The 42,792-nt window shown below is 59.0% G+C and carries 38 protein-coding genes; 11 read left to right on the top strand and 27 right to left on the bottom strand.

Annotated features, from left to right (window positions below):
* Positions 1–95: 95 nt before the first annotated feature.
* The 5 genes from QMX86_RS13255 to QMX86_RS13235 form a co-directional block, all read right to left on the bottom strand.
* Positions 96–632: a C40 family peptidase gene (locus QMX86_RS13255; RefSeq protein ID WP_041479547.1), complete on the bottom strand. Its 537-nt coding sequence runs from the start codon at positions 630–632 to the stop codon at positions 96–98.
* Positions 633–847: 215 nt separating this feature from the next.
* Positions 848–1,465, bottom strand: a complete 618-nt coding sequence (locus QMX86_RS13250; protein ID WP_016773699.1) for an NlpC/P60 family protein — start codon at positions 1,463–1,465, stop codon at positions 848–850.
* A 191-nt stretch (positions 1,466–1,656) separates the two neighbouring features.
* Positions 1,657–2,361, bottom strand: coding sequence for a DnaA regulatory inactivator Hda (hda, locus tag QMX86_RS13245; RefSeq protein ID WP_007919828.1), 705 nt, complete (start codon positions 2,359–2,361; stop codon positions 1,657–1,659).
* 206 nt (positions 2,362–2,567) lie between these two features.
* Positions 2,568–3,641, bottom strand: a complete 1,074-nt coding sequence (locus tag QMX86_RS13240) for an AI-2E family transporter (RefSeq protein ID WP_016773697.1) — start codon at positions 3,639–3,641, stop codon at positions 2,568–2,570.
* A 34-nt stretch (positions 3,642–3,675) separates the two neighbouring features.
* Positions 3,676–4,734: a DUF2066 domain-containing protein gene (locus QMX86_RS13235; RefSeq protein ID WP_243242543.1), complete on the bottom strand. Its 1,059-nt coding sequence runs from the start codon at positions 4,732–4,734 to the stop codon at positions 3,676–3,678.
* Between the two features lie 373 nt (positions 4,735–5,107).
* Here QMX86_RS13235 and purM point away from each other — a divergent pair, with 373 nt between their 5' ends.
* The 3 genes from purM to QMX86_RS13220 are packed head-to-tail and all read left to right on the top strand — an operon-like array spanning position 5,108 to position 7,538.
* Positions 5,108–6,166, top strand: coding sequence for a phosphoribosylformylglycinamidine cyclo-ligase (gene purM, locus QMX86_RS13230; RefSeq protein WP_016773695.1), 1,059 nt, complete (start codon positions 5,108–5,110; stop codon positions 6,164–6,166).
* Entirely contained in the window at positions 6,166–6,816 is a 651-nt protein-coding gene (gene purN / locus QMX86_RS13225; RefSeq protein ID WP_282384441.1) for a phosphoribosylglycinamide formyltransferase, read from the top strand. The genes purM and purN overlap by 1 nt, the downstream gene beginning before the upstream one ends.
* Positions 6,817–6,824: 8 nt before the next feature.
* On the top strand, positions 6,825–7,538 hold the full coding sequence (locus tag QMX86_RS13220) for a DUF3108 domain-containing protein (RefSeq protein WP_056783915.1): 714 nt from the start codon (positions 6,825–6,827) through the stop codon (positions 7,536–7,538).
* A gap of 240 nt (positions 7,539–7,778) precedes the next feature.
* Here QMX86_RS13220 and QMX86_RS13215 read toward each other — a convergent pair whose 3' ends face one another.
* Together QMX86_RS13215 and QMX86_RS13210 are read right to left on the bottom strand one after the other, a co-directional pair.
* A complete protein-coding gene (locus tag QMX86_RS13215; protein ID WP_282384440.1) occupies positions 7,779–9,404 on the bottom strand; it encodes a methyl-accepting chemotaxis protein in 1,626 nt (541 codons plus the stop codon).
* A gap of 122 nt (positions 9,405–9,526) precedes the next feature.
* A complete protein-coding gene (locus QMX86_RS13210; RefSeq protein ID WP_282384439.1) occupies positions 9,527–10,564 on the bottom strand; it encodes an amidohydrolase family protein in 1,038 nt (345 codons plus the stop codon).
* A gap of 153 nt (positions 10,565–10,717) precedes the next feature.
* Between QMX86_RS13210 and QMX86_RS13205 the strand changes: the two genes are divergently transcribed.
* Positions 10,718–11,134: an OsmC family protein gene (locus tag QMX86_RS13205; protein WP_016773690.1), complete on the top strand. Its 417-nt coding sequence runs from the start codon at positions 10,718–10,720 to the stop codon at positions 11,132–11,134.
* 61 nt (positions 11,135–11,195) lie between these two features.
* The gene (locus QMX86_RS13200; RefSeq protein ID WP_130902186.1) at positions 11,196–12,062 is read left to right on the top strand and encodes a pirin family protein; all 867 of its coding nucleotides are present in this window, start codon (positions 11,196–11,198) and stop codon (positions 12,060–12,062) included.
* 200 nt (positions 12,063–12,262) lie between these two features.
* On the opposite strand, the gene QMX86_RS13195 is transcribed toward QMX86_RS13200, so the two are convergent.
* The 4 genes from QMX86_RS13195 to QMX86_RS13180 all read right to left on the bottom strand — a co-directional run bounded on the left by QMX86_RS13195 (position 12,263) and on the right by QMX86_RS13180 (position 15,973).
* Positions 12,263–12,991, bottom strand: coding sequence for a dienelactone hydrolase family protein (locus QMX86_RS13195; RefSeq protein ID WP_024012157.1), 729 nt, complete (start codon positions 12,989–12,991; stop codon positions 12,263–12,265).
* A gap of 69 nt (positions 12,992–13,060) precedes the next feature.
* Complete coding sequence (gene htpG, locus QMX86_RS13190) at positions 13,061–14,965, bottom strand: molecular chaperone HtpG (protein WP_071171478.1); 1,905 nt, start codon at positions 14,963–14,965, stop codon at positions 13,061–13,063.
* 82 nt (positions 14,966–15,047) lie between these two features.
* Positions 15,048–15,500: a PaaI family thioesterase gene (locus QMX86_RS13185; protein WP_071171477.1), complete on the bottom strand. Its 453-nt coding sequence runs from the start codon at positions 15,498–15,500 to the stop codon at positions 15,048–15,050.
* Complete coding sequence (locus QMX86_RS13180) at positions 15,497–15,973, bottom strand: PaaI family thioesterase (protein WP_071171476.1); 477 nt, start codon at positions 15,971–15,973, stop codon at positions 15,497–15,499. The genes QMX86_RS13185 and QMX86_RS13180 overlap by 4 nt, the downstream gene beginning before the upstream one ends.
* A 158-nt stretch (positions 15,974–16,131) precedes the next feature.
* Here QMX86_RS13180 and QMX86_RS13175 point away from each other — a divergent pair, with 158 nt between their 5' ends.
* Positions 16,132–16,368 (top strand): hypothetical protein, encoded by a 237-nt coding sequence (locus QMX86_RS13175; protein WP_007959016.1) that lies wholly within the window; start codon positions 16,132–16,134, stop codon positions 16,366–16,368.
* A 61-nt stretch (positions 16,369–16,429) separates the two neighbouring features.
* Here the strand turns inward: QMX86_RS13175 and QMX86_RS13170 are convergent, their stop codons facing one another.
* Positions 16,430–16,831 carry an MAPEG family protein gene (locus tag QMX86_RS13170; protein WP_016773683.1) on the bottom strand — a complete coding sequence of 134 codons (402 nt, stop codon included), beginning with the start codon at positions 16,829–16,831 and terminating at the stop codon, positions 16,430–16,432.
* A complete protein-coding gene (locus QMX86_RS13165) occupies positions 16,831–17,568 on the bottom strand; it encodes a DUF599 family protein (RefSeq protein ID WP_016773682.1) in 738 nt (245 codons plus the stop codon). Before QMX86_RS13165 ends, QMX86_RS13170 begins: the two co-directional genes overlap by 1 nt.
* A 232-nt stretch (positions 17,569–17,800) precedes the next feature.
* On the opposite strand from QMX86_RS13165, the gene QMX86_RS13160 reads away from it, so the two are divergent.
* Positions 17,801–19,030: a hypothetical protein gene (locus QMX86_RS13160; protein ID WP_282384438.1), complete on the top strand. Its 1,230-nt coding sequence runs from the start codon at positions 17,801–17,803 to the stop codon at positions 19,028–19,030.
* A 96-nt stretch (positions 19,031–19,126) separates the two neighbouring features.
* Here the strand turns inward: QMX86_RS13160 and brnQ are convergent, their stop codons facing one another.
* The 10 genes from brnQ to sdhC all read right to left on the bottom strand — a co-directional run bounded on the left by brnQ (position 19,127) and on the right by sdhC (position 32,292).
* Positions 19,127–20,440, bottom strand: a complete 1,314-nt coding sequence (brnQ, locus tag QMX86_RS13155; protein WP_041479558.1) for a branched-chain amino acid transport system II carrier protein — start codon at positions 20,438–20,440, stop codon at positions 19,127–19,129.
* 482 nt (positions 20,441–20,922) lie between these two features.
* Positions 20,923–21,807 (bottom strand): succinate--CoA ligase subunit alpha, encoded by an 885-nt coding sequence (gene sucD / locus QMX86_RS13150; protein WP_016773680.1) that lies wholly within the window; start codon positions 21,805–21,807, stop codon positions 20,923–20,925.
* Positions 21,807–22,973: an ADP-forming succinate--CoA ligase subunit beta gene (sucC, locus tag QMX86_RS13145; RefSeq protein WP_016773679.1), complete on the bottom strand. Its 1,167-nt coding sequence runs from the start codon at positions 22,971–22,973 to the stop codon at positions 21,807–21,809. Before sucC ends, sucD begins: the two co-directional genes overlap by 1 nt.
* 182 nt (positions 22,974–23,155) lie before the next feature.
* Positions 23,156–24,592, bottom strand: a complete 1,437-nt coding sequence (lpdA, locus tag QMX86_RS13140; RefSeq protein ID WP_016773678.1) for a dihydrolipoyl dehydrogenase — start codon at positions 24,590–24,592, stop codon at positions 23,156–23,158.
* A gap of 108 nt (positions 24,593–24,700) precedes the next feature.
* A complete protein-coding gene (odhB, locus tag QMX86_RS13135; protein ID WP_282384437.1) occupies positions 24,701–25,936 on the bottom strand; it encodes a 2-oxoglutarate dehydrogenase complex dihydrolipoyllysine-residue succinyltransferase in 1,236 nt (411 codons plus the stop codon).
* 44 nt (positions 25,937–25,980) lie between these two features.
* Positions 25,981–28,812 (bottom strand): 2-oxoglutarate dehydrogenase E1 component, encoded by a 2,832-nt coding sequence (locus QMX86_RS13130; RefSeq protein ID WP_041479560.1) that lies wholly within the window; start codon positions 28,810–28,812, stop codon positions 25,981–25,983.
* A gap of 251 nt (positions 28,813–29,063) precedes the next feature.
* Complete coding sequence (locus QMX86_RS13125) at positions 29,064–29,768, bottom strand: succinate dehydrogenase iron-sulfur subunit (protein ID WP_016773675.1); 705 nt, start codon at positions 29,766–29,768, stop codon at positions 29,064–29,066.
* An 11-nt stretch (positions 29,769–29,779) separates the two neighbouring features.
* Positions 29,780–31,552: a succinate dehydrogenase flavoprotein subunit gene (gene sdhA, locus QMX86_RS13120; RefSeq protein WP_024012149.1), complete on the bottom strand. Its 1,773-nt coding sequence runs from the start codon at positions 31,550–31,552 to the stop codon at positions 29,780–29,782.
* Between the two features lie 3 nt (positions 31,553–31,555).
* On the bottom strand, positions 31,556–31,924 hold the full coding sequence (gene sdhD, locus QMX86_RS13115; protein WP_008049683.1) for a succinate dehydrogenase, hydrophobic membrane anchor protein: 369 nt from the start codon (positions 31,922–31,924) through the stop codon (positions 31,556–31,558).
* Complete coding sequence (gene sdhC, locus QMX86_RS13110; protein WP_016773673.1) at positions 31,918–32,292, bottom strand: succinate dehydrogenase, cytochrome b556 subunit; 375 nt, start codon at positions 32,290–32,292, stop codon at positions 31,918–31,920. The genes sdhD and sdhC overlap by 7 nt, the downstream gene beginning before the upstream one ends.
* Before the next feature lie 363 nt (positions 32,293–32,655).
* Here sdhC and gltA point away from each other — a divergent pair, with 363 nt between their 5' ends.
* Positions 32,656–33,945 (top strand): citrate synthase, encoded by a 1,290-nt coding sequence (gene gltA / locus QMX86_RS13105; protein WP_003222994.1) that lies wholly within the window; start codon positions 32,656–32,658, stop codon positions 33,943–33,945.
* A 1,019-nt stretch (positions 33,946–34,964) separates the two neighbouring features.
* On the opposite strand, the gene QMX86_RS13100 is transcribed toward gltA, so the two are convergent.
* The 3 genes from QMX86_RS13100 to QMX86_RS13090 all read right to left on the bottom strand — a co-directional run bounded on the left by QMX86_RS13100 (position 34,965) and on the right by QMX86_RS13090 (position 38,011).
* Positions 34,965–36,623 carry a cation acetate symporter gene (locus QMX86_RS13100; protein WP_016771015.1) on the bottom strand — a complete coding sequence of 553 codons (1,659 nt, stop codon included), beginning with the start codon at positions 36,621–36,623 and terminating at the stop codon, positions 34,965–34,967.
* On the bottom strand, positions 36,620–36,931 hold the full coding sequence (locus QMX86_RS13095; protein WP_016771016.1) for a DUF485 domain-containing protein: 312 nt from the start codon (positions 36,929–36,931) through the stop codon (positions 36,620–36,622). The genes QMX86_RS13100 and QMX86_RS13095 overlap by 4 nt, the downstream gene beginning before the upstream one ends.
* 228 nt (positions 36,932–37,159) lie before the next feature.
* On the bottom strand, positions 37,160–38,011 hold the full coding sequence (locus tag QMX86_RS13090; protein ID WP_016771017.1) for a glycine betaine ABC transporter substrate-binding protein: 852 nt from the start codon (positions 38,009–38,011) through the stop codon (positions 37,160–37,162).
* A 297-nt stretch (positions 38,012–38,308) separates the two neighbouring features.
* On the opposite strand from QMX86_RS13090, the gene QMX86_RS13085 reads away from it, so the two are divergent.
* Positions 38,309–39,904 carry a beta (1-6) glucans synthase gene (locus tag QMX86_RS13085; RefSeq protein WP_282387385.1) on the top strand — a complete coding sequence of 532 codons (1,596 nt, stop codon included), beginning with the start codon at positions 38,309–38,311 and terminating at the stop codon, positions 39,902–39,904.
* 120 nt (positions 39,905–40,024) lie between these two features.
* Here the strand turns inward: QMX86_RS13085 and QMX86_RS13080 are convergent, their stop codons facing one another.
* Positions 40,025–40,393, bottom strand: coding sequence for a hypothetical protein (locus QMX86_RS13080; protein ID WP_282387387.1), 369 nt, complete (start codon positions 40,391–40,393; stop codon positions 40,025–40,027).
* 224 nt (positions 40,394–40,617) lie between these two features.
* Between QMX86_RS13080 and QMX86_RS13075 the strand changes: the two genes are divergently transcribed.
* Positions 40,618–41,916: a serine protein kinase PrkA gene (locus QMX86_RS13075; protein ID WP_024012145.1), complete on the top strand. Its 1,299-nt coding sequence runs from the start codon at positions 40,618–40,620 to the stop codon at positions 41,914–41,916.
* Positions 41,909–42,697, top strand: coding sequence for a VacJ family lipoprotein (locus QMX86_RS13070; RefSeq protein WP_024012144.1), 789 nt, complete (start codon positions 41,909–41,911; stop codon positions 42,695–42,697). Before QMX86_RS13075 ends, QMX86_RS13070 begins: the two co-directional genes overlap by 8 nt.
* Positions 42,698–42,792: the final 95 nt, after the last annotated feature.

Genomic DNA, 42,792 nt, shown 5'->3' with positions numbered 1-42,792 from the left:
GCTCGCGAATGCGTAGTGTCAGCCTCCATTGAATTGGCTGATACACCGCTTTCGCGAGCAGGCTCGCTCCCACATTAGAATGTCTGCGATTTTTACTACGGGTTATGCGCCAGCTGCCCCGGCTGCAACACTCGCTTGGCGCTCAGATACGCCTTCTGCCAATAGGCCTTCGACAGGCTATCGAGCTTGACCGTGCCGCCAGTGGCCGGCGCATGCACGAAGCGCCCCTCACCGACGTAAATCCCCGCGTGACTGACCTGCGAGCCGCCATTGGTGGCGAAGAAGATCAGGTCGCCGGTCTGCAAGCCTTCCTTGCCGACATTCGGCGCCTGCATGACGATCATTTCGCGGGTCGAGCGTGGCAGCGAAATTCCCGCCGCGTCGCGGTAGACGAAACCGATCAGACCACTGCAATCGAAACCGGAATCTGGCGTGTTGCCGCCCCAGCGATACGGCGTACCGACCAGGCCGAGGGCACGGAACAGCACGTCTTCAGCAACGGGGGAAAAAGCCTGGGAGGGAGCGAACACGATCGGCGCGCGAACCACGGGGGCTGGCGGCGGTGTCCGGCTGGCGCAGGCGCTGAGCAGCGCGGCGCAAAGGATCAAGGTGAGGCGGGCCGACATCGTCATAAGCAGAACATCCTGATCTGGCTGCGGCTTTCTCTGCCGAATGGACAGAAACAAAACCGCCTGCGTCATCACGCAGGCGGTTTGCCATCAATATAGATTCAGGATTCTAGCGGCTACGCGGCAAACTTCAAGTAAGACTTTAACTTCACCTTGTAAAGTTTAGGTCTACTCCGTTGCCGTGCCGTTTTGTCGCCGCGAACGCAGCGACATGCAGGTTACTTGCGAGCGGTGACCACGGTCGGCGCCATAGCGAGTGCACGCTTGGCTTCGATGAAAGTCTTGCTCCAGTAGCTGTCACCCAGGCTGTCGATGCGAACACCGCCGCTGCGACGACTGCTGGAGTGAATGAACTGGTTGTCACCCAGGTAGATGCCGGCGTGACTGACACGACCGCGACGACCATTGGTGGCGAAGAACAGCAGATCACCCGGTTCAAGGTTGCTGCGCGAAACCAGTGGCGCATCAACGTTGATCATTTCGCGAGTGGAGCGCGGCAGGTTCATGCCCGCCTCTTCGCGGAACAGGTAACCGATGAAACCGCTGCAATCGAAGCCGGCTTCAGAGGTACCGCCGAAACGGTAACGGGTACCGATCAGGGACATGCCGCGTTCGAGGATGCTGTCAGCCAGTACAGGAAGCTGATAAGGCTTGCTGCCGTTGAACTGGTTGAGTTCTTTTTCGGTGTCCAGCTCTTCCTGGTAAATAACGGAAGACTGGGCAGTAGCAGAATTCTTGACCTGTTGCGGCGGCTCTTGAACCGGAGAATGAGCAGCACAACCGAATAACAGGGTAACGAGTGCGAGAGGCACGAGGGGTGCGAAGCGCTTTAGCATGGGCACGACCGTGGCTGATAGTTGTAAAGAAGCCGAGACTATGCCCGCTATCGTCCTGATTTGCAAATTCAATCGAACTTTATGTGACTTCCCGGTTTCGCGTTTACATCTAAGCGCGTAACTCGCCTGGCCGGTGGATCGCCGCAAATAAGCGGGTTTTCTGGCGCCTGAAAGCTGGCAAAAGCCCACTACTACCAGCCCAGAGTTTCCTTGAGGAAGGGAATGGTCAGCTTGCGTTGCGCTTGTAGGGACGCCTGATCAAGCTGTTCGAGCAGATCGAACAGCGCGCTCATGCTCCGCGTGCCGCGAGTGAGAATGAAGTGCCCGACTTCATCGGTCAGGTGCAGACCGCGACGGGATGCGCGCAATTGCAGCGCACGCAATTTGTCTTCATCAGAAAGTGGGCGCATCTGGAAGATCAGCGCCAGGGTCAGGCGGGATTTCAGGTCGGCGAGCTTCACTGGCAATTCGCGCGGCGAAGTGGACGCGGCAATCAACAGGCGCCGGCCGCTGTCACGCAGACGATTGAACAGATGAAACATCGCCTCTTCCCAGTCCGCCTTGCCGGCAATCACCTGCAAGTCATCCAGGCAGACCAGTTCGTACTGTTCAAGGTTGTCGAGGATTTCCACGCCGCGGTCCATCAACTCGGCCAGCGGCAGATACACCGCCGGTTCGCCCATCTGCTCGAAGCGCAGGCACGCGGCCTGCAACAGATGCGTGCGCCCGACGCCGTGTTTGCCCCACAGGTAGATCAGGCTCTCCGTCCACCCGGCGTCGGCTTCGCAGAGACGCTCGACATAGCCGAGTGCAGCGGCATTGGCGCCTGGGTAGTAGTTGATGAAGGTGGCGTCGTCACGCAGACGCACACCTAGGGGCAGCTGAATCGGTTTCATGCTGACTGAACAGTTCTCAAAGGAACCGTTAGTGGCCTCTGTGTAAAGTTGGCGAAGTTTATACCCGTGAGGCTGAGCGCACAATGCGACAGACCCCAAGCAAAATCAAAGGTTTGCGTTGACGCAGCGGTTTGATGACAGATTCTCTGGCGCCCTCGCTCGCACGAAACGGGCCAGCCCGGCCAAGCGCCGGGCCGCCCGCGCCATCACAGCTCAGGTTCGTCAACGCCGCTGTAGATCCCGGAATCCTTATACAAGTCGTGGACATGACGCACCAGCACCATGATCACCGCCGCCACCGGCAACGCCAGCAGCACGCCGGTGAAACCGAACAGCTCGCCGCCAGCGAGGATCGCGAAGATCACCGCCACCGGGTGCAGGCCGATGCGGTCTCCGACCAGGAGCGGCGTCAACACCATGCCTTCCAGTGCCTGACCGACCATGAACACCGCGACAATCCCGACCATCGGGTACAGATCGCCACCGAACTGGAACAACCCGGCGATCAATGCCGCGCCGATGCCGATGACAAAACCCATGTACGGCACGATCGCCGCGAGACCGGCAATCAGGCCGATCAACAGCCCCAGTTCCAGACCGACGATCATCAGGCCGGCGGCATAAATCACCCCCAACGCAACCATCACCAGCAACTGCCCGCGCACGAACGCGCCGAGCACTTCGTGGCACTCGCCCGCCAGCGCAACCACGCGCTCTTCGCGATCACGTGGCAGCAGGCTGCGGATCTTGCCCATCATCACGTCCCAGTCGCGCAGCAGATAGAAGCTCACCACCGGAATCAGCACCAGGTTTGCCAGCCAGCCGATCAGTGCCAGGCTCGAGGCCGTCGCCTGACTCAGCACCACGCCGACGATGTCGGTGGTCTGGCCCATGTGCTCGCTGATCGCAGCTTTGACTTTATCGAACTTCCAGAAGCCGTCCGACAGCCCCAGTTTCGCTTGCGCCCACGGCACAGCGGTGTGCTGCAACCAGTCGAGCATCTGCGGCGCCAGTTCGTACAGACGCAGCAACTGCTTGGCGAGCATCGGCACCAGCACCAGCAGCAACGCGGTGACGATCAGCGTGAACAAGGCAAACACGGCGATCACGCCCCAGGTTCGCGACAGCCCGAGCCGCTCCAGACGATCCACCAGCGGATCGAACAGATAAGCTAGCAACAACGCGACCAGAAACGGCGTGAGGATCGGGTGCAGCAACCATACAAACGCGCAAAGCAGGACTACCCCACCGAGCCAGAACCAACGCCGCGTATCGGCCATTTACCACTCCTGATGCTTCTATATAAGGAAAGACTTACCAGCGAAACCGCAACGACGGTGCCGCCGCTGCCGGGGTCGGCGCTGCGACCGCAGGCGCACCGTCAGCCGCAGGCTGGGCAGGCGCCACCGGGGCCGGCGCTTCGGCCGGCAGCTCCTGCAACTTCGCCAGCGACAATTGCGCGCGTAATTGATCGACGCTGCCATTGACCCGGTAGACGATGCGATCACCCTGCACGCTTTGCAGACGCACGCCGAACGGTTCGAGTAACCGCAGCAGCGCCGCGTAATGTTCGAGATTCATGCCCTGCACTTCCAGCGTCTGCTGACCCGACGCGCCGGGTTTGGCGACAAATCGCGGCGCCAGACGCTCGGCCACCGCAAGCATCACCGCATCGGCAACGGCGGCCTGATCGGCGCCCTGTACGCTGCCGGCCTCTTTCTGATCACCGAGCCACAAACGCCACTTCGCCTGCCACTGCCCGCCCTCTTCGCGCGCGTGCACCGCCAGCAAGGCGTCGGCGCTGTAGCGTTCCGAAGCACTGCGCAGGGGCGCCGGATCAGCGCTTTCCAGCGCAGGTGCGGTGGCGACCAGTTGCTCGCTGAGATCAGCCAGTGGCAAACGCAGTGGCAAACCGCGATGTTGTGCGGCCGTGCGCAACGTTGCGGCTGCGGTTTGACCGTCACCGACCAGGCTCGCACCTTCAGTTGAATCGTTCAGCCACCAGCCGAGGATCGACGGCCGACTCGCGCCCCACACCGGCAACCCGGCCCGGCGCAAGGCCTGCTCGGTGGTTGCCGGATCGAAGTCGACTTTCAGCACTTCCGGTGGCCCGGCGTCGAAGCCGAACTGGCTGATGATCTGCTGCGGGTCCTTGCGGATCGGCGCCAGCCCCGGGTTCTGCGCGGCTTTCGGGTCGCCGGTCAGGCGCAGCACCAAGGTATCGAGCGCCGCCTGCGTGGCGCGATCGCGCTCTTGCGGCGCCTGGCCGTTGACTGGCTGACGCACCTGATACAGCCCCTTGAGGTTTTCGGCATGGCTCGCCAGGCTGACCAGCGTCAGGCAGCCTACAAACAATAATTTACAAAAACGCATGGAAAATTCCCGTCGACAGGAGCGGCTGGAACACGCCGCGTGAACCGTTTGAGCAAGGCTGTGACCCCCACCCCTGGCAAAACATTCACACGGTGGCGGTAAGTTTTTGCACAGTCCTAACGATAGACGGTTAATCGCCACACCTTATACAGGCAGTCATACCCTGCGATTGCAAAAAATTTCCGCCGATATGGCCCTGCCCGTCGGTGCGAGGATGGCCGCTGCCCCTCAAGCCTGATAAAATCGCGCGCCTTCGCAGACCGGCAACAGCCGGGCCCCTCGAAACTCGCGTGAGGCGATCGCCCATCGAGTTCGATGTTCCCGCTGAACTCGGTCGTTACCCCCTGAATCCCCTCCCCTAAAGGCCTGGATCATGAGCAAGCAACCCTCCCTGAGCTACAAGGACGCCGGTGTAGACATCGACGCCGGTGAAGCATTGGTCGAACGCATCAAGAGCGTCGCCAAGCGCACTGCGCGCCCGGAAGTCATGGGCGGCCTGGGCGGTTTCGGCGCCCTCTGCGAAATCCCGGCCGGCTACAAGCAGCCAGTGCTGGTCTCCGGCACCGACGGCGTCGGCACCAAGCTGCGTCTGGCGCTGAACCTGAACAAGCACGACAGCATCGGCATCGACCTGGTCGCCATGTGCGTCAACGATCTGGTGGTGTGCGGCGCCGAGCCGCTGTTCTTCCTCGACTACTACGCCACCGGCAAACTGAATGTCGACACCGCTGCCCAGGTTGTCACTGGCATCGGCGCTGGCTGCGAACTGTCGGGTTGCTCGCTGGTCGGCGGCGAAACCGCTGAAATGCCAGGCATGTATGAAGGCGAAGACTACGACCTGGCCGGCTTCTGCGTCGGCGTCGTGGAAAAGGCGGAAATCATCGACGGCTCGAAAGTCGCCACCGGTGACGCGCTGATCGCCCTGCCATCGTCCGGCCCGCACTCCAATGGCTACTCGCTGATCCGCAAGATCATCGAAGTTTCCGGTGCCGACATCGAGAACACCCAGCTCGACGGCAAACCGCTGACCGACCTGCTGATGGCCCCGACCCGCATCTACGTCAAGCCACTGCTCAAGCTGATCAAGGACACTGGCGCGGTCAAGGCCATGGCCCACATCACCGGTGGCGGCCTGCTCGACAACATCCCGCGCGTACTGCCAAAAGGCGCACAAGCGGTGGTTGACGTGGCCAGCTGGACTCGCCCGGCCGTGTTCGACTGGCTGCAAGAGAAAGGCAACGTTGATGAAACCGAAATGCACCGCGTATTGAACTGCGGCGTCGGCATGGTCATCTGTGTAGCTCAGGAGCACGTTGAAGTTGCCCTGAACACCCTGCGTGACGCTGGCGAGCAGCCTTGGGTCATCGGTCAGATCGCCGTGGCCGCCGAGGGCGCTGCGCAGGTCGAGCTGAAGAACCTCAAGGCTCACTGATGCCAAAGTCCTGTGATGTCGTGGTGCTGTTGTCCGGCACCGGCAGTAACTTGCAGGCTCTGATCGACAGCACGCGGACCGGCGACAGCCCGGTCCGCATCGCTGCGGTAATTTCCAACCGCGCCGACGCCTACGGCCTGCAACGCGCCCGCGACGCGGGTATCGCCACCCGCTCGCTGGATCACAAGGCATTCGAGGGCCGCGAGGCCTTCGATGCCGCACTGATCGAACTGATCGACCAATTCAACCCCAAACTCGTGGTACTGGCCGGCTTCATGCGCATTCTCAGCGCTGATTTCGTGCGCCACTACCAGGGTCGCCTGCTCAACATCCACCCGTCGCTGCTGCCCAAATACAAAGGGTTACACACTCATCAGCGCGCGCTGGAGGCCGGCGACACGGAACATGGCTGCTCCGTGCACTTCGTCACCGAGGAACTCGATGGCGGACCACTGGTCGTACAAGCAGTATTACCGGTAGAGTTGCACGACACGCCGCATAGTCTGGCGCAACGAGTCCACGTTCAGGAACACCTGATCTACCCGATGGCAGTACGTTGGTTTGCCGAAGGCAGGCTGACACTCGGTGACCAGGGTGCTTTACTCGACGGCCAGTTACTCGCCGCCAGCGGCCACTTGATTCGACACTAGGAGATATTATGCGTCGCGCCCTGCTCTTCGCTTGCGCTCTGCTCGCCCTGCCCTTCGCGCAGGCAGCGGACCTTCAACCGTTCTCCGCCAGCTACACCGCCGACTGGAAGCAGCTGCCCATGAGCGGCACCGCCGAACGCAGCTTGACCAAGGAAGCCGACGGCGTCTGGAAGCTCAGCTTCAAGGCATCGATGATGATCGCCAGCCTGACTGAAGAAAGCACCCTGAAGCTGGACAAGGACACGCTGCTGCCGCAGTCCTACCACTTTGAACGTGGTGGTCTGGGCAAAGCGAAAAAAGCTGATCTGGACTTCGACTGGGCCAATAAACTGGTGACCGGCACCGACCGTGGCGACGCGGTGAAAATCCCGCTGAACCGCGGCATGGTCGACAAGTCGACCTACCAACTGGCGCTGCAGCACGACGTTGCCGCCGGCAAGAAAAGCATGAGCTATCAGGTCGTCGATGATGGCGAAGTCGACACCTACGACTTCCGCGTGCTGGGTTCGGAGAAGGTCGACACCAAGGCCGGCCAGATCGACGCGATCAAGGTCGAGCGCGTGCGCGATCCGACACAAAGCAAGCGCATCACCGTGCTGTGGTTCGCCAAGGACTGGGATTACCTGCTGGTGCGCCTGCAACAGGTCGAGACTGACGGCAAGGAGTACAACATCATGCTCCAGGACGGTACGGTCAACGGTAAGACTGTCAAAGGCAGCTGATCGACCGCAACAACAAAGAGCCCCGCGAATGCGGGGCTTTTGTTTATCTGTTCGATGATACTGCGCGGCGGCCCTACCCCTCACCCCAGCCCTCTCCCAAGGGAGAGGGAGCCGAGCGAGGTGTCTGCCGCTAACCATCGACCTGAGAAACCGGGTCGAATATGGATTCCAAAGCATCGCACGATTAGTCCCCTCTCCCTCCGGGAGAGGGTTAGGGTGAGGGGCTTTTGAAGGTCAAACTCACACCGAAAACCGCGCCACCATCCCGTTCAGATCCACCGCCAACTTCGACAACTCCTGACTCGCCGCACTGGTCTGATTGGCCCCTGCCGATGTCTGCATTGCCAGATCACGAATATTCATCAGGTTGCGATCCACCTCGCGCGCCACCGCTGCCTGCTGTTCCGAGGCGCTGGCGATGACCAGATTGCGCTCGTTGATCAAGGTAAACGCCGAGGCAATTTCCTCCAGGGCCGAGCCTGCGCTCTTCGCCAGCTCGAGTGTCGAGCGCGCCCTTGAGTTGCTCTGCTGCATCGAACTGACCGCCGAATCGGTGCCCTGCTGAATCCCGCCGATCATCTGCTCGATTTCCTGGGTCGACTGTTGAGTGCGATGCGCCAACGCCCGCACTTCATCTGCCACTACTGCAAAGCCACGCCCGGCATCGCCGGCGCGCGCGGCTTCGATCGCGGCGTTGAGGGCGAGCAGATTGGTTTGTTCAGCGATCGAGCGAATCACGTCCAGCACTTTACTGATGCCATGAACCTTTTGCGCCAGCGCCTCGACCTGCGCGGCATTGTTGGTGACATCGCCAGCGAGAAACTCGATCGACGTCACCGTCTGCTGCACTTGCTCGCGCCCTTGCCGGGCGATGCGGTCGGATTCGCGGGAAGCTTCAGACGTGGCCACGGCGTTGTTCGCCACCTCTTCCACCGCTGCTGTCATCTGGTTGACCGCAGTGGCGGCCTGTTCGATTTCCTGACTTTGCTGATGCAAGCCGCGAGTGGCATCTTCGGTGACGCTGCTGAGTTCTTCGGCGGCCGAGGCCAACTGGGTCGACGACTCGGAAATGCGCCGGATCGTGTCGCGCAGATTGTGCTGCATGCTTTTCAGCGCTTGCAGCAGGCGCGCCGGCTCGTCTTTGCCAGTGATGTGAATGTCACCGGTCAAATCACCGCCGGCCACGACTTCGGCGACGCTGAGCGATTGCGACAACGGCACGACAATGCTGCGCGTCAGCAGCAACGCTAGGCCGACGGTAATCAGCGCAGCCATGGCGATCATTACTGCGACCCACAGCCGCGATTGCTTGAAGACCAAGCGCGCTGCCTCAGTGGCGAGACCGGCATTTTGCTTGTTCAACTCGACCAGCTGACGCAGGGTAGCGGCGATTTCATCGGCCAGCGGGCTCATCTGATCATTAAGAATCGCCGAAGCGTCTGCCACCCGATTCTGCGCTGACAGCTGTAGGACTTGTGCTTGAAGCTCAAGGTATTTGTGCTCGGTGCCCTTGAAGCGTTCGAACAATACGCGCTCTTCCGGCAAAACGATCAACGCGTCATAACGCTGCTGCGCTTCGCTCAAGCCACTGCGCAGTTCGTCGAGCTTGGCGACATTCTGCTCCAGTGCCTTGGGGTCACGGTTGAGCAACAGGCGCATGGTCAGTGCACGCAGACGCAGCATGTCCTGACTCATCTCCCCCACCGCCATCACGCTTGGCAGCCAGTTGTTGTCGACTTCATCGGACTGCGCTCGCATGTTCGACATTTGCAGCAAGGCGAACGCGCCAAGGGCAAACACCATCAGGGCCAGCAGGCCAAAACCGAGACCGGCACGCGGGGCAATATTGAGACTACGGATATTCATCACTCTGGCTCCTTCCAAAAGCGCTGCATCAGCCTGCAGCGGGTTGCTTTAGAAGGTATCGGCATTGCCCTGAAATTGCGTAAGACGAAAAAGCGATAGGCAGACGAGTGGCTAGTCCGAACTCATGGCTTTGACGTTTCAGCGCGGACCGGCGGGTTTACAGTGTTGCGCGGCAATATCGCCAGGAAGTTATCCCGCGCGACTTTGCGCGCCACCGCCTCCGGCAGCGCATCGAGAAACGGCTTGTAGCTGTGCATTTCCTCACCGAGCTTGTTGAACCGTCCTACTACGTCTGAGCCGAGCATGAAGCGCTCGGGATACTTTTCCACCAGCGCCAGCCATTCGGCGCGGGGCTTGCCCTGCTCGTCCAGCAAGTACGGCGTGAGCATGCTCCACGACAGGTCGATAAACAGATTCGGATAAGCCTCAAGCATGCGCGTCAGGGTTGGCAGGAGAAACGGCAACTGGGTCTGATGCCGATGAATCTCGGCGCTGGTGCCGGCGTGCGCCCAGATGAATCGCGTGTGCGGATGATTGCGCAGCGGCTCTTCGACCTCCTTCAGGTACAGCGGATTTCTCTCACGCTTGGAAGTGATGTTGGAATGCAGCATCACCGGCAGATCATTTTCCGCGGCGAGGTGATAGATCTTGGTCATCGCCTCGTTGTTGGCCCGGGGTGTGTCGCCGGAGGTCAGCGCGGTCAGGTCATCGTGCCGGGTGAACACCTCGCCAATGCCCTGCCAAAGTCCCGGGTACAGGTCGAGCATGCGCTGAATGTGCGCGGCGGAATTCTTGTCATTGGGATTGAAGCCGGACAGGAACGGATGAAAGTACTGGCGCTGCTCCGGCGCAAGCTTTTCCACCGCGTCGGCAATGATCACATCGGTGGCGCTGTACCAATAGGCATCGGCGTCATCACCGGCGTAATAACGCGGGCGCTTGGGTTCGTCTTCATGCCATTTCTTCGCCACGGGAATCCCGGAAATCATCACGTGCTCGATGGAATTTTCTTTCATGGCCGTGAGCAATTTCTGCATGCCGGCGCTTTCCTGGAAAAAATCCACGTAATGCAGGTGCGCATCGCTGTAAGTGTATTCGCGGGCACTGGCGCTGCCAGCGAACAGCAGCAGACAGGCAAGACTCAGACGAGACAAGGACACAAGTAATCTCCGGCAGATGGGCATAGCCTAGACCGCGCCCGAACGACAAGGGTTCATCCCTGCCGAAAAGCGGAACGCCCACTGCCGGGAATGCTCTATAACTGCAAGGTCTGCTTTGATCGAACGATTTTTCCTGCCGCCTGTGAGGTTTCCATGACTGTTACCGTCAATACCGTCTCCGCCGAAGGTTTTCGTCACACCGTCCAGATCGACGACCACGAATTGTTTGCCGATGTACCGAAAACCGCCGGGGGTGAAGGCACCGCGCCAGAGCCACACGATTACTTCGACGCTGCGCTGGGCGCCTGCAAAGCGCTGACCGTGAAAATGTATGCGAAGAAAAAAGACATCCCGCTGACCGGCGTGGGAGTCGAAGTGAAGCGCGACAACAGCCAGGAACAGAAAGGCAAATACGCCCTGCATGTCACCCTGACGCTCAAAGGCGTGCTGACTGACGCCCAGCGCGAGGAACTGCTGCGTGTGGCCGATCGCTGCCCGATTCACAAATTGATGACCACCAGCGAAGTCAGCATCGAAACCCACGCACCACAAGGCTTCGACAGCCAATAATCCTCCCGATGCCAGCGGCGGGTTATGCTTCTGGCATCACCCGCTCAGCCTGGAATGCACCATGGACACGCCACTCCTGATCATCCGCCCGCGCGCCGAAGACGTCGAAGGCCAGCCGATTCTGCGCCCGCTGCCGTCAGCCAAATGCCGCAATGTCGGACCTTTCGTGTTTTTCGACCACATGCTCGAAACGATTTATCCGACGGGCAAAGGTATGGACATCCGACAGCATCCGCACATTGGTCTGTCGACGCTTACCTATCTGTTCGAAGGGCAATTGCAGCACAAGGACAGTCTGGGCTCCGATCAAGTGGTCGGCGCCGGCGATGTCAGCTGGATGACCGCTGGCAGCGCCATCGCCCACGTCGAGCGCACGCCTGCGCCACTGCTCGCCGAGACCTTCACCCTGCACGGCCTGCAAGTCTGGCTGGCCTCGCCCAAGGCACACGAACAGGGCCCGGGGCATTACAGCCATCACCCGGCAGCGACGTTGCCGGTCAGCGATAACCTTGGCGTGCAGATTCGCATGATTGCCGGGTCAGGCTTTTGCCTGGAATCGCCGGTGCCGGTGCTTTCTCCTACGTTGTATGCGGAAGTGAAGATGCAGACCGCGACCACATTGCTGATTCCGGCCGAGCATGAAGAACGCGCGGTGTATGTGTTGAGCGGGGATGCGCAGTTGAACGGCGAGGCGATCGAGCCGCATGCGCTGGTGGTGTTGCCAGCCGGCGAAGAGATGAGCCTGTTTGCCGAAAGCGATGTGCACGCGGTGGTGTTCGGCGGCGCGGCGCTGGACGGTCCGAGGCGGATCAACTGGAATTTTGTTGCCAGTGATCCGGCGGCGATTGATGAGGCACGGCGCAAGTGGGCGGCCAAGGATTGGCCGACGGTGCCGGGGGAAGTCGAGCGGATCGAATTACCGCGCTAGGCCGCTTACCCTCACCCCAGCCCTCTCCCAGAGGGAGAGGGAGCCGACCGAGGCGTCTTGCGTTATACATCGACCTGAAAAATCTCGGCGATTATGGATTCGCCTATTCACGTTCAGGTCGACGCCACTCCCGAGCCCCCCAATCAGTCCCCTCTCCCTCCGGGAGAGGGCTAGGGTGAGGGGCTTTTCGCTTTTCGCTTTTAACCGTTGAACACTTCATCCAGCAGATCATGCATCGACTTGAACGCGCGCTTGGCGGTCTTTTCGTCGTACATCATCTTGCCCGGTACGTTGGCATGCGGATCGGTAAACGAGTGCACCGCACCGCCATAGCTGAGCAGTTGCCAGTCGACCTTCGCCGCGTTCATTTCCTCTTCGAACGCTGGCAGTTGCTCCTTCGGCACCAACGGATCGGATGCGCCATGCAGCACCAGCACCGAGCCCTTGATGTTCTGCGCATCCGCCGGGTTCGGCGAATCCAGTGTGCCGTGGAACGACACCGCCGCTTTTACCGGCGCGCCGGTGCGGGCCAGGTCCAGCGCACAGCAACCACCGAAACAGAAACCGAACACCGCCAGTTTCGAAGTATCCACCGTGGCTTCGCCCTGGCTCTGCAATTGCTCGAAAGCCACTTGCAGACGTTTGCGCAACAGCGCGCGGTCGTCCTTGAGCGGCATCATCGCTGCCAGCGCCTCATCAGCGTTCTGCGGACGTACGCTCTGGCCGTAGACATCCGCGATCAGCACCACGTAACCCTTGGCCGCTACCGCTTTGGCGATGTCTTCGGCACCGGCGCTGACGCCCATCCAGTTCGGCGCCATCAGCAAACCCGGGCGCGCAGCCTTGTGCTCGGCGTCGAACGCCAGGCGACCTTCATAGGCCTGGCCGTCAATCTGATAGACCACGGAACGTACAGTGACTTGGCTCATTTCTGACTCCTGATTGAGTAAACACCAGAACGAAAAAACCCGCCGAAGCGGGTTTTTCCTACAACGTGATCAAACCGACAGTTCAACCAGCAGCTTGTTCAGCCGGCGCACGTAAGCGGCCGGATCCTTCAAGCTGTCGCCAGCCGCCAGGGCAGCCTGATCGAAGAGGATGTGCGACAGGTCGCCAAAACGCTCTTCGCTCTGCTCGCCATCGAGTTTCTCGATCAGCGGGTGGCTCGGGTTGAATTCGAAGATCGGTTTCGAATCCGGGACTTTCTGCCCGCTGGCTTCGAGGATCTGGCGCATTTGCAGGCCCAGGTCCTGTTCGCCGATGGCCAGAATGGCCGGCGAATCGGTCAGACGATGGGATACGCGGACTTCAGCCACGGAATCACCCAGAGCAGTTTTCAGACGCTCGACCAGGCCTTCTTTGGACTTGGCGACTTCTTCTGCGGCTTTCTTGTCCTCTTCCGAGTCCAGGTTGCCCAGATCGAGGTCACCGCGCGCCACGTCGACAAACGTCTTGCCGTCGAATTCGCTGAGGTAGCTCATCAGCCACTCGTCGATGCGATCGGTCAGCAGCAGCACTTCGATGCCTTTCTTGCGGAAGACTTCCAGGTGCGGGCTGTTCTTGACCTGCGCGTAGGTTTCGCCGGTGAGGTAGTAGATCTTGTCCTGACCTTCCTTGGCGCGGGCCAGGTAGTCAGCCAGACCGACAACCTGCTCGCCGTCGTCGCCCTGGGTCGATGCGAAACGCAGCAGACCGGCAATTTTCTCTTTGTTGGCGAAGTCTTCTGCCGGGCCTTCTTTCATGACCTGACCGAAGTTTTTCCAGAAGCCCTTGTATTGCTCAGGCTCGTTCTTCGCCAGTTTTTCCAGCATGTCGAGCACACGCTTGGTCAGCGCGGTTTTCATCGAGTCGATGATCGGGTCTTTCTGCAGGATCTCACGCGACACGTTCAGCGACAGGTCGTTGGAATCGACCACGCCTTTGATGAAGCGCAGGTACAGCGGCAGGAACGACTCGGCCTGATCCATCACAAACACACGCTGCACGTACAGCTTCAGGCCTTTCGGCGCTTCACGCTGGTACAGATCGAACGGCGCGCGGGCCGGCACGTACAGCAGCGAGCTGTACTCAAGCTTGCCTTCAACCTTGTTGTGGCTCCACGACAGCGGATTTTCGAAGTCGTGAGCGATGTGTTTGTAGAACTCCTGGTATTCCTCGTCTTTGACTTCAGTGCGCGGACGGGTCCACAGGGCGCTGGCACGGTTGACGGTTTCCCATTCAACGGCTGGGGCCTCTTCGCCTTCGGCCGGAGTGACTTCCTTCGGCAGTTCGATCGGCAAAGCGATGTGGTCGGAGTACTTCTTGATAATGTTGCGCAGACGCCAGCCATCCGCGAATTCGTCTTCGCCGGATTTCAGGTGCAGGACGATGCGGGTGCCGCGCTCTGGCTTGTCGATGGTGGCGACTTCGAACTCGCCCTCGCCTTTCGACGACCAGTGCACGCCTTCGCTGGCGGCAGTGCCGGCGCGACGGCTGTAAACGTCAACCTTGTCGGCGACGATGAAGGCCGAATAGAAGCCGACACCGAACTGGCCGATGAGGTGCGAATCTTTCTTCTGATCGCCGGACAGGTTTTTCATGAAATCGGCGGTGCCGGATTTGGCGATGGTACCCAGGTGGGTGATCACATCGTCACGGTTCATGCCGATACCGTTGTCTTCGAGGGTGACGGTCTTGGCGTCCTTGTCGAAGCTCACACGGATTTTCAGGTCAGCACCACCTTCGAGCAACTCAGGCTTGGCCAGGGCTTCGAAGCGCAGCTTGTCGACAGCGTCAGAGGCGTTCGAGATCAATTCGCGAAGGAAAATTTCCTTATTCGAATACAGCGAATGGATCATGAGGTGCAGCAGCTGCTTTACCTCGGTCTGGAAGCCCAGGGTTTCCTTTTGAGTTTCCACACTCATGGTCATCAAACTCCAATCAGATGGCAGTGGCCGCGACCCGAAATGGTCTGCGGCGGGTTGTCATCTGAGTTGGGGGCGCTGTTCAGGATTTCAAGGGCTCATCAATTTTGAAGTGCGCGCGGGCGGTGGCGATCGGTTCGGCCTCGGTACTCTGCCAGGCAGTGACCGCTACGTTAGCGACGCGACGGCCCTGACGGCAGACCTGACACCTGGCCCAGGTGTCGCGAAACTGCCCGGCGCGCAGGTAATCGAGGGAAAAATCGATGATCTTCGGCACACCCGGCGTGCCGGTGAAAATCAGCAAATGCAGGGCTGCGGCCAGCTCCATGAAGCCGGCAATCACTCCGCCATGGATCGCCGGCAATAAAGGGTTACCAATGTTGTCCTTGTTCGCCGGCAGTTTGAACAGCAACTCATCGCCGACTCGCGAGCACTCGATACCGATCAGCCCGGCATAAGGAATCAGTGCCAGCAGCGGCGTGTAATCGCCCTGTGCATGGGCCTGTTGCAGCTGCTCCCTGAGTTCGTTGCTCATTGGCTCGCTCCCTTGATCGCGCCCGCGAAACCCTTGCTGCCCTTCAGACCGGTGCCCATGCGCATGAATGTGCCGACGACGTGGGCAATCGGTTGCTCGGGATCGTCCTGGTAAGCAAAACCACGGGCAAAGATAACGTCGGTGGTGACGCGATAGCACTGGGCAAAGCCGTACACCGCTTTGTTCGGTTCAGCGGCGTGCATGTAGTCGATGCGCAGATCGAGGGTCGGACAGACTTCGAACTCCGGCAGCACGCACAGGGTCGACATGCCGCAGGCGGTGTCCATCAGCGAAGTGATGGCGCCGCCATGAATGACTCCGGTTTCGGGATTGCCGACGATTTTTTCGCTGTACGGCAGGATCACCGTCAGCCCTTCGCTGGAGGCACTGTGCACCTGCAAACCCAAGACCTGACAGTGGCGCAATGCCGATAAAAAGCGCGTCGCGCGCTCAAAAACGGGGTTTTCGGCCATGTGATAATTACTCGCGTTTGGGCCTTGTGCCAGTAGTGAGAAAAGCGGCAAAAGTTCCGTGATAAAACAAACTTATATATCTGAAACAATTGAGGAACTTAACCCGTAGCGCCGAGTTCTTAAGGCCAGTAGTTATTTTCCATAAGGAGATACACCCCATGCGTAAGACTTTAGCTATTGCCTTGATGTTGACCGCTTCCCTCGGTCTCGCTGCCTGCGATAAAAAATCCGAGGACAAAGCTCAAGATGCCAACCAACATGCTGAGCAAGCTCAGCAAGACATGAACAAAGCTCAGGATAAAGTGAACGACGCAGCAAAAGAAAACGCCGAAGCTGCCAAAGCTCAGGCTGAATCGAACGCCGCTGCTCAAGAAGAAGCCGCCAAAAAGCAATAAGCTTTCTGGTGTGAAAGAAAACCCGCCAAGTGCGGGTTTTCTTTTGCCTGCGATTTACCGGTTAGAGCAACACGGTTCTAAAAGTCGGACTAATCATCAGCAACAACGAACAGATGAAGCCAACTAGCCACATCAGGCTGCGCAACTTCGCCAGATCCGCCAGATAGAACCACAGATAGAACACTCGCGAGATCACGAAGATGATCGCCAGCGCATCGATCAGCCAACCCGCGGTTTGCGTGGTGTGCGCCATCAGCACACCGACCGCGAACAGAATGAAGGCTTCGATGCTGTTCTGATGGGCCGCCAGCGCCCTCGCACCGAAGCCGGTCAACTGCGCCTGCTGCTGCCGAGGCAAGTGATTGTCATACCCGCCCTGCTCTTTCATGGCCTTGGCCACCGGCATGCGCGCCACGTAGATCAATAAAGCACTGATAAACACACACCAGAACGGAATACTCATCAAACAGCCTCTTTGTTTGCCTCAGGGACGGGCGCCTCTGTAGGGGTATAGACCATGACATCGAGAACGTCGGAATGAAACTCGCGGCGATACAAAACCACCACGACTCCCGCGCTCATGATCATGAACAGCCACGGGCTGACGAACCACGCCAGCATGCTCATGCCGAAGTAATAAGAACGCAGGCCGAAGTTGAACTGGTTGGCCGCCATCGAAATCACCCGCGCCGCCCGTGAAGCGAAGGCCTTGCGTTCCTGCTCGGTCACTTGGCGCTCGCCGATCATCGGCGCTGAACCGACCAGAATCGCCGCGAAGTTGTATTGGCGCATGCACCAGCTGAACGTGAAGAACGCATAGACGAACACCAGTGCCAGGCACAGCAACTTGATCTCCGACATGCCCTGCGACGCCTGCTGCACCATCGGAATATCCGCCAACAACGACACGGCTCGGTCGGACGCACCGAGCACGGTGAGAATACCGGCGAGGATGATCAGCGTGCTGGAGGCGAAAAACGAGGCGTTGCGCTCCAGATTGCCGATCACGCTGGCATCGGCGATGCGGTTGTCACGCAGCAGCATGCGGCGCATCCAGTCTTCGCGGTAAAGGTGCAACACGCTGGCCAGACACGCCGTATCACGGGCCTTCCAGGTGGCATAACGGGTGTAACCGCCCCAGCAGACGACAAACCAGACGGCGGCGAGCAGGTGGATCAGATTGGCTTGGATGAACGACATTCGTTGTCCTGAGCAAGAGGAATGATGGAGGGAACCCTTCGTTTCGACGTGTTGGCTCGTAAAAAGACACGCTCATTGAAGAGTCAAATTTATTCAAAATAGACCGCAGCTATCAGTTTTCAGAGGCTTATACCTGTCAACTCTGACAGTAGCGCTGAGGGTATGGCGAGGCATAAGGTCGTTTTCTCAAACGGGAACACTGACCGCTCCCCTATCAGACAAGGATTTGAGCATGACACCTTTGAACGCTGCGCTGCCCATTGACACAACGTTTGGCAACCGGGGGTACGCCGAGTCATTTGCTGCGGGAAGCCAAGCTTTGAACATCGCAGGCTTGCGCCCGGATGGAAAGATCCTTCTCGTGGGACAAACTTTTGTAGAGGGCAAGGCCAGTTTTCATTTGGCGCAATTACTGGCAGACGGTACTAACGATACTGGCTTCAACGAAAACGGTTTGATCGTAGGTACGTTTACAGGTTCGGGACAAGCCAGCGGAACTGGCGCCTGTCTTTATAAAGACGGCAAGGCGCTGCTTTTTGGGTATCAATATGATGAGGACCAAGGGACCCGATTTGCGCTTGCCAGATTCTTCGCTGATGGTGAAAGAGATCGCGATTTCGGTCCCGATGGGACGGTTTACGTCCCTTTCCTGCCACAGTCCGAATCGCAATTGCCAAAACCGGAAGCTTCCATCAAGTCGCAATCCAGAACCAGGTTAGTACTGACTGCTGATGAAAAAATACTCGTCGGTCAAAGCAACCGATTGTTCAGACTTGATCAGAAAGGAGATTTCGATACCGCTTTCAACAACAAAGGCTGGCTGGATCTTGCAATGGGCATTGCTTCTATTTCAGTGGCAGAGGATGGAGTAATCACAGTCGCAGGTTCGAGGGCTGGAGAAGGAAAGATTGTGCGCCTGAACGTCGATGGAACGCCCCATAAAGACTTCGGCGATGATGGCACCGGGACCGTCTACATTCCATCGGATTACCCGGCCAGCGTACGAAGCCTGATGTTACGTGCTGACGGCAGCTTCTTTGTTGCTGGCCAGGTCGACACATCGCCTGACGACGTTTGGGGTAAAGGACGTAAAGCAATGATGGCCGCGTACAACCCGAACGGTAGACCAAATCTCGCATTCAATCAGGGTAAGCCTGTAGTCACTGATCTTGGATTAACCGACGGTTGCACTTTGTTCGATCTGAGTGGGGAGCCTGAGGATGGCTTGGTTGTGGTGGGGAGTACAGGGCAAATAACCAGGGAGCAAATGCTTGCCTGCCGCTATCTGGCAACGGGTGAACTGGACACAACCTTTGGAGATGGCAAGGGATACGTAACTCACTCTATGGGGCCCGGTATGCAATGGATCTCGGTGGCAGTGCAGCCCGACAAGCGAATACTCCTGAGCCGTGACAGCGACAACGTCAATGTGGGAGCTCTGGTCGTACGTTATCTGGGCTGAGGATTATCAGCTCTGATAAAAAATGCCCCGTATCGATTGATACGGGGCATTTCTGTTTAACCGGGGCTGACCCACTTGTGGCGGGTCCGAACCCCGTCAGGCAGTGACTTCGCTGCGCTTGCCCAGCAGGCGATCACAGACCACGGCGACCACCAGGGTCATCACGCACGGCACCAGCCACGCCAGACCCTGCTCGCTCAGCGGCAGATGGGTCAGCTGAGTTGGCATCCAGTCGGCCAGACCAGCGCCTTTCAAGGCGTCGATGGTGCCGAACAGGAACGACACCAGCATCACCGGGCCAAGAATGCGCCCGTGCTCATGCCAGAAATCCTTGCAGAAGCTCAGTGCGACCAGAACGATGCACGGCGGGTAGATCGCGGTGAGTACTGGAATCGAGAAAGCAATCAGCTTGGTCAGACCAAGGTTGGAGACCAGCAGCGAGAACGCTGCGAGGATAATCACCAGCGTCTTGTAGGACAGTGGCAGCACACGGCTGAAGTACTCAGCACAGGCACAGGTCAGACCGACCGCCGTGACCAGACACGCCAGCGAGATCAGCACCGCAAGGAAACCGCTGCCCAGCGAACCGAAGGTGTGCTGCACGTAGGCATGCAACACCGCCGCGCCGTTGGTGGCGCCGACCGCGACTTCATGGCTGCCGGACCCGAGGCGGAACAGGCTGACGTAGACCAGTGCCAGACCCACGCCGGCAATCAGCCCGGCAATGATCGCGTAACGGGTGATCAGCGCTGGCGACTCGACGCCACGGGAGCGGATCGCGTTGACGATAACGATGCCGAATACCAGTGCGCCGAGGGTATCCATGGTCAGGTAACCATTGATGAAGCCTTGGGAAAACGGTGCCGCCACATACTCTGGAGTGCCGTGACCGATGTCACCCGCCGGCAAGGCGAACGCGGCGATGCCCAGTACTGCCAGCGCAATGATTTTCAGCGGCGCGAGGAAGCGGCCCACGGTATCCAGCAAACGCCCAGGGTAGAGCGAAATGAAGAACACCAGCAGGAAGTACACCGAGCTGTAGAGGAACAGCGCCAGCGGGCTCTCGCCGGTCAACGGCGCCAGACCCACTTCGAAGGATACGGTCGCGGTACGCGGAGTGGCGAACAGCGGACCCACAGCCAGATAGCATGCCGCCGCGAGGATACCGCCGGCGATCTTGCCGATCGGGCTGCTCAGCGCATCCATCGCGCCGCCGACCTTGGCCAGCGCCACCACAGTGACTACCGGCAAACCTACGGCGGTTATCAGAAAGCCCAGCGCGGCCATCCAGACGTGAGGTCCGGCCTGCAAGCCGACGATCGGCGGGAAAATGATGTTACCGGCCCCGACAAACAGGGCAAACGTCATAAAACCAAGTGCCAGGATGTCCTGACCTTTCAAAACTTTCATTAAGGTAATACCACACTACTGAAATCGGAATTTAGAGGGGGATTGCCCTGTTGGATTAGGGAAATGCTGTCGATCCGTATGGGACTGACCCTTAAAGCGCGTGGCTGCCTTGTGGGCGGCGGACGCAAAAATGGCGGCCAGCCTAACGAATTTGGCGGACAAACGCACTGTTGGAGGGCGAACTATCCGATACGCGACGTTTCCGTGTCGCGTTTACATATCTATTTTTCATACAGAGAACACGTATTCATCACAGCAAACCTGTGGCGAGGGGATTTATCCCCGTTGGACTGCGCAGCAGTCCCAAAGAATCCTAGCTGGAACTGCCTGACTGATCATGGACGCTGGCATGGGGGCCGCTTCGCAGCCCAGCGGGGATAAATCCCCTCGCCAAAACAGCGCTCAAAATTCTCATACGCCAGAAACGACAAAGGCCACCCGAAGGTGGCCTTTGTTGCTGGAGCTAAAAAGTCAGCCGAAGCTTACTTCTTCACTTCCCAGCCAGTCAGCTCGGCCAGGGCCTTGCCGATGTCTGCCAGCGAACGCACGGTTTTAACGCCTGCGTCTTGCAGCGCAGCGAATTTCTCGTCTGCAGTGCCTTTGCCGCCAGAGATGATTGCGCCAGCATGGCCCATGCGCTTGCCCGGAGGAGCAGTCACACCAGCGATGTAGGAAACAACCGGCTTGGTCACGTTAGCCTTGATGTAGGCAGCCGCTTCTTCTTCAGCCGAACCGCCGATCTCGCCGATCATCACGATCGCCTCGGTCTTCGGGTCTTCCTGGAACAGCTTCAGGATGTCGATGAAGTTCGAACCCGGGATCGGGTCACCGCCGATGCCGACGCAAGTCGACTGACCGAAACCGGCGTCAGTGGTCTGCTTCACAGCTTCGTAGGTCAGGGTGCCGGAACGCGAAACGATACCGACCTTGCCTGGCAAGTGAATGTGACCTGGCATGATGCCGATCTTGCATTCGCCTGGGGTGATCACGCCTGGGCAGTTAGGGCCGATCAGGACTACGCCCAGCTCGTCGCACTTAACTTTGGCGTCCAGCATGTCCAAGGTAGGAATGCCTTCAGTGATGCAGACGATCAGCTTGATGCCGCCGAATGCCGCTTCCAGGATCGAGTCCTTGCAAAACGGAGCCGGAACGTAGATCACGCTGGCGGTAGCGCCAGTGGCAGCTACTGCGTCTTTTACGGTGTTGAACACTGGCAGACCCAGGTGCTCGGTGCCGCCTTTGCCCGGAGTTACGCCGCCAACCATCTTGGTGCCGTATTCGATGGCTTGCTGGGTGTGGAAACTACCTTGCGAACCGGTAATACCCTGGCAGATAACTTTGGTGTCTTTATTGATCAGGACGCTCATTATTTGCCCTCCGCAGCTTTGACAACTTGTTGAGCAGCGTCGGTCAGGCTGGTAGCAGCGATGATGTTCAAACCGCTTTCTGCCAGTACTTTAGCGCCCAGCTCAGCGTTGTTGCCTTCAAGGCGAACAACAACCGGGATTTTCACGCCGACTTCTTTCACAGCGCCGATGATGCCTTCGGCAATCATGTCGCAGCGAACGATGCCGCCGAAGATGTTGACCAGTACTGCCGCGACGTTCTGGTCGGACAGGATGATCTTGAACGCTTCAGTAACGCGTTCCTTGGTAGCGCCACCACCTACGTCGAGGAAGTTGGCTGGCTTGCCGCCATGCAGGTTGACGATGTCCATGGTACCCATGGCCAGACCGGCACCGTTGACCATGCAGCCGATGTTGCCTTCCAGGGCTACGTAGTTCAGTTCGAACTTGGCAGCGTGCGCTTCGCGCGGATCGTCCTGCGACGGATCGTGGAAAGCCTTCAGCTTAGGCTGACGGTACATGGCGTTGGCGTCGATGTTGATCTTCGCGTCGAGGCAGTGCAGATCGCCGTCAGCCTTGATCACCAGCGGGTTCACTTCCAGCAGAGCCAGGTCGTGGTCTTTGAACAGCTTGGCCAGACCTACGAAGATCTTGGCGAACTGAGTGACCTGCTTGCCTTCCAGACCCAGCTGGAATGCCAGCTCGCGACCCTGGGATGGCTGAGCGCCAACCAGTGGATCGATAGTGGCCTTGAGAATTTTTTCTGGAGTGTCGTGAGCGATTTTCTCGATGTCCACGCCACCTTCGGTGGAAGCCATGAACACGATGCGACGGCTCGAACGGTCAACGACAGCGCCCAGGTACAGCTCTTTAGCGATATCAGTGCACGATTCAACCAGGATCTTGGTGACTGGCTGGCCATTGGCGTCAGTCTGGTAAGTCACCAGACGCTTGCCCAGCCACTGCTGTGCGAAGGCTTTGGCGTCTTCTTTGCTGCGAACCAGCTTTACGCCGCCCGCTTTACCGCGACCACCGGCGTGAACCTGGGCTTTGACGACCCACTCGTTGCCGCCGATCTTGTCGCAAGCTTCTGCTGCTGCTTCCGGGGTGTCTACTGCGTAACCAGTGGAAACTGGCAGGCCGTATTCAGCGAACAGCTGCTTACCCTGATACTCGTGAAGATTCATGCTTTTTACCGTCTTCGTTAGGTACTGCGCATTCGGCGCTGCGCTCGTTTGAGTGCCGCGCCACCTGTGACTGCTGCTTGCGTAGCTGGGCTACGCAAGACTGCGTCCGGCGGACATTCCGCGGTGAGTCTTGCTCGCAAGGCTCACGACGGGCCGTTGCCGCCGTGGTTTCTTATTATGTCTTAACGCTTCTTGCGGTTGGCAATGTGAATGGCGCCGCCATTCACTGCCAGAGCAGCTTCGTGCAAGGCTTCGGACAGGGTCGGATGGGAGAAAACCATCATGCCCAGGTCTTCAGCGCTGGTGCCGAATTCCATACCGATCGCGCCCTGCTGAACCAGTTCTGCAGCGCTCGGGCCAATCACGTGCACGCCCAATACGCGGTCGGTCTTGGCATCGGCGATGACCTTGACGAAACCACCGGTATCGTTGGCAGCCATGGCACGGCCGGAAGCGGCGAACGGGAAGGTGCCGACGTTGACTTCAACGCCTTCGGCCTTCAGCGCCTGCTCGGTTTTGCCAACCCACGCGATTTCCGGGTGAGTATAAATAACCGAAGGGATCAAATCATAGTTCATCTGAGCCTTGTGGCCCTTGATGCGCTCGACAACCATGATGCCTTCTTCCGAAGCCTTGTGGGCCAGCATCATGCCGCGAACCACGTCACCGATGGCGAAGACGCCCGGTACAGCTGTGACGCAATGGTCATCGACCGCGATGAAACCGCGCTCGTCGATTTCCACGCCACAGTCGGCAGACAGCAGATCAGTGGTCACCGGACGGCGACCAACGGCTACGATCAGCTTGTCGAAAGTGATGGTCTGTTCGCCGTTGGCATCGGTGTAGTTGACGACGACTTCTTCGCCGTTGACTTTCGAACCGGTAACGCGAGCGCCCAGCTTGATGTCCAGACCCTGTTTGGTCAGGGTTTTCAGCGCTTCCTTGGAAACAGCGGTGTCCGCTGCCATCAGGAAAGTGTCCAGTGCTTCGAGAACAGTCACTTCTGCACCCAGACGCGACCATACCGAACCCAGCTCCAGACCGATCACGCCAGCGCCGATCACGCCCAGACGTTTAGGTACGGACTGGAACTCCAGAGCGCCAGTCGAATCGACGATGACTTTCTGGTCAACCGGAGCCGGTGGAATGTCGATCGGACGCGAACCTGGCGCGAGGATGACGTTTTCCGCTTCGATGACTTCAACCGAACCGTCCGGCTTGGTGACTTCGACTTTCTTGCCGGCCAGCAGCTTGCCGTGGCCCTGGATCGAAGTAACGCCGTTGGCCTTGAACAGGGTGGCAACGCCGCCGGTCAGGTTCTTGACGATGCCAGCCTTGCGGCCAACCATCGCAGCGACGTCCATTTTGACTTCGCCGGTCGAGATACCGTGAACGTTGAAGCTCTCTTTGGCTTCCTTGTATTTCCACGAGCTGTCGAGCAGCGCCTTGGAAGGAATGCAACCCACGTTCAGGCAGGTACCGCCCAGGGCTTGCTTGCCCTCTGCGTCGGTGTACTTCTCGATGCAGGCAGTGGTCAGGCCCAACTGAGCAGCCTTGATGGCCGCTACATAGCCACCAGGGCCGGCACCGATCACTACTACGTCAAATTTCTGCGACATTCAAAAAATCCTCTTTAGCAATAAAGCTACAAGCCGCAAGCTTCAAGCTGCAAGCCCACCCGCTCGCCTTGAGCTTGAGGCTTGTAGCTGAAAGCTTGCAGCTGCTTTTTAGATATCCAGCAACAGACGAGCCGGATCTTCCAGCAGGTTCTTGATGGTCACCAGGAAGGTCACAGCTTCTTTGCCATCGATCAGGCGGTGATCGTAGGACAGAGCCAGGTACATCATCGGACGGATCACGACCTGACCGTTGATGGCCATCGGACGCTGGATGATGTTGTGCATGCCCAGGATCGCTGCCTGCGGCGGGTTGACGATCGGCGTCGACATCATCGAACCGAAGGTACCACCGTTGGTGATGGTGAAGGTACCACCGGTCATCTCGTCCATCGACAGTTTGCCGTCACGGGCTTTCTTGCCAAATGTTGCGATGCCGCCTTCGATTTCAGCCAGGCTCATCAGCTCGGCGTTACGCAGAACCGGTACCACCAGGCCACGGTCGCTGGAAACGGCAACGCCGATGTCCGCGTAGCCGTGGTAAACGATGTCGCCGCCGTCGATCGACGCGTTGACAGCCGGGAAGCGTTTCAGCGCTTCGGTGGCCGCTTTCACGAAGAACGACATGAAGCCCAGGCGTACGCCGTTGTGGGACTTCTCGAACAGGTCCTTGTACTTCGAACGCAGAGCCATGACTTCGGTCATGTCGACTTCGTTGAACGTGGTCAGCATCGCCATGTTCGACTGGGCTTCAACCAGACGCTTGGCCACGGTGGCACGTACGCGAGTCATCGGTACGCGCTTCTCGATGCGGTCGCCGGCAGCGAACACAGGCGCAGCAGCCGAAGGAGCAGCAGCCTTGGCAGGCGCGGCAGCCGGAGCGGCTTTCTTCGCAGCGACTGCTGCTACCACGTCTTCCTTGGTCACACGACCGCCCTTGCCGGTGCCGGCAACGGAAGCGATGTTGATGCCGTTTTCTTCAGCCAGCTTGCGAGCGGCAGGAGCTGCGATCGGGTCATCTTCGCCATCGGCAGCAGCCGGTGCGGCAGCGGCAGTAGCAGCCGGAGCAGCAGCGGCGGCAGGAGCGGCGGCAGGAGCGGCAGCAGCGCCGCCCTCTTCGATCGAGCCCAGAACCTGGTTCGACAGAACGGTAGCGCCCTCTTCGGCAACGATTGCGCCCAGCACGCCGTCAGCTTCAGCCAACACTTCGAGCACGACTTTGTCGGTTTCGATGTCGACGATCAGGTCGTCACGCTTGACGGCCTCACCTGGTTTCTTGTGCCAGGTGGCAACGGTGCCATCGGCAACCGATTCCGGGAATGACGGGGCTTTGATTTCGATAGCCATTATCTGTGGGTCCTTAAAATTCGGTTTCAGTCAGCGCGAAGGCGTTAAACAGTGAAAGCATCTTGCAGCAGTTTTTCCTGCTGCTCGGCGTGCATCGATGCGTAACCACAAGCTGGCGCAGCCGAAGCCTCACGGCCCGCGTACTCGAGTACGAGAGTCTTGTCGAGGTTGGCGATGCTGCGACGCAAGTGATGCTGGCTGCAGTACCAGGCACCCTGGTTCATCGGCTCTTCCTGACACCAAACGGCGTGTTTGACGTTGGTGTACGGAGCCAGGACTTCTTTCAAGTCGTCCTCAGGGAACGGATACAGCTGCTCGATACGCACGATGGCGATATCTTCGCGGCCTTCGGCACGGCGTTTTTCCAGCAGGTCGTAGTAGACCTTGCCGCTGCACAGAACCACGCGCTCGACCTTTTTCGGGTCCAGTGCGTCGATTTCCGGGATCACGGTCTGGAACGAACCTTCGGCCAGATCTTCCAGCGTCGAGATGGCCAGCTTGTGGCGCAGCAGCGACTTCGGCGTCAGCACGACCAGCGGCTTGCGCAGCGGACGGATCACCTGACGACGCAGCAAGTGGTAGATCTGTGCTGGCGTGGTCGGCATGCACACCTGAATGTTGTGCTCGGCGCACAGCTGCAAGTAACGCTCAAGACGAGCCGAGCTGTGCTCAGGGCCCTGGCCTTCGTAACCGTGTGGCAGCAGCATGGTCAGACCGCAGAGACGGCCCCACTTGTGCTCGCCGCTGGTGATGAACTGGTCGATCACGACCTGAGCACCGTTGGCGAAGTCGCCAAACTGGGCTTCCCAGATCACCAGCGCGTTTGGCGTGGTGGTCGAGTAACCGTATTCGAATGCCAGTACCGCTTCTTCCGAGAGGAACGAGTCGTACAGGTCGAAACGTGGCTGACCGTCGTACAGGTTCTGCAGCGGAATGTAGGTGCCCGCGTCTTTCTGGTTGTGCAACACAGCGTGACGGTGCGAGAACGTACCGCGGCCGATGTCCTGACCGGTCATGCGAATCGGGTGACCTTCGAACGCCAGGGTCGCGTACGCCATGGTTTCGGCGTAACCCCAGTTGATCGGCAGGCCGCCGGCTTGCATCTTCTGACGGTCTTCGTAGATCTTCGCGACCTGACGCTGAACGACGAAGCCTTCCGGAATTTCCAGCAGCTTGGCGGACAGCTCTTGCAAGGTTTTGAGATCGAAACGCGTGTCGTGACGCGCGGTCCAGGCGTGGCCCAGGTACGGACGCCAGTCGACGAACAGCTCTTTGTTCGGCTCTTTGACCAGCGATTTCACTACGTGCAGACCGTTGTCCAGCGCGTTGCGGTATTCGTCGACCTTGGCCTGAACGCGTTCAGCGTCAAGCACACCGGCCTGGGTCAGGCGATCAGCGTACAGCTCACGGGTGGTGCGCTGCTTGGTGATCTGCTGATACATCAGTGGCTGGGTGCCGCTTGGCTCGTCGGCCTCGTTGTGGCCGCGACGACGGTAGCAGACCAGATCGATCACCACGTCACGCTTGAACTGCATGCGGTAGTCGATGGCCAGTTGGGTCACGAACAGCACCGCTTCCGGATCATCACCATTCACATGGAGGATCGGCGCCTGGATCATCTTGGCAACGTCGGTGGCGTACTCGGTGGAGCGCGAGTCCAGCGGGTTGCTGATGGTGAAACCAACCTGGTTGTTGATCACGATGTGCACGGTACCGCCGGTCTTGAAACCGCGGGTCTGCGACATCTGGAAGGTTTCCATGACCACGCCCTGACCGGCGAATGCCGCGTCACCGTGGATGGAGATCGGCAGAACTTTCTCACCGGTCAGGTCGTTGCGACGGTCCTGACGGGCGCGCACCGAACCTTCGACCACCGGGGAAACGATTTCCAGGTGGGACGGGTTGAACGCCATGGCGAGGTGAACTTCACCGCCGGTGGTCATCACGTTGGACGAGAAGCCCTGGTGGTATTTAACGTCACCGGAACCCAGCTCGACCTTCTTCTTGCCTTCGAACTCGTCGAACAGCTCGCGCGGGTTCTTGCCGAAGGTGTTGACCAGTACGTTCAGACGGCCACGGTGGGCCATGCCGATGACGACTTCCTTGGTGCCGTACGAGCCGGAACGCTGGATCAGTTCGTCGAGCATCGGAATCAGGCTTTCGCCGCCTTCCAGACCGAAACGCTTGGTGCCCGGGTATTTGGTGCCCAGGTATTTTTCCAGGCCTTCACCGGCAGTCACGCGCTCAAGCAGGTGGCTCTTGATGTCGGCGGAGTACGTCGGACGACCACGCACGCTTTCCAGACGCTGCTGGAACCACTGGCGCTGCTCGGAATCGGTGATGTGCGTGAATTCAGCGCCGATGGTGCGGCAATATGTCTGCTGCAACGCTTCGTGAATTTCGCGTAGGCTCGCTTCCTCTTTGCCGATGAACAGGTCGCCGGCACGGAAGGTCGTATCAAGATCGGCATTGGTCAAGCCGTAATGATTGATCGACAGGTCTGCAGGTGCAGGACGCTGCCACAGCCCCAGCGGGTCAAGCTGGGCTGCCTGGTGGCCACGCATACGGTAGGCCTGGATCAATCGCAGCACTTCAACTTGCTTCTTCTCGTGCTCACTGCTCACGCTGCCGGCGGAAACCGGTTGGGCGCGGCGCTGGTTCTTTGCCAGCAGCACGAAATGATCGCGAATCGTCGAGTGCGAAACATCAGTGGCAGAGTTGCCGTCGGCTGGCAACTTCTGAAAGTAGGTGCGCCACTCTTCTGGCACAGCGTTAGGGTCGTGCAGGTAGAGCTCATAAAGCTCTTCCACATAGGCAGCGTTTCCACCTGAAAGGTAGGCGCTGTTCCACATGCGCTGCATCACGCTTTCTTGCATGCTTGGTCACCCTCGGTTAGGGGAACACCATCGGTGTCGACACCGAGCAAACTTGCAGAAGTCCGAATGCAGCGACTAAAACAAGCCACCTAGGATCACACTGATAGTCCGGGTACCAGCCCGGATGCCCCTGCTTGTCTCATTTCTTCAAAAGAAGAGCTGCAGCTTATGGCTACGGCTCTGGTTATAGCCATGACGCGGGTTGAAGCCCGCGCCACAGCCTCTACGGTGCAACGGTTACAGCAGCTGAATCACACGCCGCTCGAAAGCAGCATGTTACGGATGTGACCGATGGCCTTAGTCGGGTTCAGGCCTTTCGGACATACGTTGACGCAGTTCATGATGCCCCGGCAGCGGAAAACGCTGAACGGGTCGTCAAGTGAAGCCAGACGCTCGCTGGTCTTGGTGTCGCGGCTGTCTGCCAGGAAGCGGTAGGCTTGCAGCAGCGCAGCAGGACCCAGGAACTTGTCCGGGTTCCACCAGAAGGACGGGCAAGAGGTCGAGCAGCAGGCGCACAGGATGCACTCGTACAGACCGTCGAGCTTTTCGCGCTCTTCTGGCGACTGCAGACGCTCGATGGCCGGAGCCGGCGTGTCGTTCTGCAGGTAAGGCTTCACCTTCTCGTATTGCTTGTAGAAGATGCTCATATCGACGACCAGGTCACGGATAACCGGCAAACCTGGCAGCGGACGAACGATCAGTTTGTTGCCTTTTACAACGGCAGACAGCGGCGTGATGCAGGCCAGACCGTTCTTGCCGTTGATGTTCATGCCGTCGGAGCCGCAGACGCCTTCACGGCAGGAGCGACGATAGGAGAAACCTTCGTCCTGCTCTTTGATCAGGGCCAGCACGTCCAGCACCATCAGGTCTTTACCACCGGTATCGACCTGGAAATCCTGCATGAACGGCGCGGCGTCCTGATCAGGGTTGTAGCGATAAACACTGACTTGCAACATGGCGGTCACCCTTAATAAGTCCGGACTTTAGGTTCGAAAGTCGGAACAGTCTTCGGCGAGAAGTTCACGGCACGCTTGGTGACGCGCTTGTCACCCGGGAAGTACAGGGTGTGGCACAGCCAGTTTTCGTCATCACGGTCTTCGAAGTCTTCACGGGCGTGAGCGCCGCGGGACTCTTTACGTACTTCGGCCGCGATGGCGGTAGCTTCAGCCACTTCCAGCAGGTTCTGCAGTTCCAGCGCTTCGATACGTGCAGTGTTGAACGCTTGCGACTTGTCGTTGATCTTCACGTTGGCGATACGCTTGCGCAGATCGGCCAGCTGAGCGATGCCCTTCTGCATGTATTCGCCGGTACGGAATACACCGAAGTAGTTCTGCATGCAGCTTTGCAGCTCGCGACGCAGGGTGGCAACGTCTTCACCGTCGGTACGGTTGTTCAGCGCGTTCAAACGCGACAGTGCAGCTTCGATGTCGGACTCGGTAGCGTCGTCGTATTCGATGCCATCGGTCAACGCCTTTTCCAGGTGCAGGCCGGCAGCGCGACCGAAGACCACCAGGTCGAGCAGCGAGTTGCCGCCCAGACGGTTCGCACCGTGTACCGATACGCAAGCCACTTCACCTACCGCGAACAGACCAGGAATGATCTGGTCCTGACCTTCGGCGTTCTGGGTGATCGCCTGGCCATGAATGTTGGTGGCAACGCCGCCCATCATGTAGTGGCAGGTCGGCACAACCGGAACCGGAGCAACGACCGGGTCAACGTGGGCGAAAGTCTTCGACAGTTCGCAGATGCCTGGCAGACGGCTGTGCAGCACTTCCTCGCCCAGGTGGTCGAGTTTGAGCATCACGTGGTCGCCATTCGGACCGCAACCGTTGCCGGCGATGATTTCCTTGACCATCGAACGGGCAACCACGTCACGACCTGCAAGGTCTTTCGCGTTCGGAGCATAACGCTCCATGAAACGCTCGCCGTGCTTGTTGATCAGGTAACCACCTTCACCACGGCAACCTTCGGTAACCAGTACACCGGCGCCGGCGATGCCGGTCGGGTGGAACTGCCACATTTCGATGTCTTGTACCGGCACGCCAGCACGCAGAGCCATGCCGACGCCGTCACCGGTGTTGATCAGGGCGTTGGTGGTGGACGCGTAGATACGGCCTGCACCGCCAGTGGCCAGGACGGTGGCCTTGGCACGGATGTAGGAGGTTTCGCCGGTTTCGATGCAGATCGCGATCACACCAACGAATTCGCCTTCCTGGTTTTTCACCAGATCAACAGCGTAGTACTCGTTGAGGAACGTAGTGCCGGCTTTCAGGTTGCCCTGATAAAGCGTGTGCAGCAGCGCGTGACCGGTACGGTCGGACGCAGCGCAGGTACGTGCAGCCTGACCGCCCTTGCCGTAGTCCTTGGACTGGCCACCGAACGGACGCTGATAGATGCGGCCTTGCTCGGTACGCGAGAACGGCAGCCCCATGTGATCCAGCTCGAACACGGCAGCCGGGCCTTCCTGACACATGTATTCGATAGCGTCCTGGTCACCGATGTAGTCGGAACCCTTGACGGTATCGTACATGTGCCAGCGCCAGTCATCGTTCGGGTCAGCGGAAGCGATGGCGCACGTGATGCCGCCCTGCGCGGACACAGTGTGCGAACGGGTCGGGAAAACCTTGGTGATCACCGCAGTCTTGTGGCCGCCCTGTGCCAGCTGCAGCGCAGCGCGCATGCCGGCACCGCCACCACCAATAATGATGGCGTCGAAAGAAATCGTTGGAATGTTAGCCATGAATCAGATACCCCAGAGAATCTGCACACCCCAGACGAAGTAAGCGAACATCGCAACGCCGCATACTGCCTGGAAAAGGAAACGTATCGCCGTTGCGGACTTGCCGAACGCCATTGGCGTCAGGTAGTCGGTCGCGATGGTCCACATGCCGACCCAGGCGTGAGCGCCCAGAGCAACAAGGGCCAGCAGGCTGAAAATACGCATTCCGTTGTGAGCGAACAGTTCATGCCACTGGGCATACTCGAGGCCAGGATTGGCGACGATGTATCCGATCAGAAAGATGAAGTAAGCCGCGAGAACGACCGCAGACACACGCTGTGCCATCCAGTCATAGAGGCCCGAACGCGACAGGTTAGTGACGTTAGTTACCATATCCAGACTCCTGCCAGAACGATTACCACCACGGAAACGGCGATAACGATTTTCGAGCCCAGTTTGCCGCCTTCCAGCGTCTCACCGATGCCCATGTCCATGATCAAGTGGCGCACACCGGCTACCAGGTGATACAGCAGAGCGGACAGGATGCCCCAAATCACTAGCTTGGCTAGCGGACTGGTCAGACACGCTTTCACCTGACCGAAGCCTTCCTCGGAGCTCAGCGACTTGTCCAATGCGTAAAGCATGATGGCAAGGCACACGAAGAGGATGACACCGGAGATACGGTGAAGAATGGACGTGTAAGCAGTGACTGGGAGTTTGATGGTCCTTAGGTCTAGGTTTACAGGTCGTTGGCTTTTCACGGCTTTTTTTTCACACTGAAGAGCCCCTAACAATCAGGGCAAAGTTGTTGGGGAGTGCACTGGTCAGGTAACCACCACCCAGGGATGCGACCCCCAATGAAAGCAAGCCCAAAAGCCCTTGGCGGTCGGTGGCCGAGTATAGACAGTTAGGCTACTAATGACAACGCGTTCACCTACCCCCAATAGCGGATTGCACAAGTTGCATAAAAGGCGTAAATGGCAGGCAATTTCGAGGAAAAAGTCGGCTTAAAGCCTTCTGGAGCAAGACTTTAGGCAAATTGACATTCGAATTTATCTCACTATAGTGGTGCGGGCCCTGCGTGGGGGGTCTGTCTGATGGTTCAAGCATAAATAGGAGGCCACATGGCTGACAAAAAAGCGCAGTTGATCATCGAGGGCGCAGCCCCCGTCGAGCTGCCCATTTTAACCGGCACCGTTGGTCCCGATGTAATCGATGTTCGGGGCCTGACGGCCACGGGCCGCTTCACTTTCGACCCGGGTTTCATGTCGACCGCTTCGTGCGAATCGAAAATCACCTATATCGACGGCGACAACGGCATTTTGTTGCACCGCGGCTACCCGATCGAACAGCTGGCTGAAAAGTCGGACTACCTGGAAACCTGCTACCTGCTGCTCAACGGCGAACTGCCGACCGCAGAACAGAAGGCCCAGTTCGTCAGCACCGTGAAGAACCACACCATGGTTCACGAGCAACTGAAAACCTTCTTCAACGGTTTCCGTCGCGACGCCCACCCGATGGCCGTCATGTGCGGTGTAGTCGGCGCCCTCTCGGCCTTCTACCACGACTCCCTGGACATCAATAACCCGCAGCATCGCGAAATCTCCGCGATCCGTCTGGTTGCGAAGATGCCGACCCTGGCAGCGATGGTCTACAAGTACTCCATGGGCCAACCCATGATGTACCCGCGCAACGACCTGACGTACGCGGAAAACTTCCTGCACATGATGTTCAACACCCCGTGCGAGATCAAACCGATCAGCCCGGTACTCGCCAAGGCCATGGACCGGATCTTCATCCTCCACGCCGACCACGAGCAGAACGCTTCGACCTCCACCGTGCGTCTGGCCGGTTCTTCGGGTGCCAACCCGTTCGCCTGTATCGCCGCCGGTATCGCCGCACTGTGGGGCCCTGCCCACGGCGGTGCGAACGAAGCCGTGCTGACCATGCTCGACGAGATTGGCGATGTGTCGAACATCGACAAGTTCATCGCCAAAGCCAAGGACAAGAACGATCCGTTCAAGTTGATGGGCTTCGGTCACCGCGTCTACAAGAACCGCGACCCTCGCGCGACTGTCATGAAGCAGACCTGCGACGAAGTGTTGAAGGAACTGGGCATCAACAACGATCCGCAACTCGAACTGGCCATGCGCCTGGAAGAGATCGCGTTGACCGACCCGTACTTCATCGAGCGCTCGCTGTACCCGAACGTCGACTTCTACTCGGGGATCATCCTCAAGGCGATCGGCATTCCAACCAGCATGTTCACGGTGATTTTCGCCCTGGCGCGTACTGTCGGCTGGATTTCGCACTGGAAGGAAATGCTCTCGAGCCCGTACAAGATTGGCCGCCCGCGCCAGCTGTACACCGGTTACGAGTCGCGTGACATCACCAAGCTGGAAGATCGCAAATAAGGGTTTTTCTTTTTTTGTGATGGTTTAGTGGTGTGTCAGGAACGGCCTCTTATATAGAGGCCGTTTTTGTTTGTGGTCTCAGCGGCCTTCGGGCCGACTGGTTCTTGGATTCTGGGGGCATATCCGTTGCTGCGGGTGCTGCCGCTGGCGGTTTCGCTCTTACAGCGAGTCACCTTTTTCAGACGCCAAAAAGGTAACCCAAAAGGCTTTGCCCCGGCGTACGGCCCGCTCGCTAGGGCTCGGGGTACCTTCGTTACGGGACCGATCCGGGCGCAGCGGCTCCGGTCGGCTTCGCTGCACCTACACTCGCTGTGTACGACTGCGTCGTACGGTCGCTGCGCTCCCACACCCGGATCGATCCCGTAACGAAGCCTGCCGAAAGGGCAAAAGATCAAAAGCAAAAGCCAAAGCCAGATCAAGAGCCCCTCACCCTAGCCCTCTCCCAGAGGGAGAGGGAACTGACCGAGGTGTTTGGGCGAAACACGCCGACTTGCGATACCGAGTCGAATGCAGGTTTTGAACACCTCACAAATCGGCTCCCTCTCCCTCGGGAGAGGGCTGGGGTGAGGGGCGAATCCACCGAAAATCTCAAGCCGTGCGACGCTTCTAACCACTCAACAATGAGCGTTAGCTCGAGTGCTTTTGATCTTGATCCACGGGCGACGTCGGAAGGCTGAGCGGAGGGATTGATCCGGGCGTGGGAGCGCAGCGACCGTCTGGCGCAGCCAGACACAGCGGAAGGAGGTGCAGCGAAGCAAACCGGAGCCGCTGCGCCCGGATCGATCCCGCAGCGAAGGAACCCGAGCCTGCGAGGGCCGAACGTAGGAGCAAGCCTTTTGGGTTACCTTTTCGGCGTTTGGAAAAGGTGACTCGCCGTAAGGGCGAAACCCTAAGCCGCCGTTACCGCAGCAACGGATATACACACCAAACCAACCGATAACCGCCCACAAAAAAACGCCCCAATCTCTCAATCAGGGCGTTTTCTTGAAGCTTGCAGCTTGCAGCTTACATCTGATCTCTTAGTGCGAAACCGCCCCACTCGCCCCCAACCCGGTCTGCGAACGCACAAACTGCGGGAAGAACAGCGCCCGCTCATTGTCCGCAGCCGCCGACTTGTCGGTAATCGAGAAGAACCAGATCCCGATGAACGCAATCATCATCGAGAACAGCGCCGGATATTCGTAAGGGAAGATCGCCTTCTCGTGATGCAGAATCTGCACCCAGATGGTCGGGCCGAGGATCATCAGACCAACAGCACTCACCAGACCCAGCCAGCCACCAATCATCGCGCCGCGAGTAGTCAGCTTCTTCCAGTACATCGAAAGCAGCAGTACCGGGAAGTTGCAGCTCGCCGCGATGGAGAACGCCAGGCCGACCATGAACGCAATGTTCTGGCTTTCGAACAGAATGCCCAGGCCAATCGCCAGCACCGCCAGGGCGATAGTGGTGATCTTCGACACGCGAATCTCATCCTTCTCGTTGGCTTTGCCCTTCTTGATCACACTGGCGTACAGGTCGTGAGAAACCGCCGAAGCACCCGCCAGGGTCAGACCGGCTACCACAGCCAGAATGGTTGCGAACGCCACTGCCGAGATGAAGCCTAGGAAGATGCTGCCGCCCACCGCGTTGGCCAGGTGCACCGCCGCCATGTTGTTGCCGCCGAGCAAGGCGCCCGCTGCATCTTTGAAGGCCGGATTGGTGCTGACCAGCAGGATCGCGCCGAAGCCGATGATGAAGGTCAGGATGTAGAAGTAACCAATGAAACCGGTAGCGTACAGCACGCTCTTGCGCGCTTCTTTTGCGTCACTCACGGTGAAGAAGCGCATCAGAATGTGCGGCAGGCCAGCGGTGCCGAACATCAGCGCCAGACCCAGCGAGAATGCCGAGATCGGATCCTTCACCAGACCGCCCGGGCTCATGATTGCCTCACCCTTGGCGTGCACCTTGATCGCTTCGGAGAACAGCGTGTTGAAGTCAAAGCCCACGTGCTTCATCACCATCAGCGCCATGAACGAGGCACCGGACAGCAGCAAAACTGCCTTGATGATCTGCACCCAAGTGGTCGCGAGCATGCCGCCGAACAGCACGTACATGCACATCAGCACGCCGACCAGGATCACCGCAACGTGGTAATCGAGGCCGAACAGCAGCTGGATCAGCTTGCCGGCACCGACCATTTGCGCGATCAGGTAGAACGCCACCACCACCAGCGAGCCGCAGGCGGACAGGGTGCGAATCTGGGTTTGCCCGAGGCGGTAGGACGCCACGTCGGCAAAGGTGTATTTACCCAGGTTGCGCAGGCGTTCGGCGATCAGGAACAGAATGATCGGCCAGCCCACGAGGAAGCCGATCGAGTAGATCAGGCCATCGTAACCGGAGGTGAACACCAGCGCGGAAATACCCAGGAAGGACGCCGCCGACATGTAGTCGCCAGCGATCGCCAGGCCGTTCTGGAAACCGGTGATCTTGCCGCCCGCCGCATAATAATCGGCGGCCGAATTGTTTTTCTTCGAAGCCCAGTAGGTGATGTACAACGTCGCGCCGACGAAGGCCACGAACATCAGGATCGCCGGGATGTTCAGCGGCTGTTTGGCCACCTCCCCCGTCAACGCGTCAGCCGCCCAGACACTCGGCGCGAAAGCCGCAACACTCAATAGAGCCAGTAGACGCCGGATCATTGCTGAGCCTCCTTGAGAATCGCATTGTTCAGGTCGTCGAACTCGCCATTGGCGCGGCGCACGTAGATGCCGGTCAGGACGAAGGCTGAAATGATCAGGCCGACACCGATCGGGATGCCCCAGGTGATTGAGGATTCAGGACTGAGTTTCGCCCCGAGCACGTGCGGCCCGTATGCGATCAGCAGGATGAATGCGGAGTACAGCCCGAGCATGATTGCCGAGAGAATCCAGGCGAATCGTTCCCTTTTCTGAACCAGCTCCTTGAATCGGGGACTGTTTTGAATCGAGAGGTAAATGCTGTCGTTCATTGTTTTTATCCTCGCAGCACAAATTATTGTTGGAACGTAGCTAATGTATGCGGCTGCGAGAGAGGATCCAGACGACCTTAGTAGTAGATGGCCATGATGTTCTGGCCATTTTCCGGACACCCAAAAACAACTGTGGGAGCGAGCTTGCTCGCGAAGGCGCCGTATCAGTCAACTGACAGAGCGCTTTCGCGAGCAAGCTCGCTCCCACAGAGTTCGGCGGTGAAGCTGTTATTTGGTCCAGTCAGCTACACGATCCGGGTGTTTGGCTACCCAGTCCTTGGCCGCTGCATCAGGCTTGGCGCCGTCCTGGATCGCCAGCATGACCTCGCCGATTTCGTCTTTCGACGCCCACTGGAAGTTTTTCAGGAACTTGGCCACTTCCGGCGCCTTGGCGTCCAGGCCTTTGCTGCCGATGCTGTTCACGGTTTCAGCCTGGCCATACACGCCTTTCGGGTCGTCGAGGAAGCGCAGTTTCCACTTGGCGAACATCCAGTGCGGCACCCAACCGGTGACAGCGATGGATTCGTTCTTCTTCTCGGCGCGGGTCAGCTCGGCAATCATGCCGGCGCCGGAACTGGCCTTGAGGCTGTACTTGTCCAGACCGTAATCCTTGATCGCCTGATCGGTCTTGAGCATTACGCCTGAACCGGCGTCGATGCCGACAATGCGGTTTTTGAAGGTGTCGTCGGTTTTCAGGTCTTCGATCGATTTGGCTTTGACGTACTCCGGCACAATCAGGCCGATCTTCGCGTCCTTGAAGTTCGGGCCGTAGTCGACGACCTGATCCTTGTTTTTCGTCCAGTAGTCACCGTGCGTCACGGGCAGCCAGGCCGAGAGCATCGCGTCGAGTTTCCCGGTGGCCACGCCCTGCCACATGATCCCGGTGGCAACGGCTTGCAGTTTCACGTCGTAACCGAGTTTCTGTTTGATCACTTCGGCCGCCACGTGAGTGGTCGCGACGCTGTCGGACCAGCCGTCAACGTAACCGATGTTCAGGGTCTGTTTTTCAGCGTTGGCGAAAGTGGAACTCATCGCAAGCGCCAGAACGGCACCTGCGCCTAAAAGTCGTCGCATCTTCATCGTTTACTTCCCCGAAATGCTGCGCCCGACGGATGCCGGGCATCGTCAACGTATTGTTATGGTGCACAGCGCCCCCATCACGCCGGACCTCACACACCGAACATCAGCCGATTTTTCAAAAAGGGTACTGATGGTTTGATCATCAACCTCAAGCGGCCGGCGACCTGCTCTGTCAGCGACCTCAAGGCAGCGAGAAACGACATCAGAAAGCCATTAATCAAGCGCGATTAATTGACGCCAGACAATCCGCCCGAACTTTGCATGTACAACGCCAGCGAGCCACCTGCCCTTCTATAAATGCAGGTAACATGCGTCGCTTTGCAGCCACTCGGCCTGACCATGTCCGCAACGTCCCGATTTCCTTTTCTGCCTTATCTGTTCGCCTGCCTGCTCGGGCTCCTGGCCCTTGGCGGTTTCTGGTATGACCTCGGCCAACCGGTGATCCTGCCGGACGCCGCGACGCCGACACACAAATTGCAGTGCGCCTCCTATACGCCGTTCGACAAGGACCAATCGCCGTTCGACGTGCCGTTCAAATTACGCCCCGAGCGCATGGACGCCGACCTCGCGCTGCTGGCGACGCGCTTTGAATGCATCCGCACCTACTCGATGACCGGGCTCGAAGCCATGCCCGATCTGGCGCGCAAGCACGGTCTGAAGTTGATGATCGGCGCCTGGGTCAACAGCAATCCGGTCGATACCGAGCAGGAAGTCGAGCTGCTGATCAAATCGGCCAATGCCAACCCCGACGTGGTTACAGCGGTGATCGTCGGCAACGAGGCACTGCTGCGCAAAGAGGTCACCGGCGCACAACTGGCCCGGCTGATCAACAAGGTCAAAAGCCAGGTCAAGCAACCGGTGACCTACGCCGACGTCTGGGAATTCTGGCTCAAGCACCCGGAAGTCGCGCCGGCCGTGGACTTTCTGACCATTCACTTGCTGCCGTACTGGGAAGACGATCCATCGAACATCGACGTGGCGCTGCGGCATGTGGCGGATGTGCGTCAGGTGTTCGGCAACAAGTTCGCGCCCAAAGACGTGATGATTGGCGAAACCGGCTGGCCGAGCGAAGGCCGTCAGCGTGAAACAGCCGTACCGAGCCGGGTCAACGAGGCAAAATTCATTCGTGGCTTTGTGGCGATGGCCGAGCAGGAAGGCTGGCGTTACAACCTGATCGAAGCCTTCGATCAACCGTGGAAGCGCGGCAGTGAAGGCGCGGTCGGCGGCTATTGGGGGCTGTTCGATGCCGATCGGCAGGACAAGGGCGTGCTCGCCGGGCCGGTGAGCAATGTGCCGTACTGGAAAGAGTGGCTGGCGGTCGGCGGATTGATTTTCCTTGGCACGCTGATGCTTGGCGGTGCTGTCCGCACTACACGTTCGGCGCTGCTGCTGCCACTGCTAGGCGCCGTCGCTGCTTGCTCGATTGGCGCCTGGGGCGATCTGGCGCGGCTGACCACGCGGTTTGCCGGGGAATGGCTGTGGGTCGGACTGCTGACCGGTTTGAATCTATTGGTCCTTGCGCATGCCGCGCTGACGCTAAGCGCGCGTAGCGGTTGGCGCGCGCGAGCCTTCGATTTCCTCGAACGGCGCGCCGGCTGGCTGGTCGTGGCGGCCGGTTTTGCCGCGGCGGTGATGATGCTGGAGATGGTCTTCGATCCGCGCTATCGCAGTTTCGCCAGCATGGCGTTCGTGCTGCCGGCGCTGGTCTACCTGTACCGCCCGGTGAGCGTGCCGCGTCGGGAGATTGCTCTGCTGACCTTTATCGTCGGCGCGGGGATTGCACCGCAGCTGTATCAGGAAGGGATGCTGAATCAGCAGGCGTGGGGTTGGGCGCTGGTGAGTGGTTTGATGGTGGTGGCGTTGTGGCGCTGCCTGCGGGTTCGCAAGGCCTGATTTCAGCGCTTTCGAAATCGCCATCGCTGGCAAGCCAGCTCCCACAGGATTTCTGCTGCACACAAATGTTGTGTTCACCTCAATCCCTGTGGGAGCGGGCTTGCCCGCGATGACTGACTGTCAGACGCTGCGGGACTCGCGGACCAGGCGCAATCCGGCAATCACCACCGCAAATACCGCTAATGTGGTGTTGTACAACGCCAGCGCCGGCAGGCCGAACACCAGCGCCAGCACCGCCAGCCACCACCCTGCCCGTCCCGGCACGACAAACGCCAATACCGCCGCGCCCACCGCCGCCCAGCCCAACACCCTGAAATGAATCATCAGCCCCAGGTTCGACCGCACCAGGCACTCCCAACGACCGGCCTCGTCGACACAGATACCCACCCACTGCCCGTCTTCCATGAAGCCATAGCGCGCGGCATAACTGGCGGCCAGCCACAGCGGCAACAAAACAAGCAGCACAATCACGGGCAAGCGGCGGGACATGGAGCACTCCAATCTGCGGAAATCGGCGGCCAGCTTAATCTGCCGACCGGCATTCGCAAGCACTAACAACTGTTAACTGTTCAGCAAGCCCTCGCAACGTGTATCGTCCAGCTACTATTACCCCGAATTCCGCCTGTTTGGTGCCGCAGCATGGCACTTTGGCGCACGGCCGGTGGTCATAGCCTGCGAACTTCAATCGGCACCTTCCTCTAAGGGATCTAGTCATGCTCCGTTCCTTGCGCTTCGCCGCGCTGTTCAGCGGCCTTATCTTGAGTGCGTCCGCGCTGGCGGTGGATATCGACGCCGCCAGCTATGGCTACCCGCTGACCAACCCGTTCGAGGCGACGATCGCCACGACCCCACCGGACCTGCGTCCGGAGTTGCCGCTGGACGACGACATCAATCAAACGGACCGCAGCCTCACCCTGCGCCCGGAGCGTGAATTCCAGCTGCCGGACAATTTCTGGGCAGTCAAAAAACTCACCTACCGCATCGCCACGCAGGACAAACCGGCGCCGCTGATCTTCCTGATCGCCGGCACCGGCGCGCGCTTTGACAGCACGCTCAACGAATACCTGAAAAAGCTGTATTACAAGGCCGGCTACCATGTCGTGCAGTTGTCGTCGCCGACCAGCTTCGACTTCATCAGCGCCGCCTCGCGTTTCGCCACCCCGGGCGTGACCAAGGAAGATGCCGAAGACATGTATCGGGTGATGCAGGCCGTGCGGGCGCAGAACCCGAAACTGCCGGTCACTGAGTACTATCTGACCGGTTACAGCCTCGGCGCCCTCGATGCCGCGTTCGTCGCGCATCTGGACGAAACGCGCCGCAGCTTCAACTTCAAGAAAGTCCTGCTGCTCAACCCGCCGGTCAACCTCTATACCTCGGTGACCAACCTCGACAAGCTGGTACAGACCGAGGTGAAAGGCATCAACAACAGCACCACCTTTTACGAACTGGTACTGACCAAGCTGACCCGCTACTTCCAGCAGAAAGGCTACATCGACCTCAACGATGCGCTGCTGTATGACTTCCAGCAGTCCAAGCAGCACCTGACCAACGAACAGATGGCCATGCTGATTGGCACGTCGTTCCGCTTCTCGGCAGCCGACATTGCCTACACCTCGGACCTGGTCAACCGTCGCGGTCTGATTACCCCGCCGAAATTCCCGATCACCGAAGGCACCAGCCTCACGCCGTTCCTCAAGCGTGCGCTGCAATGCGACTTCGACTGCTACATCACCGAGCAGGTTATTCCGATGTGGCGCGCGCGCACCGACGGCGGCAGCCTGCTGCAACTGATCGACCAGGTCAGCCTGTATGCGCTCAAGGATTACCTGCACGACAGCCCGAAAATCGCCGTGATGCACAACGCCGACGACGTCATCCTCGGCCCTGGCGACCTGGGCTTCCTGCGTAAAACCTTCGGTGATCGCCTGACCGTTTATCCACTGGGCGGCCACTGCGGCAACCTTAACTATCGCGTCAACAGCGACGCCATGCTGGAGTTCTTCCGTGGCTAAATATCTCCTGCTGATTGCAGCGTTCCTCTGTGCAGGCGTGGCCCAGGCCGACAACAGTAAAGCCGATGCCCCGGTAGTGGTCGACAGCGACGGCTTCAAGGAACCGCTGACCAAACTCAAGTTCAACCCGGGCCTGGACCAGCGCGAGTTCGAACGTTCGACGCTCAACGCGCTGAACGTCTATGACCCGCTGGAATCGTGGAACCGCCGGGTCTACCACTTCAACTATCGCTTCGACCAGTGGGTGTTCCTGCCGGTAGTCGATGGCTATCGCTACATCACCCCAAGCTTTGTGCGTACCGGGGTGAGCAACTTCTTCAACAACATTGGTGACGTGCCGAACCTGGTTAACAGCCTGTTGCAGTTCAAGGGCCAGCGCTCGATGGAAACCACCGCGCGCCTGCTGCTCAACACCACCATCGGCATCGCCGGCCTGTGGGACCCGGCCACCGCCATGGGCCTGCCACGCCAGAACGAAGACTTCGGTCAGACCCTGGGCTTCTACGGCGTACCGGGCGGCGCCTACTTCGTACTGCCGATCTTCGGCCCGTCGAACATCCGCGACACCGCAGGTCTGGCCGTGGATTACACCGCCGACACCGCGATCAATTTCCTCAACGTCGCGGAAGTCAGCTCCAATCACCCGGAAGTCTGGGCCTTGCGTGCGATCGACAAGCGCTACCAGACCAGCTTCCGCTACGGCCAGATGAACTCGCCGTTCGAGTACGAGAAAGTGCGGTACGTGTATACCGAGGCGCGCAAGTTGCAGATCGCCGAGTAAATCGGCTGCCGCAAAACACTGTGGGAGCGAGCCTGCTCGCGAACGCGGAGTATCAGTCTTTATCAATTATTGACTGGACTACCGCATTCGCGAGC

It is taken from the genome of Pseudomonas sp. PS01270 (assembly GCF_029959775.1).
GTDB lineage: Bacteria > Pseudomonadota > Gammaproteobacteria > Pseudomonadales > Pseudomonadaceae > Aquipseudomonas > Aquipseudomonas atacamensis.
This window is presented reverse-complemented; position numbering and strand designations above follow the sequence as displayed.

Coding starts and splice junctions, on each gene's coding strand:
- QMX86_RS13235 (WP_243242543.1), bottom strand. CDS start 4,734: ATGCGTTTTTGTAAATTATTGTTTGTAGGCTGCCTGACGCTGGTCAGC.
- QMX86_RS13180 (WP_071171476.1), bottom strand. CDS start 15,973: ATGGCCGAAAACCCCGTTTTTGAGCGCGCGACGCGCTTTTTATCGGCA.
- purM (WP_016773695.1), top strand. CDS start 5,108: ATGAGCAAGCAACCCTCCCTGAGCTACAAGGACGCCGGTGTAGACATC.
- hda (WP_007919828.1), bottom strand. CDS start 2,361: ATGAAACCGATTCAGCTGCCCCTAGGTGTGCGTCTGCGTGACGACGCC.
- QMX86_RS13215 (WP_282384440.1), bottom strand. CDS start 9,404: ATGAATATCCGTAGTCTCAATATTGCCCCGCGTGCCGGTCTCGGTTTT.
- QMX86_RS13195 (WP_024012157.1), bottom strand. CDS start 12,991: ATGAGCCAAGTCACTGTACGTTCCGTGGTCTATCAGATTGACGGCCAG.
- sucC (WP_016773679.1), bottom strand. CDS start 22,973: ATGAATCTTCACGAGTATCAGGGTAAGCAGCTGTTCGCTGAATACGGC.
- brnQ (WP_041479558.1), bottom strand. CDS start 20,440: ATGAAAGTTTTGAAAGGTCAGGACATCCTGGCACTTGGTTTTATGACG.
- QMX86_RS13170 (WP_016773683.1), bottom strand. CDS start 16,831: ATGAGTATTCCGTTCTGGTGTGTGTTTATCAGTGCTTTATTGATCTAC.
- sucD (WP_016773680.1), bottom strand. CDS start 21,807: ATGAGCGTCCTGATCAATAAAGACACCAAAGTTATCTGCCAGGGTATT.
- QMX86_RS13090 (WP_016771017.1), bottom strand. CDS start 38,011: ATGAAGATGCGACGACTTTTAGGCGCAGGTGCCGTTCTGGCGCTTGCG.
- QMX86_RS13075 (WP_024012145.1), top strand. CDS start 40,618: ATGCTCCGTTCCTTGCGCTTCGCCGCGCTGTTCAGCGGCCTTATCTTG.
- QMX86_RS13185 (WP_071171477.1), bottom strand. CDS start 15,500: ATGAGCAACGAACTCAGGGAGCAGCTGCAACAGGCCCATGCACAGGGC.
- QMX86_RS13085 (WP_282387385.1), top strand. CDS start 38,309: ATGCAGGTAACATGCGTCGCTTTGCAGCCACTCGGCCTGACCATGTCC.
- QMX86_RS13200 (WP_130902186.1), top strand. CDS start 11,196: ATGGACACGCCACTCCTGATCATCCGCCCGCGCGCCGAAGACGTCGAA.
- purN (WP_282384441.1), top strand. CDS start 6,166: ATGCCAAAGTCCTGTGATGTCGTGGTGCTGTTGTCCGGCACCGGCAGT.
- lpdA (WP_016773678.1), bottom strand. CDS start 24,592: ATGTCGCAGAAATTTGACGTAGTAGTGATCGGTGCCGGCCCTGGTGGC.
- QMX86_RS13165 (WP_016773682.1), bottom strand. CDS start 17,568: ATGTCGTTCATCCAAGCCAATCTGATCCACCTGCTCGCCGCCGTCTGG.
- QMX86_RS13255 (WP_041479547.1), bottom strand. CDS start 632: ATGACGATGTCGGCCCGCCTCACCTTGATCCTTTGCGCCGCGCTGCTC.
- odhB (WP_282384437.1), bottom strand. CDS start 25,936: ATGGCTATCGAAATCAAAGCCCCGTCATTCCCGGAATCGGTTGCCGAT.
- QMX86_RS13160 (WP_282384438.1), top strand. CDS start 17,801: ATGACACCTTTGAACGCTGCGCTGCCCATTGACACAACGTTTGGCAAC.
- sdhA (WP_024012149.1), bottom strand. CDS start 31,552: ATGGCTAACATTCCAACGATTTCTTTCGACGCCATCATTATTGGTGGT.
- QMX86_RS13130 (WP_041479560.1), bottom strand. CDS start 28,812: ATGCAAGAAAGCGTGATGCAGCGCATGTGGAACAGCGCCTACCTTTCA.
- sdhD (WP_008049683.1), bottom strand. CDS start 31,924: ATGGTAACTAACGTCACTAACCTGTCGCGTTCGGGCCTCTATGACTGG.
- QMX86_RS13095 (WP_016771016.1), bottom strand. CDS start 36,931: ATGAACGACAGCATTTACCTCTCGATTCAAAACAGTCCCCGATTCAAG.
- QMX86_RS13250 (WP_016773699.1), bottom strand. CDS start 1,465: ATGCTAAAGCGCTTCGCACCCCTCGTGCCTCTCGCACTCGTTACCCTG.
- QMX86_RS13240 (WP_016773697.1), bottom strand. CDS start 3,641: ATGGCCGATACGCGGCGTTGGTTCTGGCTCGGTGGGGTAGTCCTGCTT.
- QMX86_RS13080 (WP_282387387.1), bottom strand. CDS start 40,393: ATGTCCCGCCGCTTGCCCGTGATTGTGCTGCTTGTTTTGTTGCCGCTG.
- QMX86_RS13220 (WP_056783915.1), top strand. CDS start 6,825: ATGCGTCGCGCCCTGCTCTTCGCTTGCGCTCTGCTCGCCCTGCCCTTC.
- gltA (WP_003222994.1), top strand. CDS start 32,656: ATGGCTGACAAAAAAGCGCAGTTGATCATCGAGGGCGCAGCCCCCGTC.
- htpG (WP_071171478.1), bottom strand. CDS start 14,965: ATGAGTGTGGAAACTCAAAAGGAAACCCTGGGCTTCCAGACCGAGGTA.
- QMX86_RS13100 (WP_016771015.1), bottom strand. CDS start 36,623: ATGATCCGGCGTCTACTGGCTCTATTGAGTGTTGCGGCTTTCGCGCCG.
- QMX86_RS13125 (WP_016773675.1), bottom strand. CDS start 29,768: ATGTTGCAAGTCAGTGTTTATCGCTACAACCCTGATCAGGACGCCGCG.
- QMX86_RS13175 (WP_007959016.1), top strand. CDS start 16,132: ATGCGTAAGACTTTAGCTATTGCCTTGATGTTGACCGCTTCCCTCGGT.
- QMX86_RS13205 (WP_016773690.1), top strand. CDS start 10,718: ATGACTGTTACCGTCAATACCGTCTCCGCCGAAGGTTTTCGTCACACC.